This is a genomic window from Micromonospora sp. NPDC126480, from assembly GCF_040302465.1.
Taxonomy (GTDB): Bacteria; Actinomycetota; Actinomycetes; order Mycobacteriales; family Micromonosporaceae; genus Micromonospora.
Map to the genome: position 1 here is coordinate 1 of NZ_JBEORU010000032.1, position 57,516 is coordinate 57,516.

Sequence of the window (57,516 nt, forward strand, 5' to 3'; positions counted from 1 at the left end):
CGGAAGCTAAGCCCTCCAGCGCCGATGGTACTGCACCCGGGAGGGTGTGGGAGAGTAGGACACCGCCGGACAACCTTCCCGTTCAGGGCCACCCACCAGGGTGGCCCTGAACGCGTTTCCACCCCCGAAAGCCACCCACAACACCACCCCCCCCGCGCAGAATGCACGCAGTTTCGGGGAAGATGCCGCCTCACCCCACACCCGAGGGGACACCTTCCCCGAAACTGCCCCCTGGGCAGAAGGGCGCCGGGAGCCCGCGAGCGTCTCGTGGATGACGGGGCGGGGCTGTGCGCGGGCAGCCTCCGTCATCCCTGCGGAGTCACTCCGCGCCCGCGGCGCCACCTGGCCACGTACGGCAGTGCGAACAGGTACAGGCCGGTGAACATGAGCAGTGCGAGCGGGAGCAGCGGGACGTAGGAAACCCACTCGATCGGATCCTCCTGCGCCAGGGCGACAACCGTGACGACGACGGTCACCGTGAAGGCGACCGCCAGCCAACGGTGGATCTGGCGGACCCAGTTGTTTCCGTTCATTGCGACCTCCGGTGAAGGGCGGAAACCCGGCCACCGCCGGGCGGCTGTCCACGCGGATCACGCTAACGACGTGCCGATGCCCGGGGCTTCTCGATTCCTGACCGGTGCCGGAAGCCGGCCCCGCCCGTACCGGCCGGCCCGGTCCGCCTGGCCCGCGGCGTGACGCGGTGCGCGTACTCAACAAGAAGCCCCGCCGGCGTCGTGCCGGCGGGGCTCCACGGTGCCTGCGTCAGGACGGCTCAGGGCCGCAGATGAAGCGCGGCTCGGCGTCGTAGCGCCAGCTGAACTTCTCCCGCTTGACCACCTTGCCGTCCTTGCGGAAGACCCGGTACGCGTCCTGGGTGAACCCCTGACTGCCGGCCGCCGCGATGCAGCTCGGGCCGGGCTCGAGGTAGACCGTCTTCGGCGTGGTGATGTTGCGCCGGGGACTGTACTCGGTCTTGACGCTCTCCCAGATCTTCGTGCTCCAGATCGACACGGTGATCGTGTTCGAGGTGTAGGAGGTGTCGATCAGGACGCCGTAGTCGGTGTTGTTGCGGAACTTGAAATCCAGGTCCGGGTAGAAGATGGTCGACTCGATCACGGCCGGGTAGCGGCTGAAGTAGTACGAGTGTGGCTTGTGCTCGACGTCCTCCAGGCCCGCGTAGTACGTGGCGTTGAAGAGCGTCGTGGTGAACTGCGAGACGCCGCCGCCCACACCGGGCACCAGCTTGCCGTTCAAGATGACCGGAGCGTCCTTGTAACCCTGCGCGTAGCTGCGCTCGCCGGTGTGCCCGTTCAGCGAGAACGTCTCACCCGGCAGCACGAGAGTGTTGTCGACGTCCTTGGCCGCGGTAATGATGTTCTGACTGCGCGGCGAGGAGAGCCCGCCCGGGAACCGGGTGGTGAACGTGGAGACCCGCTCCTTGATGCCCAGGCCCGCCAGCTTCGCCGCGGTCAGCTCCGGCTGCGCCGGCTTGAGGGTGCCGGTGACCCGGCGGTCGTCCGCCCGCGGCAGAACCGCGAGCAGGGCCTCCCCCAGCGTGGCGGAGTCCAGCTGCTTACCGGCCCGACCGTCGATGATCTTCGGCTTGCCGCCGGTGAGCGTCATCCGCGCGTCCAGCGGCGGCACCTCGACCTTCGCCAGGTCGCCACCGAGCGCGGCACGCAACCGCTTGACGTCCAACCTCGCGGACAGTTTGCCGGTCTCGTCGGCGGTGAACCGCAGGCTCTTCGCGATGACCTTCGGCGGGATCGACACCGAACCCTTGTCCGTCGTCAGGGTCACCGGCGCGGACACGGCCGGCTTCGCCAGCTCGGCCACCATCCGGTCCACCTCTTCGGCGGTGGTCGCCGGATGCGTCTCGACGAGCGGCACGGAGACCGGCTGACCGCTCAGCCAGCCCTCCCGGACCACCTGGGCGGAGTGCTCGGGGTCGAGCGCGAGGCTCGGCTTCGGGTGGACCGCCTTCGGGGTCAGATTGCTCCAGGTGATCCCCGGCATGGTCATCTTGCGGCCCTGGTCGCCCATGACCTCCTTGAGCGCCGCGTCGAGCCGTGCCACGTCCACCGTCACCACCGGCTGAACGGTGCGGGAGCCGACCAGCCGGTCCACCGCGTGCGCCTGCGCCTCGGCGGCGGCCGCCACGGTCGCCGCCACGTCGACCCGGAGACCCACGTCGGCCGGGTTGATCTCGGCGCTGCGCTCGCCGACGCGTACGGTCAGCGGGGCGCCCAGCTCGGCGGCGCGCCGGTCCAGCTCGGCCTGGAGTTCGCGGGCGGCGTCCGCGCGGCTGCGGCCACCGAGCTCGGCGCCGAGCACCGTCGTCCCGCGGGGCACGTCACCGGCGTACGCGTAGGCGCCGACACCGGCGACGGAGGCGAGCACCACCGTGACGAGCCCGGCGGCGAGCAGCACCCTGGCCCGGGCTGGCCGCTTGCCGTCGCGCCGCAGCCCACTCGGCTCCGGCTCCTCGACCGGCCACTGCACGGCCTTCACCTGCACCGTGGGCCGGTCGTCGGCGGACGGAGTCTTTTCGCCGTACAGCGTCACAGTCACCTCGATCGGGGGCATACCACACGTGCGGCTTTCCCGCCGCAGGAGAACTACGGTAACCAACGTGTCCGCACGGCGGCAGCCTGCGCCCGCCCGTTGGCACCGTCGCGTGTCGTCGCGGCCCCCGATCGTCGCTGCCGGTGTCGGTCATGGAACGGTGGGAGACATGCGAGCGGACGAAGCGATCCTGGCGTACGGCGGAGGTTGGGTCGACCGGGCCGGGGCACTGCGCGCCGACGCGGAACGGGTGGCCGCGCTGGCCGCCGAGCCGGGCACCCGCGTGGTGCCGCTCTGGCGGGACCGCTGCCTGGTCGCCGACGCGGCGCCGGTCCGGTTGACCGGCGAAGCGGCGGCGCGGGCGCGCGCCGCGGCGGACGAGGTCGTCTTCCTGGGCATGGACCGGGACCGGCCGGTCTTCGCCGTCGACCTCACCCCGCTGACCGAGGACGCCGCCCGTGCGCTGGTCGGCGCGACCGACGCGGTCGACGTGCGCGGGCTCGTCGGGCGGCTCACCCCCGCCGAGGCGGCCACCCAGGCGTACGCGCGGGGCCTGCTGCACTGGCACCGGCAACAGCGGTACTGCGGGTCGTGCGGCGAACCGACCGGGGCCCGCGACGCCGGGCACGTGCGCCACTGTGCCGGGCCGGACTGCGACCGGCTCTTCTTTCCCCGGATCGAACCGGCGATCATCGTGCTGCTGGCGGCGCCGGGGCGGCCCGACCGCTGCCTCCTGGCCCGGCACGCCGGCGCACCGGAGGGGTCGTACTCGACGCTGGCGGGCTTCGTCGAGGTGGGCGAGAGCCTGGAGGACGCGGTCCGGCGGGAGATGGCCGAGGAGGCCGGCGTGGCCGTGACCGACGTCGTGTACCAGGGTTCCCAGGCGTGGCCGTTCCCGGCGGGGCTTATGGTGGGGTTCCGGGCCATCGCCGCGTCCGACGAGGTCCGGGTGGACGGGGTGGAACTGCTCGAGGCGCGCTGGTTCACCCGGGACGAACTGCGGTCGCGGGCGGCTGCGGGTCGGCCGCTCGGTCGGGTCGACTCGATCGACCATCACCTGCTGACCCGTTGGCTCGCTGAGGGCTGAGCAGCATGACGAGCGCCGTTCCGGCGGCGACGGCGAGAGCGCACCACATGATGCCCGCCAGGCTGCGCGGCGCGACAAGCGTCGCCAGCCCGGCGAGGGCGAGCGTCGCCACCCACAGGGGCGCCGACGGCCACCGCGCGCCGGCCGCGATCCGGGCGTTGACGAGCACGAAGACCAGCGCGTAGAGGGCGCCGGTGGCGGCGAACCAGGGCGCGTACCGGCCCAGGTCCGCGTAGTCCGCCCCGCCGGCCAGCCGGAAGGCCAGGCCGCCGGCCAGCGCCGAGGCGAGCACCAGCAGCACGCCGCAGCCGCCGACGACGGCGAGCGCGACGGTGCGGGTCCGGCGGTGCCCGACGGCGAGCCGGGGCAGTGCGAGCACGGTGACGACCTGCGGTGCCCACAGCGCACCCTTGGTGAGCACCGTGCCGACCGCGTACGCCCCGGACTCGGCCTCCGGCAGCAGCTGTCGGGCGAGGATCAGGTCCGCGTACGAGACGACGAGCATCGCCAGCGCGGCGGTGCCGGCGCTCAGCACCCGGCCGATCCGCAATCCGGGGCGTTCCGGGCCACCGCCGCCGGCGGTGTGCCGGCCACGCCGGGCGATCCACGCCAGCACGGGCAGCGCGGCGTACCCGGTGAGCAGGCCGACCGCGAGCGTGCCGACGACGTCGGCGCCGAGCAGGAGAGCGGTCACCATGCCGGCGTAGCGGCCGAGCGCGAGCGCGCCCATGCCCCAGGCGAGGCGGACGAACCGTTCCTCGCCCTGTAGCTCGCCGAGCCAGCCACCGGCCAGGACGACCGGCACGGTCAGGCCCACGAGCAGCGCCACGACCACGCCGGGCAGGCGGAGGGCGGTGGTGAGCAGCGGCGCGGCCGCCACCAGGACGCCGGCGGTGACCGCGGTGGTGACGATGCTGACCCGCGTGGCCGAGGTGCCCGGATGCCGGGCACAGTGCACCGCGACGGCCATCTGCAGGCCCACCCCGGTGACACCGGCGATGGCGACCAGGGCCAGCACGGTGGCCAGGACGCTGAGCTCCTCGGCGGCGAGACGCCGGGCACCGAGCATCGGCACCAGGTACGCGAACCCGTTGGTGACCGCGGCGGCGCCCGCGACGGCCGCGCCGGCCGCGCCGAGCCGGCTCAGGCCGGAACCGGCCGTCGTGTCTGTCATCGTGCCTCGTGTGGGGTAGCGCCGCCCGGGGCGGACGTGGCCCGGGGCATCGTCGCCCCGGTCTGCTCGCCGGTGGTCGTCTGGCAAACTACCGCCAGCGTCGGCCCGTGCCTAGGGGCGCTCGCGTCGAGAGACCAGACCGTTGGGGGTTCGAGTGCGTCGACCGTCAGCGCGGCCGGGGTCCGGGGGACCGGCCGGTTGGCGGCGGTGGTGGCCGGAGGCGGCGCTCGCCGTCGGCGTGGTCCTGGTGATCCTCGGTCCGGTGCTGCGCCGCGGCTTCCTGCTCCGGTACGACCTGGTGTTCGTGCCCGACCCGCCGTTCGGGCCGATGGTCTGGGGCAGCGGCGGCGAGTTGCCGCGGGCCGTGCCGAGCGAGCTGCTCGCCGTGAGCCTGGCTCACCTGGTCCCGTCCGACGTGGCGGAGAAGCTGCTGCTCGCCGCCGCCCTCGCGCTGGCCGCGGTCGGGGCCGCGCGCGTGGCCCCGGTCAGCCATCCGGCGGCCCGGATCGCTGCCGGCCTCCTGTTCGTGTGGAACCCGTGGGTGTACGGACGGCTGCACCTCGGGCAGTGGGCGGTCCTCGCGGGCTACGCGGCGCTGCCGTGGGCGTACGCCTGGGTGGTGAACGTGGTGCGGCGACCGGCGGGCGAGGACGCGCCGGACCGCGACGGCGACCCACGCCCGCCGCGCCGGCGGGCGACCGTCGCGGGCGGTCTCGCCGTCGTGCTGGGTGGTCCGGCCCTGGTGCTCTCGGCGGTGCTGATCTGCGCTCCGGCGCTGGCACTGGCCCGCCGGTGGCGGGCGCTGGTGGCGGGCACGGCGACGCTCGCCGGGCTGACCGCGCCCTGGTCGCTGGCGCTGCTCGACCGGTCCGACGGGCTCGTCGTCGACGAGCGGGGGGTGGCTGCCTTCGCGGCGCGGGCGGACACTCCGCTCGGAGTGCTCGGCAGCGTGGTGACGCTGGGTGGGATCTGGAGCCGCAACGCGGTCCCGTTCGGGCGGGACCGGTGGCCGGTCGCCGTGTTGGCGCTCGTCCTGGCGCTGGCCGCCGTGGGCGGGTTCGTGCTGCTGCGCCGTCGCTGGCCGGCGGCGCTCTGGTGGGGGTTGCTGGCCGGGGCGGTCGTCGGCACGGTGGTCGCCGTGCTGCCGGCGTTCCCGCCGGGCGAACGGTTGCTGGTGGCGCTCGTCGACGCGGTGCCCCTGGCCGGCGCCGTGCGGGACGGTACCCGGCTGCTGGGGCCGCTGGCGTTGGCGCAGGCGGTGGGCCTGGCGGTGCTGGTCGAGCGGCTGGCGGCGGTCGGTGGCCGGGCGGTGGCGTCGCTGGTGGCGGTGGCTCCCGTCCTGCTCGTGCCCGGCCTCGCCGGAGGGCTCACCGGACAGCTGCACACCTCGCACTATCCGGCCGAGTGGGCGGCGGTCCGGGCGGCGGTGGACGCCGACCCGGCGGGCGGCAGCCTGCTGTCGCTGCCCTGGTCGTCGTTCCGGGCGTACCCGTGGGCCGGGAACGTGCCGGTCCTGGATCCGGCGCCGCGGGCGTTCCGGCGGCCCGTCGTCGCGGACCAGGACGTGCTGGTCGGACGGGAGCGGATCCGCGGCGAGAGCCGGCGGGCGGAGCGTGTCGCCGCCGTGCTGGCGGCGCCGGGCGACCCGGTGCCGGCGCTGCGCCGCCTCGGTGTGCGGTACGTCCTCATTCAGACCGATCAGCCGGGTGCGGCGGAGGCGCGGGCCCGTTTCCCGCGCGCCGAACCGGTCCGGCAGGATGCCACATTGACGCTACTACGTCTCTCGAATGACGGTTCAGGTGCCTCTGCCTGGGCTGTCGGGATAGTTCCCGTGATGGGTTATTCGATACTCGCGGGCACCCTGCTGATCGCCCTTCTGCACCCCACCAAACGCCACCGGCGCATGCTACTGTCCGGTCACTTGTGTCGAAGGGACCGTCAATGAAGGCATCCTTCAACCCGCTCCTCACCGCCATCGTGGCGGCGACGGTGGGCGCTGTGCTGGGGATTCTGGCCGTTTCGCTCGGGACGTCGGTAGCCACCGACGCCAGGCCGGCCAAGGTGGACCAGCCGCTCATCGTGTACGGCGAGCGCTGACGGCGCTTCATGGAGGCCCGCCTCCCTGAGGCGCCGTCGCGCGTCATGCTCGACGTCGTCGTCCCCTCGTACAACGAGGAACGGCGCCTGCCGGATACGCTCGTCGTGCTCCGCGCGGCGCTGGCCGACCTCGGCGTCCCCTGCCGGGTGACGGTGGTCGACAACGCGAGCACCGACGGGACCGCCCGGGTCGCGGCCGAGGCACCGGCCGGGCCGGTTCCGGTGCGCGTGCTGCACTGCGCGGAGCGCGGGAAGGGCTTCGCCGTCCGCACCGGTGTCCTCGCCAGCGACGCACGGTACGTGGGCTTCTGCGACGCCGACCTCGCCACCGCGCTCGACGACCTGGGGCAGGTGCTGACCCTGCTCAGTCACGACGCCGACGTGGTGGTGGGTTCCCGCGCCCACCCGGGATCGACGGTGGAGGACCGGCACAGCCCGCTGCGCCGCTGGGGCGCCGTCGCGTTCCGGGGCGCCGTCCGGCAGATCGTGCGGACCGTCGGCGAGACGCAGTGCGGCTACAAGTTCTTCCGCGGCGACGTCGCACACCGGGCGTTCGAGCCGCTGCGATGCGGCGGCTTCGCGTTCGACGTCGAGGTGCTCGGCCGTGCCGAGCGGGCCGGTGCCCGGCTGGTGGAGATCCCGGTCAACTGGGTCGACGTGCCCGGCTCCACCTTCTCCACCCTCCGGCACGGCTGGCGCAGCTTCGTCGACGTGGCGGCGATCTCCTGGCGACTGCGCCGGGTCGAGAACGTGCCCGCCGGCTCGACCGTCTCACCGGTCGTCGGTCTTCCGGTCCCGCCCGACGTGACCAGCGGCGCCGCCGTGGGTCTGCGGCCGTGACCGTCCCGTCCGCCCGGACCGCTCCCGATCCCGTCGTCGACACCGGCGTGGCGGGGCGTCGGATCGCCGTCCTCAACTGGAAGGACCCGTGGCACCCGGACGCCGGTGGCGCGGAGGAGTACGCCTGGCGGGTGGCCCGCGACCTGGTGGCGGCCGGGGCCGAGGTCACCTTCGTCACCGCCCGCGCCGCCGGCCAGCTCGCCGGCGAGGTGCGCGACAGCGTCACGATCGTCCGGCGCGGCGGACGATGGGGCGTCTACCCGCGGGTCCTGGCCTGGCTGCTGCGCCACCGGCACCGGTTCGACGCGGTGATCGACTGCCAGAACGGCATCCCGTTCTTCAGCCCGCTCGTCCTGCCCCGCCGCGTGCCGGTGGTCTGCGTGATCCACCACGTGCACGACCGGCAGTTCCGGCTCTACTTCGGTCCGCTGCTCGGCCGGTTCGGCGCCTGGCTGGAGGGTCCGGTGGCCCGCCGCGTGTACCGCGACGGCGTGACCCTCGCCGTGTCCCCGTCCACCGCCGAGGCCGTACGGGACCGGCTCCGCTGGATGGCGCCGGTGGTCGTGGTGCCGAACGGGTCGGACGCACGGACCGGTGCCACCCCGCGTGGCCACGACGGCAGGCCCCGACTGGTCTGCGTCGGCCGGGTGACCCCGCACAAGCGGGTCGACCTGGTGGTCGACGCCGTGGCCCGGCTCCGGGGGCGGCGACCCGATCTGACCCTCGACGTGGTGGGTGGCGGGCCCGACGTGGACCGGATCCGCCGGCACGTCGCCGACCGGGGGCTGACCGGCGTGGTCACCGTCCACGGCCATGTGCCGGCGCAGCAGCGGGACGCCCTGGTGGACGCCGCCTGGCTGCACGTCACCGGATCCTGGGGCGAGGGTTGGGGGCTCGTCGTCGTGGAGGCCGCGGCGGCCGGGCTGCCCACGGTCGCCTTCGACGTGGAGGGAATCCGCGACGCCGTACGCCCGGGACGCACCGGGTGGCTCGCCGCCGAGGGCGACGACCCCGCCGGCAGTCTCGCGGAATGCCTCGACCGGGCGCTCGACCGGCTCGCAGAGCCCGGCAACGCCGCCCGGGCGGCCGCCGAGTGCCGGCGATGGAGCGGGTCGTTCCGCTGGGACGACACCGGCCGGCGGGTCCGGGACGTCCTCGGCGACCTGCTCGCGTCGCGGGCCGTGCCCTGGGCGGCCGAGGACACCTGCCTGGCGGTCCGCACCGATGCGCCGGACGAACTGCTCGCCCGGATCAGCCCGCTCCTACCCCGTACCCGGCGGGTCGCCGTCGGCGCGGACACGCTGTGGATCATGGTGCCGGCGGCGGACCCGGCGACGGTCCGGGAGGTGCTGGCCCGGGCCGGCGTGCCCGCCGCCGCGGTGACCGGGCGGGTGCCGTCCACCGAAGAACTCCTCACCGGCGCTCCGGAACGGCAGTGCTGAGCGGCTGGAGGGCCGACCGACGCACCACCGGAGCATCCGCCACACCGGTGTCCGTGGCGGTGTGGCGGCTACGGGAACTGCTCGTCTGCCTCGCCCTGACCGGCCTGTGCGTCACCCAGGAGCCGGGGCTCGTCGTACCGGACACCAAGCTGGACATGGCCGTGAATCCGGGCGGTTTCCTTGCTCGGGCCGCCGAGCTGTGGGCGTCGGAATGGCAGTTCGGAACGCTCCAGAACCAGGCGGTGGGCTACTTCTTCCCGATGGGGCCGTTCTTCGTCCTCGGCGAGGCGGTCGGCCTCCCGACGTGGTTCGTCCAGCGGCTGTGGATGGCGGCCCTGCTCTGCGTCGCCTTCACCGGAATGGTTCGGCTGGCCCGCGCCCTGGACATCGGCGGTCCGGCGACCCGACTGGTGGCCGGCGCCGTGTTCGCGCTCTCACCGCGGGCGCTCAGCCTGGTCGGCACGGTCTCGCTGGAGCTGCTGCCCTACTGCGTCGCGCCGTGGGTGGTCCTGCCGCTGGTGCGGGGTGCCGCGGGTGGCTCGCTGCGGCGCGCCGCCGCGCTCAGCGGACTCGCCGCGGTCTGCATGGGCGGCGCCAACGGGGCCGCCGCCGCCTGCGCCGTCCTGCCGGCGTTCCTGTACCTGGTGACCCGCCCGCCGGGCCCACGCCGACGGCGCCTGCTCGGATGGTGGACGCTGGCCATGGCCGCCGCCACGTTCTGGTGGCTGGCACCGCTGCTGCTCCTGCAACGCCACGGCTTCCCCTTCCTGCCGTACACGGAGAGCGCGGCGGTGACCACCGGCCTCAGCGAGCTGCCGGCGGCGGTCCGTGGCGTCACCCACTGGGTGGGCTACCTGGCCGTCGACGGTCTGCCCTGGTGGCGGTCGGGATGGGAACTGGTCACGGTGCCGTGGCTGGCGGTCGCCGCCGCGCTGATCGCCGCGCTCGGAGTGGCCGGTCTCGCGCGCCGGGACCTGCCGGAGCGGCGGTTCCTGCTGACCGCGGCACTCGTGGGGTTGTTGACGCTCACCGCCGGCAACCTCACGCTTGGCGGCGCGACGTTCGCCGCGCACGTGCGGGAGATCCTCGACGGCCCGGGCGCCGCGCTCCGGAACCTGCACAAGTTCGACGTCGTCCTGCGGCTGCCGATGGCGCTGGCCGCCGCGCACCTGCTGGACAGCGTCGGGCGGATCGCCGCGATCCGGCGGTTCCCACGGCCGACAACCGTGGCGCCGCGGCGCGCGGCGATCGGGCTCACCGCGGTCACGCTCGTTGCCGTCGCCGGCGGGGCGGGCACCGCGGGCCTCGCCGCGCACGGCGGGTTCCCCGGCCTCCCCGAGCACTGGCGGCAGACGGCCGCCTGGCTCGACCGGCACGCCGGTCACGGCACGACGTTGCTGGTGCCGGGGTCGAACTTCGCCGAGTACGGCTGGGGGCGTCCGATGGACGAGCCGTTGCAGCCGTTGCTGGAGTCCCGCTGGGCGGTGCGCTCCCTGGTCCCGGCCGGCTCCGTGGGCAACGCCCGGCTGCTCGCCGCGATCGACGAGCGGCTGGCCGCCGGCACGGTGTCACCGGGCCTGGCGGACGTCCTCGGCCGGCTCGGCGTGCGCTACCTCGTCGTGCGGAACGACCTGCGGCCAGCGGTGGGGGCGGCGGCGTGGCCGGTGCTCGTGCACCGGACCCTGGACAATGCGCCGGGGCTGTCGCGGGTCGCGCAGTTCGGGCCCGTCGTGGGCGCGGAGCCGGACTTCGGCGGGGCGTGGGACTACGGGCTGCACCGGCCGTATCCGGCGGTGGAGATCTACCGCGTCGACCGGCCGGCGCAACGCGCCGACCTGGTCGACGCGTCGGAACCGCTGAACCTGGCCGGCGCGCCAGAGACGCTCCTCGACCTGGCCGACGCCGGGGTCCTGGACGGCCGCCCGGTGATCCTCGACGGTGACCCGGGCGCGCCGAGCGGAGCGCGCAGCGTGCTGGCGGACACCCTGCGCAGCCGCGAGGTCGACTTCGGTCTCATCCGGGGGAACGTCTCGCGCACGTTCACGCCCGACGACGAGCCCCGGCAGGCGCGCGCCGTCCACGACGTCGTCGACCCGGCCTGGGAGAACTCCACGACCACCGCCGCGTACGACGACGTGACGGCGGTGCGGGCGTCGTCGACGGCCGCCGATGTGGCCGGCCCGGCGGGGCTGCGCGACCCCTCGGCCGGGCCGTACTCGGCGGTAGACGGCGACACCGCCACCGCCTGGCTGTCCGACGGGCTGCGGAAACCCGTGGGTCAGTGGTTGGAGGTCAGGTTCCCGCGCCAGATCCGCGCCGACTCGGTCTCCCTGCAGGTGGTCGAGGACGAGGTCATCGGCGAGCCGGTGACGCGGGTCAGGGTCAGTACGGCGGCCGGGTCGTTCCTGCACTGGGTGGCGGGCTCCGGTGGAAAGCCGGCGCGCCTGACGCTTCCGTCCGGGCCGACCGACTGGGTGCGGGTCACCATCGACGGGGTCGCCGACCGGGACGTTCCCGGCCGCCGGGTGGGCATCCGTGAGCTACGGGTCCCGCAGGTGGATCCGGACCGCTACCTGCGCCTGCCGGAGGTCCCCGCCGGCTCCGGCACGCCGGAGATCGTCTCCCTCTCCCGCCGGGCCGGTGACCGTACGGCCTGCACGCCCACCGGCGGCGACAACTACCTCTGCTCGCCCGACCTGATCCGGCACGGCGAGGAGGTGGGGCTGGACCCGCGTCGCTTCACGCTCCCGGTGGAGTCGGCGGCCCGGGTCACCGGCCTGGCCCGCCCGACGGCCGCCGCCGCGCTCGACGCGTACGACGAGCTGGTCGGCGGGCCGCGGTTCGAGACGTCGAGCAGGTGGTTCGTCGATCCCGTCGCCTCCGCACGGGCGCTCGGCGACGGCGACGACGGTACGGCGTGGTGGGCGGATCCGGACGACCAGCAGCCCCGGATCACGCTGCGCTGGCTCGGCGTGCGGAAGGTGAGCTGGGTCCGGCTGCGTTTCCCGGCGAACCTGGTGGCGGCACCACCGAGAACCGTGCGGATCACCGGCGACGACGGCATCCGGGAGGCGACGGTCGGGCTGGACGGGACGGTCCGCTTCAAGGCGCTGCGGACCCGGGGCCTCTCCATCGCCGTGACCTCGTCGGTGTCGCGGGTGAACCGGTCGACCGCGTGGTTCGAGCCGCAGGTCCTCCCGGTGGGGTTGAGCGGAGTGGACGTCGAGAACGTGCCGGAGGCCAACGAGCCCCGGGACCTCGCGCGCACGGTCACGCTGCCGTGCGGCGAGGGGCCGACACTCGTCGTCAACGGGGCGAAGGTGCCGACGACCGCCGCCGGTACCCTGCGGGACCTGCGGGACCTGCGCCCCCTCCGGTACCAGGCGTGCGTGACCGGCACCAGGGCGGCCACCGGCTCGGCGCGGGTCCGGCTGCCGGCCGGCCCGAACGAGGTGTCCGTACCCGCGGATCGGTTCGTCGTCGACAGCGTGGTGCTGGACAGCGGCACGCCCCGCGCGGCGGGTGACGAGCCGTACGTCCGGCCGCTGTCCGTGACCGGTTGGGGCGACCGCCGCCGGACGCTTTCGGTCGGGGCGGGCGACACCGGCTACCTGGTGGTGCCGGAGAACGCGAACCTGGGCTGGCGGGCGACCCTGGACGGCACCCCGCTCCAGGCCACCCGGATCGACGGCTGGAAGCAGGCCTGGATCGTGCCGGCGGGCTCCGGCGGCCGGGTCGAGCTGCTCTTCACACCGGGCGAGCAGTACCAGCTCATCCTTCGGGTCGCCGCGGGCCTGCTGGTGGTGCTGCTGTTCGCCGCGGTCGTGCCGGGGCGGCGCCACCGGCCGGCGTACCCCGTGGTGCCGGACACGATGCCCACCGCGCCGCTGCTGGCGGTCGGCGTGCCGGCGCTGCTCGGCGGACCGGTGGGTCTGGGGTGCGCGCTTGTCGTCGTCGCGCTGCACCCGCGTCGGGTGCCAAGGCCGGCGTGGATCTGGCTGCCGGCACTGCTCGGCCTCACCGCCCACGCGACGCAGCGGTGGTGGTCGGACCGGATCGGCGCCGAGTGGCTCGCCGAGCTACTCGGGGCGGTCCCCACCGGCCTGCTGCTCGTCGCCGTCGCCGCGCTGGTGCTGCGTTACCGCCGGGTCCGCGGCCGCTACGAGGCCCGCCGGGAGAGCCGCCTGGCCCGGTGGCGCCGACGCCGCGCCCTGAAGCACGGGGGCGCGGACCGGGACGCCGACCTCGACCGGCGGGGGGAGCACGGGCTCCGGGACGTCGGCGGCCTGCGGCCGGCTCTCGACGCGCCGACGCAGCCGCTGCAGCGGCCACTCGATGAGGTAGTAGCTGAGGGTGGCGGCCGGGATCGTGAGCAGGAGGCTGGCCAGCAGGAGGCCCCAGAACGAGCTGTCGAACCGGGTGAACCCGAGCAGCCGGAGGCAGGCCTCGATGGCGAGCAGGTGCCAGAGGAAGATGCCGTAGGAGATCCGGCCCAGGAACCGGACCACCGGATGGCTGAGGAGCGCCTGCGGTAGCCCGGCCGGCCGTGGGCCGACGAGGGGCGCCATCACGAACCACACGACCAGGCCGAACAGCAGGTGCTCGGTCAGTGACTCGACCGCGGTGACGGGCTCGAGCGCACGTGGGCCGGCGATGGGGGTGCTGGCGATCCAGAGCAGCATGCCGGCGACGAGCCAGGCCGTTCCGGGCGCGAATGTGAAGACCCGCAGCCCGCGCGGCGTGGTCAGCCACAGGTCCTCGTCGTCGTGAACGGTTCCGGGGTGGAACCCGCTGAGGAACGGTGTCGCGGCGGCGGCGCCGACCGGCCAGCACGCGAGAACCGCGAGCACCATGCCGAGCCCGAACCAGTCCAGGTACGCCGGGAGCCAGACCACCGACAGCCCGGGCAGCGCGGAGTCCGGTGCGTGGGTGTACGCGTTCCAGACCGCCCCGGCCACGATGAGCACCACGCCGAGCAGCAGGTGGCGCCGGGCCCGGGCCCGGGGCGTCCGGCCGCCCAGCTTCCGCCCGAGCACGGCGAACAGCGGGAGCGCGAGGTAGAACGCGACCTCGGTGGCGAGGCTCCAGGTCTGCTCCATGCCGACCGGCAGCCGCAGCGGCTGGTAGATCTGCAACAGCAGCAACGGGACCGCCCAGTCCCAGAGCGACCGCAGGTAGTCGATGTTGAGCCAGACCAGCGCGACGGCGGCCATCGCCCAGTAGGCGGGCAGGATGCGCAGCGCGCGGTGCCAGAGGTAGCGCCGGACGGACGGCTGCGGGCGGCAGTTGATCGCCGCGACTGCGAATGGGCGGTAGAGGAGAAAACCGGACAGGGCGAAGAAGAGCGCCACTCCCAGGTCCAGCCGGGCGAGCAGCCCGCCGAAGCGTCCCAGCGAGTTGGTCAGGCCGCTCAGGTAGGAGACGTGGTGGACGAGGACGGCGAGCACGGCCAGGGCGCGCAGCCCCTCCAGGGCCGGTGACCACCCGGTACGCGGGCCGCCCGGCCCCGCCTCCCGGCCGGTCCGGGCCGGCGTGACAGGACCGCCCACAGTTCCTCGACATTCATGATCGTACGACCGGAAAGCCGCTTTCGGCCGAGGTCGTATAGCGCAGGAAGACGCGTCGGACCATATCCGAAATCACGCTCATCATGTACTGTCAGCCGGCCGACTACTGGAGAGTAAGGAGGAGCTCCATGCGACCTGCGCCGGGTGCCGTCTTGGTGGCGGCGGGCACGTTCCTGATCGTCGGGGCCTTGGCTATGCCGCTGTACGTCGCGCCGTCGCTCGTCAAGGTGCCCCTCGACCAGAAATCGGTCACCCACTCGAAGGCTCAGAACGCCACGGTCCTGGACTTCGCCACCCTGTCCGAGCGGACCGGCGTGAACCTGACGGCCTCCCGCGCCGTCCGCGGTGACGTCGAGGCCGGCAACTCCGAGCGGGCGGTCTTCGACGTCGGTGTCACCGTGACCGACGACGCCGCTGCCGACCCCACCGAGGACCCGATCACCTACAGCTCGGACCGGGTGGCGCTGCACCGCCGCACCGCTGAGGCGATCGAGTGCTGCGGGGAGAACGTCAACGGCACGGCCGCCAAGCACGAGGGCCTGACATACACCTTCCCGTTCGGTACGGAGAAGAAGACCTACCAGTACTTCGACAACACCGCCCGGAAGGCGTACCCGATCGACTACGTCGGGACCGAGGAGCTCCAGGGCCTGACCGTCTACAAGTTCGAGATGACGGTCGAGCCGGTCGAGATCAGCCAGATCGACGTTCCGGGGAACCTGGTCGGTTCGACCGAACCGACCGTCACCGCGGGCCGCTACTACGCCAACACGCGCACCGTCTGGGTCGAGCCGACCACGGGCGTCATCGTGAAGGGCCAGGAGAAGCAGCTCCAGACCCTGCGGGACCCGGACGGCAACGACCGGATCAAAATCATTGACGCCACGTTGACCTTCACCGAGGACACCCAGAAGCAGCAGGCCGACGCCGCCAAGGACGCGCGCGGGCAGATCAACCTGCTGACCGTCGTGGCACCGCTCGTGCTCGCCGGCCTGGGTGTGCTGCTGTTGCTGCTCGGCCTTCTCATCATCATTCGGGCCAGGCGCAGCGGGGCCGCCGCCGCGCCGGTCGCCGGTGACGACCGGCCGACCGAGGACAGCCCGTCGGAGGCCGCGGAGGAGCCGGTCGACGAGCCGACGGTGCCGAACCAGGGTGGTCGGCACGCGGAGCGTACCGACGCCTGACCCACGCCCCACTCACGCAGCGGGCCGGTCGACCTTGAGGGTCGACCGGCCCGACGGGTTTCCGGGTCACCGGCGGCGCCGCGCGTACCGCCGGGTCACCGGCGGCGCAGCGCGTACCGGCTGCACAGCCAGTCCTCGGTGTACGGCAGGTCCGGCCGCCGGTCGACGATCTCCCCGCCGTGCGTGGCCAGCAACCGCACCATGTCGGCGTGCGGGACCGGCGTCATCCGCATCGGGGCCGGGTAGCCCAGCACGCGGCGCTGCGCCCAGCTGATCAGCCGGAACGGAGCGAACCGCCAGACGAGGCCCTTGAGGGTGCGGGCCGGCTCGGTGGGCAGCCCCACCACGGCGACGCCGCCCGGACGGAGCACGCGGAGGAACTCGGCCAGGTAGCGGTCGACCGCCGGCCGGGGCAGGTGCTGCAGCACCAGCGCGCTGTAGACCAGGTCGAAGTGGCCGTCGGGGAACCGGCCGAGGTCGGGCGCGTCGTTCAGGACGAACTCGATCCGGCCGTCGGTGCGATCGAGCCGGCGTGCGGTCTCGAGCATGGACGGGGCGATGTCCACGCCGACCACCTGCGTGGCGTGGGCGGCGAGCGCCTGGGACAGCCGGCCGGCACCGCACCCGAAGTCGAGCGCCCGCTCCCAGCGGGTGGGCAGGCCGAGCCCGCCCAGCCAGCCGACCGTCTCCTCGACGTCGGCACGGCCGGTGGCCAGGAACTCGTCCTCGTCCCACCGGCCACCGCGCTTGCCCGGTTGGACCAGGACGGCCCAGAGCGGGTCCTCGGCGCCGAGCGTGGTCCAGTCGCGGCGTACGTCGTTCAAGCTCACCGGCAAACAGTAGGACATCGGGACGGGTCGTGGGCTGGCCGTTCGTGCCGCCGTCCGCCGGCTGAAGGGTGGATCCGATCCGGCCGGAAGGGTCAGTTGCGGCGCCGCTACTTTACAGCCGTTACCTGATTGTAATCCGTCTATCCAGACACCCGACGTGACCGGTGCGCGGCGGGCGGAAACCGCAGCTTGCTGGGGTAACGCTTCCCGGTCGGCGTTCGCCCTTGATCCCCGCTGTGACGCTCCGGAGCGCAAATGCGTACGCGCTGTTACTCCGAGGTAACTTGCCTCTTGTGACCTGGGCCGCAGCCGTGCACCATCATCGGCACACGTTCGTTACCCGCCGGTAACAGGTGGGCGGGACCCGGTTCGGGCCGCCCACCCCCGCCGACCGGCCACCGCGCGCCAACCACCCCCGAGGAGGGCACCGTGCAGGATCGGTTCGACAACCCGGGTCGTACCCGGTGGCGGCGCTTCGCCGCACTTCTGGTGCCGGCGACCGCTGTCGCCGGTGCGATCGTCTTCGGGATGGCCAACGGCGCGATCGCGGCGTCGTTCGCCGTCTCCGGCCAGACCTTCAAGGTCTCCGCGACCGAGTTGCGCGGCGAGGGCTTCGTCCAGTACGGCGGCATCGCCAAGGAGAAGGACGGCACGACGCACCCGATCGCCGTCTCCGGCATCCGGGACGCGAAGCTGTACAACCTGTGCCAGTCCGTGAAGGTGCCCGGCGCCCCGGTGGTGCTCACCATCAAGGCCGGTGGCGGCGGCAAGCCGGCCACCGCCACCGAACTGCTCATCGACATGGACTCGCTCGAGGGCGACGCCGAATTCAAGAACATCAACATCGGTCAGGACGCGTCCACCCTCACCGGCGGCCCGAAGGGCGCCACCGGCGCCGAGAAGGCGTTCGGTCAGCAGTCCGACACGGTCGTCATCAAGAACCTCCGCCAGGTGGCCCGCTCCACCCACGCCGGCACGTTCAACCTGACCGGCCTCCGGCTCGCGGTCAACGCGGGCGCGGACGCCAAGGAATGTTTCTGACCTGACCAGCGGGGGCCCGCGGAGGGCACGCTCCGCGGGCCCCCTCCCTGCCCCCGTCCCCCCACCCGGCAGGAGGCGTACGTGACAACCGCCGAACCGCAGCACGCCCGGCCCAGCCGTCTGCGCGAGACGTGGCGCGGCTTCCGCCGGTGGCGGCGGAACCGCCCGTTCTGGGGCGGCCTGCTCACCGTGCTGGCTGGCCTGGAGATCTTCGGGACCACCCAGATGTCGCTCGGCGGGCTCACCTTCCAGATGGGACCGACCGGTTTCCTCTCCTGGCTGATCCCCACGATCCTGGTGACCTGCGGCCTGCTGATCTGGTTCAGCCCGCAACAGCGGATCTTCTACGCCGTGGTGGCCGCGATCACCGCGCTCTACTCGCTGATCGGGGTGAACCTCGGCGGCTTCCTCATCGGGCTGCTGCTCGGCGTGGTCGGCAGCGCCCTGGCGTTCGCCTGGACGCTGGACCCGCGCACCCCCGGGTCCGCCGCCTCCGACCTGCCCGGTTCGGAGGAGCCCACCCTGGAGTACGTGCCGCCGGCGCAGCCCGGCCCCGACCGGCCGCGGCTCGCCCTCGTCGAGGAGACCCCCCCGACGGAGCCGCCGCTCCGCGCGGCCCAGCCGGCGCGGGCCGAGAACGGTCCGCACCGGCCGGAGGCCGATCCGCCCGCGCCCGGTCCGCGTGACCCGCGGCTCCTGGCGGTGCTGCTCGGTCTGGTCGGGCTCTCCGCCGCGGCGGCGCTCGCCGCACCCGCGCCGGCGCACGCGGCCGTTCCGGCGGGGTGGGCGGCGGCCGCCCCGGCGACGCCCACCGCCTGCCCGACCCGGCCGGCACCCGCCGGGTCGAAGAGCCCCACCCGTCCGGCGGCGCCGCGGCCGACCGCGTCCCCCTCCGCCGGCCCGAGCGCGGACGCCGACGAGGGTGAGGACGACGGCAACATCATCACGGACATCCTGGGGGGCATCGGCGACCTGCTCGGCATCGGTGACGACGACGAGGAAGCGCCGGCCGCCTCGCCGAGCGCGTCGCCGACGGCCACCGCCCGGCCCACCCCGACCGGAACGCCGAAACCCCGACCCACCGCCAGTGCCTGCCCCCAGCCGACGCCGAGCGCCGGCGACGAGGCCGAGCCCGGCCAGCCGCTGCCCCGGGTGGCGGCCGATCCGGGCCAGCCGCGGGTGAACGCGGTCCCGTCGAAGCTGACCGGCTCCAAGGTGACGATGACCGGGCTGCGGTTCGAGGGCATCGTCGACCTGCCGACCGCCGTGGGGACGCTCAAGGCGCTGAAGTTCAGCATGGCGCGCGCCGTCACCGACGACTTCCTGCTGCGCGTACCGGGCCCGGCCGGTCGGACCATGAGCTTCGCCACCGGCCAGCTGACCGTGCGGGGCAACGTGGACTTCTACGCGACCCGCTTCAGCGGCAAGCTGCTCGGCATCAGGCTGACCCTGACGCCGGACCTGCCCTTCCCGGACGGTCTGCCGATCACGTCCCCGATTCCGATCTCCTTCACCGACCCGGAGATGGACCTGGCGTTCGTCACCAGCGACACGTTGACCGCGAAGCCGCGGCTGCGGCTGACCTTGACCTGACTCCTCCACCACCAGCGGGTGCGGGGCCGGCAGTCCCACCGGCCCCGCACCTCGCGAACCGGCCCTAGAGTCGGGCGAGCGCCCGGCGCAGCGGGTCCAGCCCGAGCGCGCCCAAATCGAGCGCCTGCCGGTGGAACTCCTTGAGGTCGAAGTCGGCGCCCTTGCGGGCCATCGCGTCCTCCCGCGCCTGCAGCCAGATGCGCTCGCCGACCTTGTAGGACGGCGCCTGGCCCGGCCAGCCGAGGTAGCGGTTCAGCTCGAAGCGCAGGTTCTCGTCCGGCACGCGGCAGTGCGCGCGCATGAACTCCCAGCCGAGCTCCGGCGTCCAACGCTCGCCCGGGTGGAAGCCGAACGGGTTGTCCGCCGGGATCTCCAGCTCCAGGTGCATACCGATGTCGACGATCACCCGGGCGGCCCGGAAAGCCTGCCCGTCGAGCATTCCCAGCTTGTCGCCCGCGTCCTCCAGGTAGCCCAGCTCGTCCATCAGCCGCTCGGCGTACAGGGCCCAGCCCTCGCCGTGGCCGGAGACCCAGCAGAGCAACCGCTGCCAGCGGTTCAGCGTCTCGGCGCGGACCGCCGTCTGGGCAACCTGCAGGTGGTGGCCCGGCACGCCCTCGTGGTAGACGGTGGTGACCTCGCGCCAGGTGGAGAAGTCGGTGACGCCCTGCGGCACCGCCCACCACATCCGGCCGGGGCGGGAGAAGTCCTCACTCGGGCCGGTGTAGTAGATCGACCCGTCGCTGGTCGGGGCCAGGCAGCACTCGATCCGGCGGACCTGCTCCGGGATGTCGAAGTGGGTGCCGTGCAGTTCGCTCATCGCCTTGTCGGCGAGCGCCTGCATCCAGTCGCGGAACGCCTCCTTGCCCTGGATGGTGCGGGCCGGGTCGGCGTCGAGGGCCGCCACCGCCTCGTCGATGCTCGCACCGGGGCCGACGATCCGCGCGGCCACCGCCCGCATGTCCGCCTCGAGCCGGGCCAGCTCCTCGAACCCCCACGCGTACGTCTCGTCGAGGTCGACCCGGGCACCGAGGAAGTACTGCGACGCCAGCTCGTAACGCTCCCGCCCGGCGGCCTGCTTCTCGCTGCCCAGCGGGACCATCTCGGTGCGGAGGAACTGGCCGAACTCGGCGGTCGCCGCGGTGGCGGCGGCGGCACCGCGGCGCAGCTCGGCACCCAGGACGCCCTCCTCGGCCAGCCGCTCGACCAGGCCGTGGAAGAAGTTGTCCCCGTCGGGGTCCACCCAGATGTCGCACTGCTTGGCGACCTCCAGGAGCTGCGCCCGCGAGCTGACCTGGCCGGCCTCCGCCGTCGCGCGCAGCGTGGTCTTGTAGTCCTCAAGAGCGCCGGCGAACTTGTTGAGGCGGGCCGCGATGTTGGCCCGGGCGTCCTCGCCCTCGGTCGGCATCAGGTCGAAGACGGACCGCAGGTCGTGCAGGCCGCTGGTGATGACGCTGACCCCCCGGCCCACCTCTCCCGCCTCGTACCGGGCGAGGTCGAGGCCGAGCCGCTCCTGCATGGCCTCCTTGGCCGTGCGCTCCGCCTCCGTCTCCGGCTCGGTGACATCGAGGTCGGCGAGGGTCCGCCGGGTCAGGTCGGCGTGGGCCGCGTACCCGTCCGGCGAGAGGTCGTCGAGCTGGTCGTCGTAGCCCGCGATACCGACGTAGGTGGCACCGGTCGGGCTCAGCGCGGCCCAGTCCGCCACGTACCGGTTGGCGATGTCGTCGATTCGTCCCACGCTGCGACCCTACGCGACCACCGGGCCTGGTTGTCGACACGGTTTGCGGTGTCCGGCGCGGCGGTTCGGGACGGCCGGCCGGCCATCGGGCCACGGTCTCCGTGACGGTCGACACGACGTCCGGAAAGCGCGCGACTTCGGTCGTACGCCTGCGGCAGAGTGTCAGGGGTGACCGCCGATATCACTCCTGACCGGGCGGCTCTTCGGAGCTGGCTGCCCGGGTTCGTCGCGCTGGCCGCGATCTGGGGCTCCAGCTTCCTGTTCATCAAGGTCGGGATCCGTGAGCTCCACCCGCTGCAGCTCACTCTCTACCGGGTCGCGGCCGGCGCGGTGACGCTGCTGGTCGTGCTCGCCGTGCTGCGCGACCGGCTGCCCCGCGAGCCCCGCGTCTGGGCCCACCTGTTCGTGATCGGGGCGCTCGGCGTGGCGGTGCCGTTCACCCTCTTCGGCTACGGCGAACAGCGGGTGGAGTCGATGCTCGCGGGCATCTGGAACGCCACCACACCGTTGATCGTGCTGCCGATGGCGGTGCTGGTCTTCCGCACCGAGCGGCTGACCGTCCGCCGGGCCGTCGGGCTCGGTCTGGGCTTCGCCGGTGTGCTTGTCGTGCTCGGGGTCTGGAAGGGCGTCGGCGGAGCCCACTTCACCGGCCAGCTGATGTGCTTCGGCGCGGCGGCCTGCTACGGCGTGAGCATCCCGTACCAGAAGAAGTTCGTGGCCGGCAGCTCGTACTCCGGCCTGTCGCTCTCCGCCGCGCAGCTGCTGATGGCGGTGGCGCAGCTCGCGGTCGTCACGCCGCTCGTGGTGGGCGCTCCGCCGCTGCCGACCGCCCTCTCCGGCGAGGTCCTGGCCAGTGTGCTCGCGCTCGGCGCGCTGGGCACCGGGCTGGCCTTCGTGATCAACATGCGCAACATCCGGGTGGCCGGCGCGAGCACCGCCTCCACGGTGACGTACCTGATCCCGGTGTTCGCGGTGGTGATCGGCGCGCTCGCGCTGAACGAGCGACTGACCTGGCACCAGCCGGTCGGCGCGCTGGTGGTGCTGCTCGGCGTCGCGGTCACCCAGGGCCTGGTCGGCCGCCGCCGCACCTCGCCCACCGTGGCCGTCGGCACGCCCGCGGTCCCCGCCGCCGAGCCCGTCGTGCAAGGAAGGGCCCCCTATTAACGCCGCCGGTAGCGGAAGGGTCCCCTGTTAACAGGTGCGGCCGGTGTCAGGAGCGGCTCGCGGCCCAGGCCACGAGCCGCTCCGCCGGCCACGTGTTGACCACGCGATCGGCCGGGACGCCGCAGCGCGCGGCGCGTTCGCAGCCGAAGCGCTGCCAGTCGAGCTGACCGGGGGCGTGCGCGTCGGTGTTGATCGCGAAGAGGCAGCCGGCTTCGAGCGCCCGCCGGATCAGCCGCTTCGGCGGGTCCTGCCGCTCCGGCCGCGAGTTGATCTCGACGGCCACGCCCCGCTCGGCGCAGGCCGCGAAGACGGCCTCCGCGTCGAACTCGCTCTCCTTACGCGTACGCGGCCGGTGCGCCCGGTCGCCCGGCCCCTTCACGCCCTCCGGGCGGGACGACACCATCCGGCCGGTGCAGTGGCCCAGGATGTCCAGGTGCGGGTTCGCGATCGCGGCGAGCATCCGGCGGGTCATCTTCCCGCGCTCGTCGTTCAGGCCGCTGTGCACCGAGCCCACCACCACGTCCAGGCGGGCGAGCAGCTCCTCGTCCTGGTCGAGCGAGCCGTCGGCCAGGATGTCGACCTCGATGCCGGTGAGGATCCGGAAACCCTCGGGCAGCGCCTCGTTCAGCTTCGCCACGTGGTCCAGCTGGCGGCGCAGCCGGTCGGCGGTAAGCCCGCGCGCGACCTTCAGCCGCGGCGAGTGGTCGGTCAGCACCACGTACTCGTGGCCCAGCTCGACCGCCGCGAGCGCCATCTCCTCGATCGGTGAGCCACCGTCGGACCAGTCGGAGTGGGTGTGACAGTCGCCGAGCAGGGCCGTACGCAGGGCGGTGGCCTCCGCATCCAGGTCGGATCCCTCGGTCGCCACCAGCCGGCGCAGGTAGACCGGCTCCTCGCCGGCCAGTGACTCGGCGACGCAGCGGGCCGTGACGTCGCCGACCCCGGACAGCTCGGTCAGCTTGCCGGTCCGCGCCCGCTCGGCGACCTCGGCGGACGGCAACGCGGCCAGGGCGTTCGCGGCCGAGCGGAAGGCCCGGACGCGGTAGGTGGCCTCGTTGGCCCGCTCCAGCAGAAAGGCGATCCGGCGCAGGTCGGCGATCGGGTCCCGGGCGGTCATGCCCAGCAACCTACGCGATGGCGCGGCCGCCGGTCGGCGGACGACCGGCGGCCGCGGGGCCGGGGGTGCGGTCAGGAGTACGGGAGGCGCACGACCGAGCGGTCGCCGACGCCCAGCGTGGTCGGGTTGACGCCGATGGCGGACCAGACCTCCACCCGCACCGTCCCGCCGGACAGGTCGCCCAGGGCGCCGGTGCCGGCGAGCAGGCCCTGGTTCTGGGTGTAGTGCTCCCAGCCGGGGATCGGGTCGGTGGCGAAGTAGCGGTACGTCTCGACCCGCTCCCAGCTGCCGTCCCCGGTCAGGTCGTACGAGATCCTCGCCTGCACCCCGTTGCCGACCGCCTGATTCGCGTCGAGGAACAGGTCGAAGGTGGTCGGCCCACCGGTGTGGGTCAGGCCCAGCCCGGTCGCGGTGAACACCAGCGGGTTGTGCGGGGTGCCGTCGTGGTTGCCGTTGGCGCCGCTCACCGTGGCGGTCGCGGCGCCGCCCGCGGCGCCGAGGCCTCCGCCGGGCAGCAGGTACCTCGTCGGCGAGTCATCCGGCGGCGGAGTGGTCGGGCTCGGCGTGCCGGTGGGCGGCACGGTCGGCGTCGGGCTCGGTGTGCCGGTCGGTGTCGGGCTCGGCGTGCCGGTCGGCGTCGGGGTGGGGGTCGGGTCGGCGCCGCCGTTGGCGCTGCCGCCGCTCCAGGTGTGCGCCCCGGAGGTGGCCGTCCGGCCCGCCGGTACGTCCAGCCGTGTCCCGTCGGAGAACGTCACGGTCAGCGGGTCCGCGGTGATGTTGCTGGCGACGTACGTGCGGGCTCCGTTCTTGACGAAGACCGCCGTGAGGGGGTGGTTCGCGGTGACCCGGGTGTCGACCTGCCCCAGCGCGGCCAGGTTGCGGATCCAGTGGAAGGTGTGTGCCCGGCTCTCGCCCTCCTCCGGGGTGTACCCGGGGTTGGCGCGCAGCTTCGCCAACGCCGCGTCGGGGTCGCCGAGGGCCAGGAACTGCCACAGGATGTCCGACCAGACGGTGGGTTCGCCGCCGTTGTTGCGGACCAGCTCCTGGTAGTTGGTCACGTTGTAGGCCGGGTGGTGGCCCAGGTACAGGTGGCCGCCGGTCACCGGCAGCATGTTGATGCCCTGGATCATCTCCGGCTCGGCGCTGAACCAGGTCGCGTACGCGCCCCCGTCGCCCCAGACCATGCCGACCGTCGAGTGCCCGAAGCCGGCCGGGTAGTTCTGGTCGGCGACGTCGAACCAGTACTCGTGGATCGCCGCCGCCTGGGTGGTGTGGAGGAAGACGCCGGCGTCCCGGACCGCCGTGTCACCGGTGGCCTGGCCCCACTGGATCAGGGCGTTGGCGAAGTTCATCCCCTCGGACGAGGACTCCTGGTTGTTGCCGGAGAAGAAGGAACCGTGCCCGGCGGCCCAGTCGTGGCCGGCGTAGATGTCGAAGTCGCGCAGGTACGGGAAGCGCTGGTCGGAGCGGTCGTAGTTGTTGGCGTCGCGGATCAGCAGGTCGATCATGCCGCCGTACTGGTCGTCGCGGGCCCAGTGCGGGTCGAACTTGGCCAGGGTCGCGGCGGCGGCGACGAAGTAGCCGTAGTGGAAGTGGTGGTCGTTGAGCTCCTGGTCGGACCCGTACGAGGCCGGGTAGCCGATCAGCGTGCCCCAGTTGCGGTCGTAGTGGAACAGCCGCGCGGTCTCGCCGGGCGACGCGGTGAGCCAGTCGTTGAGCGTCGAACGGATGGCGTTCAGCGCCGCCGTACGGGTCTCGGTGTCGCCGACCTGGTCGGCGATCTCGGCGATCCGGGCGGCCCGGCCGAGTCCCTTTCCGGTCCAGTAGGTGTCGGTGCCGCGCTGGTCCATCGGGTTGCCCCGGACCGCCGCGAGGTGGTCGCGCAGGGTCGCCAGGTCGGATCCGGAGCCGGTGGCGACCGCCGGCACCTCGGGCAGCACCCCGTGGAACCGCATCGAGGTGCGGAACTGGTCGACACCGGTGAGCACCTTCATCCGGCCGCGAGCGGAGGGATAGGTCGGCGGGATCGGGGTGGCGCCGGTGAGCACCTTCCACTGGTGCGGGTAGAGGCTGACCACGGTGTCGTCGGCCGTGCCCTCCCGGGCGGTGGTGGTGAACGCGTACGTGGTGGTGACGGTGCTGGTCGTCGGCTCGTACGCGTACGACACGCGGGTGCCGGTGACGTGGGCGTGCGCGTACCGGCCGTAGGTGGTGGCCAGCTCGACGCGTTCGGCCGCCGGGGTGGCCGGCGTGGTGGGCAGCAGGGCGACGGAGAAGTAGCCCTTCCCGGCGAGGTTCGAGGTGATGCGCCCGCCGGTCACGGTCCAGCCGGCGCCGCTCGGGGCGTACGCGACGTAGTCGTGGCCGCGGACGCTGAAGCCGATGGTCGGGCCGTTGTTCGACCAGACCGTGGCGGCGCCGCCGGTCGGGTTGATGTGCGCGTCACCTCCGGTGGCCTGGAAGTACGCGAAGGGCAGGCCGTGGCCGATGGTGGCGCGCAGGGTCCGCGCCCCGTCGGCCCAGTACGGGGTGACCGTCCAGTCGGTCCAGTCGTCGACCGTGACGACCGGTGCCCCGAGTGCGCCCACGCCGACCCGGATGTCCTCGACGTAGCCGAACTTGTATTCACCGACGCCGGTCGCGGTGCCGGTGATGGTCGGTGTGGAGGTGGCGGAGAAGCCGAGGCCGTCGCCGAAGGTCTGGAACGACAGCGGATGGGCGTGCAGCGGCTCGCTGTACGAGCAGTTCGTCCGCTTCCACAGCAGTGACGACCACCAGTCGTTCGTGGGCACCGGCCCGGCCGGCGCGTCGGCGGTGACGAACCGGCGGGGGTTGGTGGTCAGGTCCGCGCAGCCGGTGGGGAGCGGGCCGACGCGTTCGGTGGTGTAGCTGCCGGCACCGACGGCGGCAGCGTGGGCGGGGGCGGTGGCGACGACCGCGAGACCGCCCAGGACGAGGGCCAGGGCGGCGGTGACCGCGAGGGCGCGGTGTGGCGCAGGAGGTGGCACGGTGCCTCCCATCGCACGAGCGGTTCGGCTCGGCGCTAGTCGAATTGTCAGGAAAGTTGCTCGTGAGAGCGCTCTCTTGGCCGGCGACGCTAACCCAACGCCTCAAGGCACGTCAATGTTTCTGCCTCGTTGCGCACTGATGACGACAAATCCGGGATGGTGCTCCCGCTCCCGGTGCGCCCCCGCCTAGCGAGCGGCGGGCGCCTTCGGGCAGCCGTGCCGGCGGTGCCAGGCGGCCACCTCCGCCGCGGGCGACCGGTCGACGCCCCGCCGCCACGCGTCCAGGTACGGCGCCGGCCACACCACGCCACGCCGGATCCACCAGCCGTCCTGTCCCGGGCACGGCGGCGAGATGCCGAAATGCAGGTGGCACACGTTGTTCGCGTTGCCGGTGCGGCCCACCGTGCCGAGCCGCTGGCCGGCCCGGACACGTACCCCGGGGTCGATGCCCGCGGCCACCTCCGTCAGGTGGGAGCCGTAGTACCGCACACCGTCGTCGCCCAGCACCGAGACCGACAGGCCGCCGTTGTAGGGACCGCGCGGGCCACGCCGGTCGAACCGGTCCACCCGGCTGACCTCCAGCACCGTCCCGTCGGTCACCGCCACGACCGGCTCGCCGCAGTCGGCGAAGATGTCCGTGCCGGGATAGGCCGAGTGGGTCGGGTGGTAGGCGACCTTCCGGGCGCGTACCGGAAAGACGTGCCGGACCGGGGCGCGGGTCGGCGTCGCCGACGGGCCGCCGGGCGGCACGGCGATCGGCGGCACCGACGTGGCCGGCTGGTCGGCGGTGGCCAGGCCGGTCGGCGCGCCGACGTCCGCGCCGGGCCGGGTCGTCGCGCAGCCGCCGGCCAGCACCGACACGATCAGCAGCAGGACCGGGTACGCGCGGCGGCGGCTCGACGGCGGGGGCATCCGGACATCCTGGCAGACCAGTACGGTGGGGACGAGAGGCGTGTGTGGAGGGAGGCGACCGTGACCGACCCGTACGGCGGGTTCCGCCCGCGCAACCCGTCGGGGCTCTTCCCGTCCGGTCCGCCCGCACGGCCCACCTACCGCGAACCGCACCCCGTCTCCGGTTCCGGGGTCGCCCTCGGCGGTGCCGGCGCCGCCGCCTGGCTGCTGCTGTTCGGGCTGCTCGGCACGGACGTCCGGACGTACGTCTGGTGGACGGCCCTGGCCGGCGGCCTCGCGTGGCTCGTCGCCCTCCTGCTGGTCCGGCACGGTGACCGGGGCGTCGGCGCCGGGATCGCCATCGTCACCGGCGGCGGGTGGAGCATCGCGGCGGCGGTCGTGCTGACCCGCTGGGCGGCCGGCGGCGACTGGCCCCTCTGGTGAGCCGGTGGGCCGCGGCGGGATCGCGGTCGGTCGCGGGTCGGCTGCGCAGCGAAGCCCGTCTTGACTTGCCGACGGGGCTGGCGCACTCTCGGCGGTATGGCCTGGACCACTCCGCGGCTGGACCCTGAGCGCAGCCGCCGCCGCCTCCAACTCCTCGCCGAGTTGGCGGGCGCGCGGACGGTACGCCAACGGGAGCGGCCGCAGCGCCTGCGCAGCGAACGGCTGCGCCAGCTCATCGCCACCCGGCGACGCGTCGCCGGATGACCCCACCCACCCCAGGATTGGCCGGCCCTTCGGGGCGTTGACCGGTCGCCTGCCGACCCGACCGGCTAACGTGCACGCGTAACGGGTCGGTTTGCGGCGCCGAGGCAGTTTGGGGGGACCGTGTCGTATTTCGCTGCGGCGGTGGTGCGCGACGAGAGCGGCTGGACCGCCGCCGAGGTGAACCTGCGCGGGGTCGCCGACATCGACGACGTCGCCGATCGGTTGCGTGACGCCGACCCGGACGCCGACCTGTCGCTGCTGTTCGTCGAGGCCGAGGACGCGTACCTGGTGATCCTGCGCCTCGACGAGGGCGAGGATCTGCGGGTGTTCGGCTCCGACTCGGCGTACGCCGAGGAGTCCCGGCTGGGCGCGCTGCTGGTGGGTGACCTGAAGACCTCGGTGACCGGCCTCGACGAGACCGAGGAGTCCCGCCCGTCCAGTGGCGACGAGGACAGCGAACAGCCGGCCGTCGACCCGGAGGCGGACCCGGTCGGCGACGCGGACCTCCTCGCCGACCTGGGCATTCCCGCGCCTAAGCTGCTGGCGCTCTGCACCCACGAGGGCATGCTGCCGGCCGACGTCACCGCCGAGGTGTGCGCGGTGCTGGGCTGCGCCGACGAGGTCGAGGAACTGCGTGAGGTCTGAGCCGACCGGTCCAGGGGCGGCCGGCGGCGCGCCGCTCCCGCACGGCCCGGCGGGGGAGCCGCTGCTCCCGCACGGCGGTGAGCCGGCCGACGCCACCGATCCGGCACTGGGGACGGTCCGGCCCGGGCAACCGACGCCCGGCCGCGCCGGTCGGATCGGCCCCGGCGCGGGCGAGGGGCTGGCCGACCCGGACGGCGCGGGTCGCCGGCAACGCCATGAGCTGTGGATGCGCCGGGCGCTGGAGATCGCCGTGACCGGCGCGGACACCAGGGCCGCCGCCCCCGACGACATACCGGTCGGCGCGGTGCTCTACGGCCCGGACGGGATCGAGCTGGCGACCGGCCGCAACGAGCGGGAGCTGACCGGCGACCCGACCGCGCACGCCGAGGTGCTGGCGTTGCGCCGGGCCGCCGGCCGGCTGGGCGGCTGGCGGCTCGACGGCTGCACCCTGGTGGTCACGCTCGAACCCTGCACGATGTGCGCCGGCGCGCTGGTGCTGGCCCGCGTCTCGACCGTCGTCTTCGGTGCCTGGGAGCCGAAGACCGGCGCGGCCGGCTCACTCTGGGACGTGCTGCGCGACCGCCGCCTCAACCACCGTCCGGAGGTCTACGCCGGCGTCCTAGAAGCCGAAACCGCCGCCGTCCTGCGCGCCTTCTTCCGGTAAGGAAGGGCCCCTTATTAACGCCTCCGGTAGTAGCGGGGCCCCCTCTTAACAGGTGTGTTCAGGTCGCGGGGCGCAGCAGGGCGGCCGCGACCGCCCGCGCGGTGTCCGTCCACGGAGCCGGGCGCATGGTCGCCGGGTCGAGTCGCACGATGGCCCGGCGACCCTCGGCGTACACCGTCGCGCCGTCGACCGAGCGGAACCGGAAGGCGTACTCGCCGCTGCTCGTGCCGAACCGGTCGAGCCAGAAGTGGACGGCGACCGGGCCGGTGCCGGTGATCGGCGCCCGGTAGGTGATGTTGAACTCGCGGACCGCGTGGAAGGCGTCCGGGGCGACGTTTCCGGCCCGGAAGGCGACCCCCCGCTCAGACCAGTACGCGGTCAGCGCGCGCTCCAGCAGCACCGCGTACCGGGCGTTGTGCAGGATCCCCAGGGCGTCGAGGTCGTCGAAGTGCACGGTGACGTGCTCGACGTGGCCGAAGTCGACGGCGGGCGGGTCGGCGAGGGCGTGGCTCATGTCTGGCCTTCCGGTAGCAGGGCCGGGTCCGGGCAGAGCGCCCGGAGCCGGGTCAGCACGGCGTGCCGTGCGTGTGCGTAGGTGGTCTCCGGGTCGAGCAGCCGGGAGCGGACGGCGGCGGCGATCCCCAGGGCGTCGACCTCGTACGCCAGCCGCGCGACGTCGGTGCCGGTGGGGAGTTCACCGGCGTCGACCGCCTCGCGGACCAGCCGCTCCAGGAAGCTGGTCCAGCGGGCGAAGACCTCGGCGAGCCGGTCCCGGACCGGGCCGGGGCGGGCGTTGTACTCGAACTCGGTGCTTGCGAAGAAGCAGCCGCCGGGAAGCGTCCCGGTCTCGTAGAAGGCGATCCGGGCGTCGTGCAGGGCCCACAGCCGGCGTACGCCCGGGGGTGCCGCCAGGGCCGGCGCCACGATGCGCTGCTGCCACTGCTCGACGGCCCGGTCGACGGTCGCGAGCTGGAGGGCCTCCTTCGACCGCCAGTGCGCGAAGAGGCCGGACTTGCTGACGCCCAGCGCGTCGGCGAGCTGCCCGAGGGACAGGCCGTGCAGGCCGGCCTCGGTGGCGAGCACCACCGCGGTGTCCAGCACCGCGGTGCGGGTGCGTTCGCCGCGGGCGAGGCGGCCGTCGACAGTCATGAGGGCAGCGTACGCAATTAGCACGACCGGTCGTGCTGTTCTTCTGCGTGATGCCCGTCACCGGTTCGCGAACGCGGGCCGCCCCGCCGACCGGACCGGACGACGGGGCGACGAGGCGGTGCGGATGTCAGGCGGTGATGGTGTCGAGGGCGATCTCCACCATCTGGCTGAACGTCTGCTCCCGCTCCTGCGACGTGGTCTTCTCGCCGGTGCGGATGTGGTCGCTGACGGTCAGGATGGTCAGCGCGCGTGCCTTGAACCGGGCGGCGATCGTGTACAAGGCGGCCGACTCCATCTCGACCGCGAGGACGCCGTAGTCGGCGAGCGTGTCGTACAGGTCCGGCCGGTCCGTGTAGAAGGCGTCCGCCGCGAGGATCGGGCCGACCCGCATGGTGATGCCGCGCCGCTCGGCCACCTCCACCGAGGTACGCAGCAGCCCGAAGTCGGCGACCGGGGCGTAGTCGATCAGGCCGTCGAAGCGCATCCGGTTCATGTTCGAGTCGGTGGAGGAGCCGATCGCCGCCACCACGTCGCGCAGCCGCAGGTCCTCCGTGAGCGCGCCGCAGGAGCCGACCCGGATCAGCGCCTTCACGCCGTACTCGTTCACCAGCTCGTGCGCGTAGATCGAGGCGGACGGCATGCCCATGCCGGAGCCCTGGACAGACACGTCCACGCCGTTCCAGCGGCCGGTGAAGCCGAGCATCCCGCGGACCGTCGAGTAGCACCGGGCGCCCTCGAGGTAGGTCTCCGCGATCCACTTGGCCCGCAGCGGGTCACCCGGCATCAGGACCCGTTCGGCGATCTCTCCCGGCTTCGCGCCGATGTGCGTACTCATGGCAAGGATCCTGCCAGGCCACCCGGCGGCATACCGGTTCGGCGTCCGAACCGGGGGTCCTGTACCCTACTCGGCGGTGGTGTGTCCGAGTGGCCTAAGGAGCACGCCTCGAAAGCGTGTGAGGGTTCACGCCCTCCGCGGGTTCAAATCCCGCCGCCACCGCTCGTGACAAGCGAGAATGCCCGGTCGATCCTCGAGGATCGACCGGGCATTCTCGCTTGTGGTCTCAGTTGCGGCTCAAGAGCGCGATTTCGGGTCCTCTGTCGGGCTGTCCCAGAGCAGCCCTCCGACGCGCTGCGCGATGTCCCGGCGCACCTGGGCGGTGAGGTGTTGGTACCGGGCCGCCATCGCTGAGTTCGACCAGCCCATGATTCCCATCACCGCCCGCTCGGCTACGCCGAGGATCAGCAGCACGGTTGCGGCGGTGTGCCGGGCGTCATGCAATCGGCCGTCCCGTAGCCCAGCCAGCTTGAGCAGTCGCTTCCATTCGTCGTAGTCGGTGCGCGGGTTGACCGGGCCGCCGGTCGGCGTGGCGAACAGCCAGTCACCTCCCTCCTAGAGTTGGGCGGCGGTGGCGCGCTCCTGGTCCTGCTCGTCGCGGTGCTTGCGGAGCAGCGCCACCAGCTCGTCAGGGAGCCCGATGCTGCGCCGGCCGGCCCGAGACTTGGTGTCGGCGGTGTCGGCCCGCACCTGACGGCGGTCGGGACAGTGCCCGCCGTGCTTTCGGCCGCACGGCGAGCGGCACCCGTGCTCCCACCGCGGCCGTTGCCGGCCGCGCCGCACCGTCAGCGTCCCGGCGTCCAGGTCGACATCCGACCAGCGCAGGCCGAGCGCCTCCCCTTGGCGCAGGCCGAGGGCGAGCGCGACCGCCCACCGCGCGCTGTTGCGGCGGCCTGGGTGACGGCCAGGAGCCGCTGCACTTCGTCGACGGTGTACGGCTCAATTTCGCTCTCGGGCAGGCGTGGTGCCTTGGCAAGGGCGGCAGGGTTCTTCGCCAGGTGCCCCCGACGTACCGCCTCGTTGAGCGCTGTACGGATGGTGCGGTGGGCTTGGTGAGCCGTCGCAGGAGCGCTGCCATTCTGCTGCATTCGTCGGTAGAAGCGTTCGAGGTGCTCAGGCTCCAAACGCTCAAGCCGGTGGGCCCCGAGGCCCGGAATGAGATGTCGGTAGACGGCGACCCGGTAGCCGGCGATGGTGTTCTCTCGCACGGCTGGGGCGGCGATATTTTCCACCCAGTGAGTTAGCCAGGTCTGCACCGTCCAGCGCTGGCCGGCCTTGCGAATTGTGCCGCTCTCCCGCTCCCGTTCCAGGAGCCGGACCTCCTTGATGACCGCAGCCCCCGTCCTCCCTCGGACGTGCCGGCGGTCCGGCTTGCCGTCGTCCTTCACGCCGACGGTTACCCGACCGTGCCAGGAACCATCGGCGCCGAGATAGATGCTGGATGCGCCGTTCGGCTTGCGTCCCATCGCCGGGCTCCTTTCGTCAAGCGGCGGGATTGAGGGGCGTCGGTTCGGCGAGCAGGTCTCGCACGTATTCGTCGAGGCAGAAGGTGGGTACGCGGCGGAGGCGACCGATGGTGACGGTGCGCACTTGGCCGGCTTTGACGAGGGCGTACATGGTGGTGCGGCCGATGCCGAGCCGCCGAGCGGCTTCTTCGATGGTGAGCAGTTCTCCGGGGTTCATCGCGTTCCTTTCGGTGGCGTTTGGTTAGGCGGCGGTGGGCAAGGCTGTGCTGGTGGTGCCGAGTTCGTGGGCGAGCTCTTCGCGGCCGGTGGTTCGTCGCTCGCGCGCCATGGCGGCGGCGGTGTTGGCGAGCAGGGCGTCTCCGGTGGTGTGCCAGCCGACGCCGGCGAAGGTGAGGGCGCCGACGACGAGGGTGGTGGTGTCGTCGAGCTGGTCGACAGCGCGAAGCCCGCTGTTGTGCTCGTCGGTCTGGTGGTGGTGCTCGTGCCGTCGGTAGGCGACGCGGGTGTCCCGCAGGAGTTGGAACGTCACCGAGTAGCGGCGGCCCTTGGTGAGAAGGTGGCCGCCGTAGCCGAGCATGTGTGCCCACCGTCGTAGCCGGGCGTAGGAGCCGGGTTCGGGTCTGCTGGCCGGTTCGGCGTCAAGGGCGGCTTGACGCGCGGCGGTGCAGGTGGGGCAGGCGGCGTAGCGGGTGTGGGTGCCGCAGTCGGGACACTCCCAGCGCTCGACGAAGCCCGGTCGGGGGCGTGGGTCGCGGGGCCGCTCGGCCAGGGGTAGGGGTGTGCTGGTGGGTCGGCCGATGCGCCAGCAGGCGTCGATGAGGCGGGCGGTGTGGTCGCCGTCGGGGTCGGCGTAGTCGCCGATCGTGTCGGCGGTCAGGCGGGTGCTGGTGTGCCCGGTGGCCTCGGTGCTCTTGGTGGCGTACTTGGCAAGGTATCCGGCGGCCATGCCGTCGGTGACGTCCCCGTCGAGGCCAGTGGTGATGGGTCGGATGTCGAGCTGCTCGCCCCAGGCGATGAGCCAGCCCTCAGGCCGGTCCGGGTGCGGCGGGGTGTGGAACGCGACCTGGGCGGCGGCGTGGCGGAACGCGTCGACGAGGTCGTCAACGGTGAACCCGGCCGGCGGGGGGACGATCGCGTCGGGGTCCTGGCCGTCGACACCGTCGAGACGGGCGATGGCATGGAAGTGCACCGCTCCCCGTGCCTGCAGTTCGGCGACCTTCCCGGGTGAGAGCCGCACGGGCGGGACCTTGCGGATGCGTCCGGAGGCGGTGGCGACCTCGACGCGGGGGATACCGCGTCGACGGGCGAGCTTGGCCAGGTAGCGTTCCGCGGCTTGCTTGGTGCGGTGCCACAGCTCCCCGGAGAACAGGTTCCAGACGACTTGGTGGTCGTGGTCGTAGCAGTCCAGGCACAACGGCCTACCAAGCACCGCGTCCCCGGCTTCATGCCGCGCCCAGCAGACGGCGGGCCGGCCGTGCTCGCAGAGGCCGACGTCGCGGCGGGCGTGGCACGGTTCGGCGCGGCAGTCGCAGCGGCGGCGGTTGCCGCAGGTGTGCCGCTTGACCACCCGGGCGTGAACCGGCCCGAACGACGGGGCGGTGAACGTCGGGAACACCGCTGGATGCTGCGCGACCGATTCGGGGACGCCCTTGCCGCCGACGAGGCCGGCGCGCAGGAGTTGAAGGCGTCGCGCTGGTAGGTCTGCGCGCACGACGGGCAGACGGCGGCGCGGCGGTTGCCGGGATCGTGGCCGTGCCGGTGTCGTGGGCTGTCCTTCGGCAGGTTGAAGCAGAGAGAGGCGAGCGGAGCCCGGACGCTGCGGTGAACGTGTACGTGCTCCAGACGAGCAGCGGGGAGCAGTTGGGGCTCTCGCGCATCTTGGCCGACGAACGTCACGACGAACTAGACCCCTCCACTGTGGTCGCCATGACGCTGCTGCACAAGTGAGGCGGGGCCACCATCTGGCTGTCGACAGCAACGCTGACAGCAACCGCGCCGAACGGCGGCACACCGACGAGGGCACACGTGGATGAGACTCCGAGCTAGCAGCCGTTGCCGGACGTCTGCGGACGCGATGCACAGAGCTTGTAAGCGAGACGTCGGCGGCAGTCGCAAGGTTCGGGCCAAAGAAAGACTGAAGGTCGGACTTCACGGTGCCCGCCCGTTCTACTTCGGAACATGGAGCTCAATCGTGCGATTTTCTCACCTGTCGGAGACGCCGGATAGCCGGTCCTTGGCGTCGTGGTCGCCCACGGCGGCCATATCCCGCAGATCGTCGATTCGCCCGTGCTGTTCCAACAACTCGATCAGTCGAAGCCTTGCGGTGTCGTGGCCCGCTGCTGTGCTCTCCCGCAACTCCTCAATGGCCTCATCGACTCGCCCCTGCTCCACCAACAGATTGGCGAGACGCAGGCTGGCGTACGGGTCGGCGGCGGCAATCCTCCGCAATTCCGCGACCGCCTCGTTTACCTTGCCTTGCTGAACCAGCACGGTAACGAGCCGGTGCCGCGTGTCGCCATCAATAGCGATTTTCCGAAGCTCTTCGGTATTGCCCTGTTCCGCTAATAGGTCAACTAGTTGCCGGCGGCTGTAGTCGTCATCGTCGGAGGCTAGTGCGCGCAGCTCGCTGAGTCGCCCTTGATCTCTTAATAATTTTGCTAGACAATTCCTGGCCTGCCGGTCTCCAGTAGTTGCCAACTCCTGCAGTTCCTCGGCTCGTTCCTGCTTTGCGAGAAGCTCTGCCCGCCAGTACTTGGCGCGGTGTTCACCGGCGTCAGCAAGTTCCCACAGCACATCAATGCGCTCCTGCTCCGCCACCAGGTCCGCCACTCGCGATACTGCGAGCAAATCACCGGCGGCCATCATTTTCCGCGCGTGAATGACTGCCTCTCGTACCCGTCCCTGCCGGCACAGCACGGTAATGAGTTGACGCGCGGCCCGGTCGTCACCGTCCATCACAAGCTCCCGTAGCTCGTCTACCCGCTCGCGCTCGGCGAGCAATTTGATTAGGTAGGTCCTGGCGGAGTTCTCTCCGGCTTCTGAAAGATCCCGTAGTTCCGCGATCGCCTCGTCCACTTTGTTCTGAGACGCGAGCAGTTGAGCGAGTTGATGCTTTGCGGCTGGGTGGATGGCCGCGAGTTCTCGCAACTCAGCTACCTGTCCCTGCTCCCGTAGGAAATTCGCAAGCCGATGAATGGCGCTGCTGTCACCCCTGAAGGCCAGTTCTCGCAACTCATCGATGCGCCCTTGCTGGACCAACAACCTGAGGAGTCGCCAATGTGCGGCGTATGTATCCTTTCGGCGAAGCTCCATGAACAACTCGTCTATCCGCCCATATTCTTCCAGCAGGTCGAGGAGCCGGGGCCACGAGTCGCGGCTGATGCTAGCGGCAATGCGCATTTCTTCGATTCCCTCTTCGACCCTCCCCAGCTCGATTAGGACGTAAGCGAGCCGCTCACGAGCGAAGTGGGCGCCGGCGGTGACGGCGCCACGCAACTCTCGGATCGCTTCGTCCGCGCGCCCTTGGCCGATCAATAGACTTACCAGCCGGGAGTTGTCATAATCTGCTCGGGTGGCCGCGGCTGTACGTTCCACTGCGATGGCTTCGTCTACACGCCCTGTCTCGACGAGCAGCTTGATCAGGGTTGGTCTGGCGAAGGGATCGTTTGCGTTGACGAGTTGCCGTAGCTCTTCGATCGCCTCGTCTACTTGCCCCTGCTCGATCAGCAGATTAGCCAACCAATGCCTGGCGTTGTCGTCGCCATCAGCCACCAGCCTTCGCAGTTCATCGACTCGCCCCTGCTCGACGAGCAGTTGTTGTAGGTGAAAGCGAGCCATCACGTGCGGGTAGGCTCGGCGGTACCAGACGATCGATTGGTCGTACATGTCGAGCTCCCGGGCCTTACCCGCGAGTTGTAGCAAGTCGTCGACATCGGTGATGTACGGAGACAGCGCGTCCCATAGCGGCTCGGGAAGGACCTCGAAGTAGCGACGTTTGGCACCGTGCTGTTGGAGATAATCCGCGACCTCGTACCCTTGCACGGTGCCGATCTTGGGGCCTGGTACCGGATAAAGGGCCTGGACATCCCCGGGCAGGCGCTGCGTGGCGTAGGCCAAGCCGACATCGAACCAGTCGCTGGTGGCCTGAGCGAGCTGCGTATCGGTGAGGTAGATCGGGGCGACGGCGGTGAGTAATTCCACGCCCAGAGGGGCACGCACGCCGAGGCGGCGGATGTCGATAGCGGCCGTGAGTATCGCCGCGCCGTAGGGTTCAACGCCGGTCGAATTTTCCCAGTGGTTCACGAGGTGTGGAACACCGGCCAAGTGTTGCGTTACCCCATAGCGGATGTCCGCCAGCGCCCGGACCAGCCGCCGATCTGCGGTAGCGGTCGCCGTGTCAGCTACCCGGTCGCGCTCCCGCTGGCTGAATTGCTCCGGCACCCTCACGATCGAATCGAAGTCTGGCTCGCCGCCTAGGGCCAGCACCTCCCGAGCGTCGCGCCACGGATCGCTGACCCGGCTGTCAGGGTTGCTGGAGGCCTGCGGTACCGCGGTCAGCTGCTGGTAAGGGCCCGGCCAAAGCATGTCGACGACTACCACCGGCCCGGCTACGCGTTCCCGGTTGATCAGGGCAAGTACGTCGGTCCGGGTTAGGCCGCCATGTGCCAGGTAGCGCACCGATGGAGTGTCGTCCAGCCATACAACCGTACGGCCGGGCAGTTCGTCGGTCGCCTGACGCAGCGCCTCAACATCGTCGACGAGCAGCAGTTGCCAGCCTTCGCAAACATTTCGTACGGCTTCGTAGAGGCTTCTCGACTTGCCGGTTGACGACCCGCCCACCACGACCAGCAGGCCACCGCTGGTCGCCGCCGACCGGAGCCTCTCCCGTAGCCTTCGGTCGTGATCGCGCAGCACATAGGACGGCAGCCCCATGCCTTGGCCCGCCTGCTGCCCTACGGCGGGGGCACGGTGGACACCGAGCTGCTCTGGCTGACACTCGTTCACTGGAATGAGACGCCACCGTCGTCGCTGGGCAACGGTGACGGGAACCACGGCGGCAGCTTGCCGTAGCGCAAGCACACCGAAGAAGATAGTGACGGGAAATCCCAACACACCGGTGATCCAGCCGACTCGCTCCACCCAACCCCATGGGTCGTCCGCCGGATCCCCCGCCAACGCCTGCCACCAGCCCAGCCGCACGCCAACAGCGGCCAGCATGGCGACCATTGTGATCACGCCGGCGCCCCAAGCCGTGATCCAGAAGCCTCGCCGCCGCCGACTCATCCATCAATGATGACCTGATCAGTCAATCACCCGCTGGTCACGCAGGTTCCGAGCAGCACGCGGGTTTAGGTCGAGCTTGCGGGGGAGCGAGGCAATGTGCCCCCGAGGCTGTTGGTCGGAGTCGTGGTCTCAATCGTGGTCTCGTTCTCTGTCGTCCACTGCAGTTCAGGGCTATACACCTACAGGGCGCAGCCTGCGGCTTGAACGCCGCCGGTCGGTGTTAGATGGAACGTCGCAGACCTCGAAAGCGTGTGAGGGTTTACGCCCTCCGCGGGTTCAAATCCCGCCGCCACCGCTCGTGAAGTGCGAGAACGCCCGGTCGATCCGTGAGGATCGCATCGGGCGTTCCGTTTCTGGCCTCGGTTGCGGTCTCGGTCGGCACTCCGGTGCTCGTCCGCGCCGCCCGGCGGGCATCGCCACAGCGGGCCGCCGACGCGCCATCCGCGTACCACAGCAAGGCCAAATGGCGTTGGGTGCTGGGCCGTACGGCCATTGATCAACCGCTGTCCGTCTGCTTGGCTCCGTCGCAATTGACCTTCAGGTCTCACCTCTCACTGCGCTGGAGATTCCATGTCCCCGGTTGATGCCATCAAATCCGTCCTCTCCCAGTACGTGGGCTTCCGCGGTCGAGCCCGCCGATCCGAGTACTGGTGGTTTGCCCTTTTCACCATGATTCTCAACGTTGTCGCCGTAATCCTGGACGGCGCGCTCGGGACCAAACTCGGGTCGGACCCCGGCTCCACGGGCGTCATCGGACTCATCGTCACCCTGGCCCTGCTGCTGCCGGGCCTGGCCGTTTCCGTGCGGCGACTTCACGACACCGACCGCTCCGGCTGGTGGCTGTTGATCGGCCTCGTGCCTCTCGTGGGGTTCATCGTCCTTCTCGTGTTCTTCGTGAAGGACGGCACGCAGGGCAGCAACCGGTTCGGTGCCGACCCGAAGGACGCTCCGTACGCCGCCGCCCCCAGCCTGGCCTGACCGGGCCCATCGGCTGGCGTTTGCTCGAACTGGGCCAGCCCAGGAAAGCCTGTGCCGGCGGCGACAGCAGATCGGCTGTCGCCGCCGGTCAGGCGCGACACTCCCCGGGTCACCGCCTCTGCCTCCGCCAATTTCAGCAGGGGGCGTGCCCTTCGTCGAAGGCGCGCTGCGCCCAGTCGGCGTACCCGGCGATGACCTTGTGGACGGTCCCGCCGTCGTGCAGGAAGAGGTACGCCCGGTCGCCGTCGCGGGCCAGCAGGCCGTCGAAGCGGTACGTCCCCTGTGGAGCGTCGAGGTGCCGCGCCGCCGGGTAGCGCTCACGCACCTCGGCGAGCGGGGTGCCGGCGGCCACCCCCTCCGGGGTGCGCACCGGCTCGCCGGCCCACAGCAGCACCAGCCGGTCGTCGACGAAGATCGGGCTGACCGTCTCGTGGCCGGCCAGCGTCGGGCCGCACGCGTCGATGTCGGTGCGGAGTATGCCGCGCCGGGTCAGCTCGTCCTCGGTGTCGCCGAAGTCGATGTCGGCGAGCCCGTCCAGGTCGACGACCGTGACGGCGGCTGCCGGTTCCACGACGGCGGTCCCGTCCGGTCGAACAGCGCCGCTGCCCGAGATCCAGGCAGCGGTCATCAGTGCGGCAATGAAGCCGAATTGTCGCAATTTCATGGAATCCCCCAGTCCCCAACGGAACGGGGGCCATCTGGTTGCTGGCCGACGCCGGATTGCCGCTCTTCCCACTCCTCGGCCAGATCGTCCCAGTAGTCCGCGCTCAACCCGCGGCGCCCGTGCGCCAGCCAGCCGGCGGTGTCCCGCTCGACGTGCAGACCCAACTCGGCGAACGGGTCGATCCACGCGCCGGGCTCCACGCCCAGCTCGACGAGGGCGGCGTTGACCGGCCACTGTCCGCGGGGCCGGTCGAAGGCCGAGTCGAACAGCGGCCCCCAGGACCGCTCGCCCTGAAGCCATACAACCGCCGCCTGGTAGCCGAGGCCGCCGGCGAACTCCGCCTCGACGTACGCCACCGGCCCCCGTCTCGACCAGCGGGCCAGCACCTCGGTCAGCGCGGGGGAGAGTGCCAGCGCGAACGGGTGCTTCGGGTCGGGCTTCTCGACGGCGTAGTCCGGCGGCGCCCCGGTCAACTCCTCGACGAGTTGCGGGGTCACCGGGAGCAGCGCGAAGTCCTGCCGCAGCGCGGCGAGAACCGCGTGGTCCAGGTCGCGGGTCTCCTCGCGGAGCACCTCGGCGTCCGCGACGACCGCGCTGAGCTGGTAACTCACGCCGCGTCCACAGGCTGTGGATAGAACATGTGTACGACGAACGGCAGGCGCACGCCGCTGCTGCGGCTGCTCTTGCGCGACTGCGCGTCGTTCAGCTCCATGTCCCCGCACTTCCCTGTCAGTTCGCCTGATTGCCGGGCGGGGCGGCGCCTGATTGCCGGCGGGGCAGCGCCTCGCCGCGCACGTCCTCCCACACCGCAGTATCGCCGCGACATCCGCCACCGCGAGGACCTGCTCACGCATCGACGTGGCTGGAGCGGAACGCTGTCAACGCAGCAGGACCTTGACCTGAAGTCGAGTTCACGTCTCATGATTGGCCGATGACAGAGTTCAGGAGTGTCGCCGTTGTCGGCACGGGTGCGATCGGCTCGGCCGTGGCGCGGCGCCTGCTGACCGGTGGTCACGACGTGGTGGTGTGGAACCGCACCCCGGCGCGAACGGCGGGCCTCGTGGAGTCGGGTGCGGTGCCGGCCCGCACGGTGACGGAGGCCGTGGCGACGACCGAACTGGTCCTGCTGACCGTCACCGACCAGGAGGCCGCGCGGCAGTGCCTCGATCAACTCGACGGCGGACTGGCCGGGCGGACGGTAGTGACGATGTGCACCGGAACTCCCGAGGAGGCCCGGCGGTCGTCGGCGGAGGTCGCTCGACTGGGCGGCCACTACCTGGACGCAGGCATCCAGGCGGGGCCCGACGCGATCGGTACGGAAGCGGCGACGATCCTCTACAGCGGCGACCGGACGGCGTACGAGCGGCACAGCGAAACGCTCCGGCTGCTCGCCCACCCCGGTTCGTCGGGACCGCGCCCGACGCGGCAGCCATCTGGGACCTTGAGGGTCTCACCGCGCTGGTCGGGTGAGACGACGACGGGCCGGCTCCCACCGGGAGCCGGCCCGTCGATCAGGGTGCGGAGGATACGAGATTCGAACTCGTGAGGGTGTTAACCCAACACGCTTTCCAAGCGTGCGCCCTAGGCCTCTAGGCGAATCCTCCGCCGAACAGGATACAGGTCCCGCCGGAATCGCCCACCCCACCACCCCCTGATGATCCACCGCCGGTCGGGTACGCTTGGCGTACCCCCCGTGCGGCGTGCATCTCGTGAACCTCCCCAGGGCCGGAAGGCAGCAAGGATAAGCGGGCTCTGACGGGTGCACGGGGGGCCTTTCTGTGCCGCCCGCGGCACCCGCCGCCCGCGGTACCCGCCGCCCGCAGCACGCGCCGGCCGCCGGGTGTTAACAAGGGGCCCTTCCTCTACCGCAGGCGTTAACAAGGGGCCCTTCCTTGCGTCGGGGCGGGGTGGTGGGTGGTCACCCGCGCCTGACCGGCGCAGAATGGCTCGGTCGAGAGGAGGCGGGACGCCGTGGCGCTGGCGCTCTACCGCAAGTACCGGCCGCGTACCTTCGCCGAGGTCATCGGGCAGGAGCACGTGACCGAGCCGCTGTCGCAGGCGCTGCGCAGCGGGCGGCTCAACCACGCGTACCTCTTCTCCGGCCCCCGGGGCTGCGGCAAGACCTCCAGCGCCCGCATCCTGGCCCGCTCGCTCAACTGTGCGCACGGTCCCACCCCGGAGCCCTGCGGCACCTGCGACTCCTGCCGGGCGCTCGCCACCGACGGCGCCGGTTCGATCGACGTCATCGAGATCGACGCGGCCAGCCACGGCGGCGTGGACGACGCCCGCGAGCTGCGGGAGAAGGCGTTCTTCGCACCGGCGCAGAGCCGCTTCAAGATCTACGTCATCGACGAGGCGCACATGGTCTCGTCGGCCGGCTTCAACGCCCTGCTCAAGCTGGTCGAGGAGCCCCCGGAGTACGTCAAGTTCATCTTCGCCACCACCGAGCCGGAGAAGGTCCTCGGCACGATCAAGTCGCGGACCCACCACTACCCGTTCCGGCTGATCCCGCCGAAGGTCCTCCGGCCCTACCTGGAGCAGCTCTGCCAGGCCGAGGGGGTCCAGGTGGAGCCGGCGGTCTTCCCGCTCGTGGTGCGGGCCGGTGGCGGCAGCGCCCGGGACAGTCTCTCCGTGCTCGACCAGCTCATCGCCGGCGCCGGTCCGGAGGGCGTCACCTACGCGCGGGCCGCCGCGCTGCTCGGCGTCACCGACTCGGCGCTGATCGACGAGATGTGCGACGCGCTCGCCGCCGGGGACGGCGCCGCCGCGTACGCCACCGTCGACCGGGTCGCCGAGGCCGGGCACGACCCGCGTCGGTTCGCCTCGGACCTGCTCGAGCGCCTGCGGGACCTGATCGTCCTGCAGCAGGTGCCGGACGCGGCGACGAAGGGCCTGATCGACGGCCCGGACGATCAGATCGAGCGGATGACCGCCCAGGCCCAGCGGCTCGGGCCGGGCACGCTGTCCCGGTGCGCCGACATCGTGCACGACGGCCTGGTCGAGATGCGCGGCACCACCGCGCCGCGCCTGCTGCTGGAGCTGATCTGCGCCCGCATGCTGCTGCCCGGCGTCGACGACTCGACCGGCGGCCTGCTCCAGCGCCTCGAACGCATGGAGCGCCGGCTCACCCTCGCCGGCGCCGACGCGCCGCCGGACGCCGCCGGCTCCGCGCCGGTCGCCGACCCCCCGGCGGTACGCCCGGTGCCTCCCGCCGCGCCCGCGGCTGCCGCCGCGATCCCGGGTGACCCCGCCGGCACGCCGGCGGCTGCCGGCGCCCCGGTCGGGGTGGCCGCCGCCCGCGCCGCCGCCGCGACCGCCGGTGCCCGTGCCGCCGGTGGCCGTGCCGCAGCCGACTCCGGTGCCGGGGTGGCGGCCTCGAGCGGCGGCCCGGCGACCGCCGCACCCGGTGCCGGGGAGACGGCTTCCGCCGCCCCGGGCACCGGAACGGAAGCGTCGACCGGTGCGGCGGGCGGAGCGGCCGGACCGGATTCCGGGGATTCCTCCGGTGCCGGTGCGGTAAGCGAAGCGGCTGCCACGGGTGGCCCGGCGACGGCTGCCCGGCGTGCGGTGCCGCCGTCCGCCGTGATGCCCGACCCGGCGACCCCGGCGCCGCCCCGCCCCGGCGCTGCGGCCCCGGGTGCCCTGGACGCGGTGGCCGTGCGGCGGGTCTGGCCCGAGGTCGTGGGCATGGTCAACCGCACCAACAAGCGGATCGCGGCCCTGATGCGGGACGCGGTCGTCCGGGACCTGGACGGTGACACGCTGGTCCTGACCGTGAAGTCGTCGGTGCTGGCCCGGATGATGTCCGACCACGCCGCCGTGCTCACCGACGCGCTGTACGAGGAGTTGGGCGGGCGCTGGCAGATCCGGTGCGAGGTGGCCGGCGAGCGGAGCGGGGCGTCGCCCGGCGGCCAGTCCCGGCGGGCCGCTGCGGCCCGGCCGGCCCCCGCCGACGACCCGGCGGCTCCACCGGTGCGGTCCGCCGCGTCGGACCGGGCGTCGGCCCGCCCGGGTGACGGGGGCCAGGCGGATGGTGGCGACGACGACGAGGAGTGGCCGGAGCCGGCCCGTCCCGGTGGCGTTCCGTCCGCACCTGTCGTACCCGCTGAGGCGGCCGGGGAGGACTGGCCGTCCCCGGCACGCCCCGGCGGGACGGCACCGCCGGGCGGCTCCGAGCCGGCCGCGTCGGCCCGGACGTCGGACTCCCCGGCCGGAGCGCCGCCGCCGGGCGCAGGTGCGGCCGCTGCGCCGACCGCCGTACCGAAGCCGGCCGGGCCGGTCGCGGTCCAGGCCGGCGGGACGCCGGTGAGCAGTGCGATCGCCGCCGCCCGGGCGGCGGCCGCCGGCGCGGGCAAGGCGCAGCGGTCCGCCGCGCCCGCCCGGAGGACGGCCGATGCGGACTGGGCCGGCGAGCCGCCGTACGACCCGGACTACGACGGTCCGGTGGGCGGTGGTGGCGCCCCACCGGCGGCACCGGTGTACGAGGGGTTCGACCCCGGCGACGAGCCGCTGGACGAGGTGATCGACGAGCGGACCGCCCGGCAGTCCAGTGAGGAGCAGGCGGTCCGGTTGCTCCGGGAGGCGTTCGGCGCCGAGACGATCGACGAGGTCGACGCCCGCTAGGCGGGGGACGGGCGACTCGGGGTCCACGGCGTCGGGCCGTCCTGCGGACGGGGCTGACCGACGCCGAGTGGATCTCAGACCGCCCAGGCGGGCAGACCGTGCGGGTGAGCCTCGGCGAGCAGGCGTTGCGGCCCGGCCCCGAGGCGGGCACGCAACTGGACCGGCGGCTCGTCCACCGGGTGCGGCTCGAAGGAGAGGTGCGCGACGGGCGCGTCGGGGGTCGACGCGACGGCGAGCCGGTCCAGTTCGGTGGTGACCCGGGCCCACTCGTCGGCCGGTACGTACTGCCGCATGATCGAGTGCCAGACGACGGTGAGCGAGCCGGGCTCGGGCCGGATCCCGGCCAGGAAGTCGGCGGCGCCGGTGGCGACCACGCGGGCCGGCACGTGGGCGGCCAGCTGCAGCGCCCCGACCAGCCGGGCGGCCCGGGCGGTGTGCTCGGGCCAGAGGTACGCGCGCAGCGCCAGCACGTCGTCCTCGTCGCCCGGGTCCAGCGGGGTCAGGTCGCAGCCGAGCCGCTCCACGACGTCCAGCGCCGGAACGGTCCGGGCCGCGTCCCGCAGCCAGCCCGGTACGCCGCCGCGCCACGCGTCGGGCAGCAGCACGGGTGAGTCGGCCGGCCCCCAGGCGAAGTCCCCGGACGTGACCCGGAACCGGTCGGCCCGCAGGTTGAGCCCGGCGCTCGCCCCGATTTCGAGCAGGCGTACCGGCCGCCGGCCGGTCTCGGCGACGGCGTGCAGCAGGCCGGCGAGCAGCAGGTTGGCCCGGCCCACCTCGTTGGTCTGCGGCGGCCGGGGCAGCCAGCCGCGGAGCGTGTCTCGCTCGGCGGCGACCACGGCCCGGAACGCGACCCAGGTGGCGTCCGCGTCCTCTGGCCGGTACGCACCTCCGGCGCTGGGGTAGTAACCCGCCAGCTCGGGCGCCCGTCCGGTGAGGACGAGCGCGTGCACGGCGCCGAGCAGGCGCAGCGGGACGGCCGCCGAGCCGGGCGCGTCCGCGTACCCCTCGAGGGCCTCGGCGCACGGACCACCCGCGCGCACGTCGGCGGCGGCCCGGACCAGCAGGTCGGCGTAGAGGCCGGCGTCCATGTGGTGGCAAGCCCGCGCCTCTTGCTCCAAGATGGCGGCCGCACGCTCCCGGTGCATCCTCGTCCCCTCCTGCCGGCTGTCCTGATCATTAGGCGGCGCGCGGGGAACGGGAAGCGCCGGGCCGGGCGACGTCGGTCACAAGGGCTAGGCTGGGCGGCGGCCGAGCAGACGAGTGCGAGAAGGAGCCATCCGTGCGCCCAGGTGGACAGCCGAACATGCAGCAGATGCTGAAGCAGGCGCAGAAGATGCAGCAGCAGATCGCCAAGGCGCAGGCCGAGCTGGCCGAGGCGGAGCTGACCGGCACCGCGGGGGGCGGCCTGGTCACCGCGACCGTCGCCGGCACGGGTGAGCTCAAGTCGATCAAGATCGACCCGAAGGCGGTCGACCCGGACGACATCGAGACCCTCGAGGATCTGGTCGTCGCGGCGGTGCACAACGCCGCCGAGGCGGCCCGCGAGCTGACCGAGAAGAAGATGGGCCCGGTCGCGGGCGGCATGGGCGGCCTCGGCCTGCCCGGTTTCTGAGCCGCCGATGTACGAGGGCGCCATTCAGGACCTGATCGACGAGCTGGGCCGGCTGCCGGGTGTCGGCCCGAAGAGCGCCCAGCGGATCGCCTTCCACGTCCTGTCCGCGGATCCCGCCGACGTCAACCGCCTGGCCGGCGCACTGCGCAAGGTCAAGGAGCTGGTGCGGTTCTGTACCAGTTGCTACAACGTGGCCGAGGCCGAGCAGTGCCGCATCTGCCGCGACCCGCGTCGCACGGACGAGGTGCTCTGCGTGGTCGAGGAGCCGAAGGACGTCGTGGCCATCGAGCGCACCGGTGAGTTCCGCGGCCGCTACCACGTGCTCGGCGGCGCGATCAATCCGCTGGAGGGCATCGGGCCGGACAACCTGCGCATCCGCGAACTGATGACCCGGCTGAGCGGGGGTGCGGTGCGTGAGCTGATCCTGGCCACCGATCCGAACACGGAGGGCGAGGCCACCGCGACGTACCTGGCGCTGATGGTCAAGCCGATGGGCATCTCGGTGACCCGCCTCGCCAGTGGCCTGCCGGTCGGCGGCGACCTGGAGTACGCCGACGAGATCACGCTCGGCCGTGCCTTCGAGGGGCGCCGGGCGGTCTGACGGGCTCGGCGTACGCCTGCTGACCTCGCCTGATGGTCATGACACCTGACGGTCGGAGCGGGGGGTTAGACGTAACAGTTTGGCATCGCGTGCGCGGATCGTTCGGCCGCATCCGCAGTTCGCCTTCGATTCTTCGGTCAGATCCTGGAAAAGACACGATCCGATACCAACCGTCCATCCGGCTGTTTCCGCGCGGTCGGCGTGGGAGCTAAGGTTCCGCCCATCGGTGGCCCCGGTCACCGCGTTGTCCGTATCCCTAAGGACGAGGTGAAGCACCCATGCGTGCATCCAGGCCGAAGGTCGCCGTCGCGGCTGTCGCGGTCGCGGCCCTCGCGGTAGCCGGCTGCGCCGAGAGCGACCGCGATGATTCTTCCGGTGGTAGCAAGAAGGACACCCTCGTCTTCGGCGTAGCCGGAGACCCGAAGGTGCTCGACCCCAGCTTCGCCAGCGACGGTGAGTCGCTGCGTGTGGCACGTCAGATCTTCGAGACCCTGGTCCGCCCCGAAGAAGGCGGCACCAAGGTGAGCCCCGGTCTCGCCGAGTCCTGGACCCCGGACGCGGCCGGCACCACCTGGACCTTCAAGCTCCGCTCGGGCGTCAAGTTCCACGACGGCACCGACTTCAACGCCGAGGCCGTCTGCGTCAACTTCAACCGCTGGTACAACGCGACGGGTCTCATGCAGAGCCCGGACGTGACCGCGTACTGGCAGGACGTGATGGGTGGCTTCGCCAAGAACGAGGACGACACCCTCCCGGAGAGCCTCTTCAAGTCCTGCACCGCCAAGGACGCCACCACGGTCGACCTGAGCTTCACCCGGGTGTCCAGCAAGATCCCGGCCGCCCTGATGCTGCCGTCGTTCTCCATCCACAGCCCGAAGGCGCTCGAGCAGTATGACGCCAGCAACGTCGGCGGCACCGCGGAGGACGTCAAGTACCCGGAGTACGCCACCGGGCACCCGACCGGCACCGGTCCGTTCAAGTTCAAGACCTGGGACGTCGCCAACAAGACGCTCACCATCGAGCGCAACGACGACTACTGGGGCGACAAGGCCAAGCTGAAGACCCTCATCTTCAAGACGATCTCGGACGAGAACGCGCGCAAGCAGGCGCTGCGCTCGGGTGACATCCAGGGCTACGACCTGGTCGGCCCGGCCGACGTCGAGCCGCTGAAGAACGAGGGCTTCAACGTCCTGACCCGTCCGGCGTTCAACATCCTGTACCTGGCGATCAACCAGAGCGGGAACCCGAAGCTGAAGGACCTCAAGGTCCGGCAGGCGATCGCGCACGCGGTCAACCGCCAGGCGCTTGTCGACTCGAAGCTGCCTCCGGGCGCCAAGGTCGCGGTGAACTTCATGCCGGACACCGTCGAGGGCTGGAACGGCGACGTCACCAAGTACGAGTACGACGTCAACAAGGCCAAGCAGCTGCTGGCCGAGGCCGGTGCGTCGAACCTGACGCTGAAGTTCCACTACCCGACCGAGGTCACCCGTCCGTACATGCCGAACCCGAAGGACCTCTTCGAGCTGGTGTCGGCGGACCTGCAGGCGGCCGGCATCAAGGTCCAGCCGATCCCGCTGAAGTGGAGCCCGGACTACCTGAACGCCACCACCTCCGGTAAGAACCACGACCTGCACTTCCTCGGGTGGACCGGCGACTACGGCGACGGCTACAACTTCATCGGCACCTTCTTCGACCGGCAGAAGGACGAGTGGGGTTACAACAACCCCGCCCTCTTCGCCCAGTTCAAGGACGCCGACACCACCGCCGACCAGGCGGCCCGGACGGAGAAGTACAAGGCCATCAACAAGGCCATCATGGACTTCCTGCCGGGTGTGCCGATCTCGCACTCGCCGCCGGCGATCGTGTTCGGCAAGGACGTCACCGGCATCAAGGCCAGCCCGCTGACCGACGAGCGGTACGCCAACGCCGAGTTCAAGTCCTGATCTGACGCAAGGACCGCGGGCGGACGCTGTTTCGACAGCGTCCGCCCGCGCCCCTCCGCACCCCTTTCGAGGCCACCGTGTTCCGGTTCATCGTCAGACGCCTGCTGCAGCTGATACCGACGCTGTTCGGGCTCTCCCTTCTGCTCTTCATCTGGCTCCGCCGGCTGCCCGGCGGTCCGGAGACCGCCATCCTCGGCGAGCGCGGCACGCCCGAGATGCGCGCGGCGATCCGCCGCAGCATGGGCCTCGACGAGCCGATCCTGGTGCAGTACGGCCGCTTCGTCCGGCGGCTGGTCCGGTTGGACCTGGGCACCTCGACCTCGACCAAGCGCTCGGTGGTCAGCGAGTTCGTGGAGCGCTTCCCCGGCACGGTGGAGCTGACGATCACGGCGCTGGTGATCGCGATCGGGGTCGGCATCCCGCTGGGTTACCTCGCCGCCCGCCGTCGTGGCCGGTGGGTGGACCACCTCTCGGTCGGCGGGTCGCTGATCGGGATCTGCATCCCGGTCTTCTTCCTGGCGTACGTGTTCAAGGCGATCTTCGCGGAGAACCTCGGCTGGTTCCCGTCCAGTGGGCGGCAGGATCCGACGATCGAGGCCACCCGGATCACGAACTTCTTCGTCCTCGACGGGTTGATGACCCGGGAGTGGGACGCCGCCGCAGATGCCATCTGGCACCTGGTGCTGCCGGGCATCACCTTGGCCAGCATCCCGCTCGCGATCATCGTCCGGATCACCCGGGCCAGCGTGCTGGAGGTGCTCAACGAGGACTTCGTCCGCACCGCCGAGGCCAAGGGCCTGACCGAGCGGACCGTGCGGCGCCGGCACGTGCTGCGCAACTCGCTGCTCCCGGTGGTCACCTCGATCGGCCTGCTCACCGGCGGTCTGCTCTCCGGCGCGGTGCTGACCGAGACCGTGTTCGCCTTCACCGGCATCGGGGCGTTCGTCTACGACGCGATCAACAATCGCGACTACCCGGTGCTGATGGGCTTCATCATGATCATTGCGGTGGTGTACGTGCTGGTGAACCTCCTGGTCGACCTCTCCTACAGCCTGATCGACCCGAGGGTGAGGGTCCGATGACGATCACCACCGGCAAGAAGAAGGAGCGGCTGGACCGGCTCGCCGAGCTGGCCGCCCGCGACGACGAGCGCGGCGTCAGCCTCTGGCAGGAGGCGTTCCGCCGGCTCCGGCGTAACCCCTCGGCCATCGTCGGCGCGGTGATCCTGGTGATCTTCGTCCTGGTGGCGCTGATCGGGCCGTTCCTCGTCCCGTACAGCCCGACCGACACGATCGGCATCCGGGAGGGGCTGATCCGCCCCGGCGTCATCCCCGGCGCCGACGGCGACCACTGGCTCGGCTACGACCACCAGGGCCGCGACGTGTTCAGCCGGATGATCGTCGGGGCCCGGCAGACCCTCCTGGTCGGCGTGGTCTCGACGCTCATCGGTCTGGCCGTCGGCGCGCTGATCGGCGGCGTCGCCGGCGCGGCCGCCGGGCTCGGCGGTCGGTGGGGCCGGGCGATCGACAACGCCCTCATGCGCGTCATCGACATGATGCTGGCGCTGCCCAGCCTGCTGCTCGCGGTCAGCATCGCCGCCCTGCTCGGGGCCAGCCTGACCACCGTCATGATCGCGGTCGGCGTGGTGTCGGTGCCGGTCTTCGCCCGGCTGCTGCGCGGCTCGATGATCGCCCAGTCCAACAGCGACTACGTGCTCGCCGCGACCTCGCTCGGCGTCCGGAAGCCGAAGATCGCCCTGACCCACGTCGTGCCGAACTCGCTGGCCCCGGTGATCGTGCAGGCCACGCTCACCCTGGCCACCGCGATCATCGAGGCCGCCGCGCTCTCGTTCCTCGGCCTCGGCAACCCCGACACGGCGGTGCCCGAGTGGGGCGTGATGCTCGCCGACGCGCAGCAGTACCTCGGCGTCCGGCCGGAACTCGCCATCTACCCGGCGGTCGCGATCATCATCACCGCGCTCGGCTTCACCCTGCTGGGTGAGGCGATGCGCGAGGCCCTCGACCCGAAGCTGCGGAAGTAGGTCTCTCATGAGTGCAGCGCGAGGAGCGAGCATCTCGGGGCGGCTCGTGTGGGACACGGCCGAGCCGGAATGCTCGTCGAGCTTGCGAGCCCCGCAGTCGCGAACGGAGGGCCGGTAATGGCACTGCTCGAAGTTGACGACCTCTCCGTCACGTTCGCCCGGCGCGGTCAGCGTACGGTGCACGCGGTCGACGGCGTCTCGTTCTCCGTCGACGCCGGTGAGGTGGTCGGCCTGGTCGGCGAGTCCGGCTGCGGCAAGAGCGTCACCTCCCTGGCGATCATGGGTCTGCTGCCCAAGCAGCCCGGCACCCGGGTGGGCGGCAAGGCCGTGTTCGACGGCACCGACCTGCTGCAGCTCGACGACCGTTCCCGCCGGGACATCCGCGGTCGTGACGTCGCGATGATCTTCCAGGACCCGCTGTCGTCGCTGAACCCGGTCATCCCGATCGGCCTGCAGGTCACCGAGGTCCTGACCCGGCACCGCGGTATGAAGGGCGACGCGGCGGAGAAGGAGGCGGCTCAGCTGCTCGACCGGGTCGGCATCCCGGACCCGAAGCGCCGACTCAAGGAGTACCCGCACCAGCTCTCCGGCGGCATGCGGCAGCGTGCCCTGATCGCCATGGCGGTGGCCTGCCAGCCGCGGCTGCTGATCGCGGACGAGCCGACCACGGCGCTGGACGTTACCATCCAGGCACAGATCCTGGAGCTGCTCAAGGAACTGGTCCGGGACTCCGGCACCGCCCTCGTGATGATCACGCACGACCTGGGCGTGGTGGCCGGTATGTGCGACACCATCAACGTGCTGTACGCGGGCCGGGTGGTGGAGACGGCCCGCCGGCGCCCGCTCTTCCGCGAGCCCCGGCACCCGTACACCGTGGGTCTGCTCGGCTCGGTGCCCCGGCTCGACAGCGGGCGCGGGGAGCGCCTCAACCCGATCCCCGGCTCGGTACGCGACGTGCTGCCGTGGCCGGACGGCTGCGCGTTCGCCCCGCGCTGCTCCCGACGGGTCGACGCCTGCCTGGGCGAACCGCCGGCGGTGGTGCTCACCCACGACGGCCGCAGCTACCGCTGCGTCAATCCGGCGCCGCTGCCCGGGATGACGCCGGCCGAGGAGATCCGGGGTGTCGTGGCGGAGGGCGCCGAGCCCGGCGCGGTGCCGGCGCAGGCCGTGCGGAGTGAGCCGCCGGTGGTGCCGGGCTTCGGCGCGGCCCCGAGCGAGGAGGAGAAGCCGTGAGCGAGACAACCGTCCCGGCCGGCGGCGCGGCCGAGGTGAGCACGGACGACGTCCTCGTCGAGGTTCGCGACCTGAAGGTGCACTTCCCGATCAAGCGGGGCGTGCTGTTCGACCGCACGATCGGCCACGTGAAGGCGGTCGACGGTGTCGACCTGCGGATCCCGCGCGGGAAGACGTACGGACTGGTGGGCGAGTCCGGGTGCGGCAAGTCCACCCTCGGTCGGGCGTTGCTCCAACTGACCCCGCCGACCGCCGGGGAGGTCGTGTTCGACGGCGTCGACCTGACCCGGCTGCCCGCCGGCAAGCTACGGTCGATGCGCCGTCGGATGCAGATGATCTTCCAGGACCCGATGTCCAGCCTGGACCCGCGGCAGAACGTCGAGTCGATCCTCACCGAGGGCCTCCAGACGCACGGCATCGGCGCCGACCGGGACGAGCGACGGAAGATCATCGGCGAGACGCTCGACAAGGTGGGCCTGCCGCGCTGGGCGCTGTCCCGGTACCCGCACGAGTTCTCCGGCGGCCAGCGGCAGCGCATCGGCATCGCCCGGGCGCTGGTCCTCGGCCCGGACCTGATCGTCGCCGACGAGCCGGTCTCCGCGCTCGACGTGTCGATCCAGGCCCAGGTGGTCAACCTCCTCGACGAACTGCAGGAGAGCCTCGGCCTCACCTACCTGGTGATCGCGCACGACCTGGCCGTCGTCCGGCACATCTCCGACACCGTCGGGGTCATGTACCTGGGGGCTCTCGTCGAGGAGGCGCCCAGCGACCGGCTCTACACCGAACCGCTGCACCCGTACACCCGGGCGCTGATGTCGGCGGTGCCGGTGCCGGACCCGGAGGTGGAGGACCGCCGCGAGCGCATCCTGCTCGCCGGTGACCTGCCCTCGCCGGCGAACCCGCCCAAGGGCTGCCGGTTCCACACCCGCTGCCCGTGGGCGCAGCCCACCCGCTGCGCGGACGAACGGCCGGCGCTGCGGGACATCGGCGGCAGCCGGGTGGCGTGCCACTGGGCCGAGCAGATCGCCAGCGGGGAACTCCGCCCGCACAAGGTGGAGGTGCACATCACCCGCCCGCTGGGCGAGGGCGACGACCCGCACACGGTCTCCGCCCCGAGCGAACCCGGCTCCTACGTGTAAGGAAGGGCCCCTTCTTAACGCCTGGCGTATAGGAGGGGCCCCTTCTTAACGCCGTTCAGCCCTCCGGGCGGTTGAGCAGGCCGACCGCGATCGCGTGCACGGCGTCGAGACCGGCCGGGTCGGCCAGTGCCGCCCGCCCACCGGTCACCGCGTACCACTCGTCCGCCTCGCGGTACTGCACGCGCAGTGTGACCTGGCCGTCCGCGTACTCGGTGCGGAGCGTCAGCTCGCCGGTGACCACGCCGACCTCGTCGGTCATCACCCCGCCCGGCCCCGGGACGATGTCCGCCGTCCGGGCCTGCGGCCCGGCGGGGCTGCCGGCGTCGGCGCTCATCCCCGCGCCCGGCGTGCCACCGGCGGGGGCGTCCGGGGTGTCCGCGCTCATGCCGGCACCGGGTACGGCGGCCCCGGCGGCACCGTCCGCCGTCATGCCGGCCGTGGTCGGTGCGGGACCGTCGGTCGCCGCGGCGCCACCGGCCTCGGACGCCGGGGTCGTCCCGGCGCCGGTCACGGCTTGCTCGCCCATGTGCAGCCCTCCAACATCTCGGTCAGGGCGGCCTTCTCGGTGCTGGTCACCGTGAGCCGCCAGTGATGCTTGACCGCGACCCAGTTCTCCGCGTAGCGGCACCAGTGCGACCGGTTGGCCGGCCGCCACTGGGACGGATCCTGATCACCCTTTGCCCGGTTGGAAGTGCGGGAAACCGCGAAGAGCTGCGGCTGCTCGATGTCGTTGGCGAAGTCGCCCCGCTTCGCGTCGGTCCACTCGTCGGCGCCGGACCGCCAGGCGTTGGCCAGCGGCACCATGTGGTCGACGTCCACCTGGGACGGGTCGGTCAGGACGCGGCCGTCGTACACGCTCTCCCAACGCCCGCCGACCACGTTGCAGCCGGAGAACTTGATGCCCTCGCCGTCGCGCTTGAGCACGGTGTCCCGGACGTCGCAGTTCTTGCCGGTCTCCCGCCAGTGCGGGAAGCGGTCACGGCTGTAGCCGCGCATCGAGCCGGCCTTGGCCACCGTCAGTTCGGCCAGCTTCTGCACGGCGCTCCCGCCGTCGCCGGTCGGCGCCGTGTCCGGCGGTTCCTCAGCCGGGACGCAGCCGGCCACACCGAGCGCCAGCGCGGCCGCGAGCGCCACCGCGGCGAGCGGTCCTGATCTGGTACGCACAGACGACACCTCTCCAGCTTGCGGGCTCCCGGCGATCCCGCACAGTACCCCGGTACGGTTTCGGCGTTTCGTGGCGTCTCCCACATGGTGCAGGGCAGATTGGGGCAATGACGCCACCTGCCCTCCGGCTCGACACCCCCTCGGGCCGCGGCACGCTGCTCGCCGCGGTCCTCGCCTCCGGCATGGTCTTCCTCGACACCACCGTCGTCAACGTGGCGCTGCCCCACCTCGGCGCCGAACTCGACGCCACTGTTGCCGGTCTCCAGTGGACGGTCAACGGTTACCTGTTGATGCTCGCCGCGTTCGTCCTGCTCGGCGGCGCGCTCGGCGACCGCTTCGGCCGGCGGCGGGTGTTCCTGCTCGGGGTGGTGTGGTTCACTGTCGCGTCGCTGCTCTGCGGCCTGGCCCAGGACACCGGCCAGCTGGTCGCGGCCCGGTTCCTCCAGGGCGCCGGGGCGGCCCTGCTCACGCCGGGCTCGCTGTCGGTCCTGCAGGCCAGCTTCCATCCGGACGACCGCGGGAAGGCCATCGGAGCCTGGTCGGGGCTCTCCGGGGTGTCCACCGCGCTGGGCCCGTTCGTCGGCGGCTGGCTGATCGACGCCCTCTCCTGGCGGTGGATCTTCTTCCTCAACGTGCCCCTGGCGGTGCTGGTCCTGCTGGCCGCGCTGCGCTGGGTGCCGGAGAGCCGGGACGAGGACGTGTCGCGTACCGGAGGCGCCGGCCGCCGTCGCCGGTTCGACGTGCTGGGCGCCCTGCTCGGGGCGGTCGCCCTGGCCGGCGTCACGTACGCCCTGATCGATGCGCCGGCCCGGGGTTTCGACTCCGTGCCGGTGCTGGTGGCCGCACTGGCCGGGGTGCTCGGCGCGGTCGTCTTCGTGCTGGTCGAGCGGCGGCGCGGAGACACCGCGATGCTGCCGACCGGACTCTTCACCAGCCGGCTCTTCTCGGTGCTCAACGTCTTCACCGTGGTGGTCTACGCGGCGCTCGGCGGCTTCACCTTCTTCCTCGCCGTCTACCTGCAGAACGTGGCCGGCTGGTCGGCGTTCCGCACCGGGCTCGCGCTGCTGCCGATGACCGTCCTGCTGCTGATCGGGTCCCCGCGAGCCGGTGATCTCGCGGCCCGGATCGGGCCGCGGCTGCCGCTGACCGTCGGCCCGGTGCTCGCCGCCGTGGGGCTCGTTCTGCTGCGCGGGGTGGGGGCGGACGCGTCGTACTGGCGGGACGTGGTGCCCGGGGTCGCGCTGTTCGGGCTCGGGCTGACCCTGGTGGTGGCGCCGTTGACCGCGTCCGTGCTGGCCGCCGTCGAGGATCGCTTCGCGGGGGTCGCGAGCGGGTTCAACAACGCCGCGTCGCGGGCCGGCGGTCTGCTCGCCGTGGCCGCGCTGCCGTTGCTCGTCGGCCTGACCGGCACCGGCTACGAGCAGGCGGACGAGCTGACCGACGCCTACCGGGGTGCGCTGCTCTGGTGTGCCGGGCTGCTGCTGGTCGGGGCGGTGCTGGCCGCGGTGCTCGTCCACCGTCCGGCGCGGGCGGCACCCCCGTCGCAGCCCTGCCACACCCTCCCCGCGGCCACGCCCCCGCATCGGTGAGCGGTGTTAAGAAGGGCCCCTTGTACAACGCGGGGCGTTAACTAGGGGCCCTTCCTTACCTCTCAGTGGGCTCGGTTGACGGCGCTGGTCACCGCCTTCACGGTGGCGGTGACGATGTTGGCGTCCATGCCGACGCCCCAGACCGTACGACCGTCGACCTCGCACTCCACGTACGCCGCCGCCTGCGCGTCGCCACCGGAGGAGAGGGCGTGCTCGTGGTAGTCGAGCACGCGTACGTTGACCCCGAGCGACTGCAGCGCGTTGACGTACGCGTCGACCGGGCCGTTGCCGACCGCGGTGATGGCCTGCTGGGTGCCACCGTGACCGACGTGGGCCTCGATCTCGACCTTGCCGTCGACCGTGCCGATCGTGTAGTCGGCCAGCGTGACGGCGGGGTCGGTCTGGTGGTCGAGCAGGTACTGCCCGGCGAAGATCTCCCACATGGCCCGCGGGTCGACCTCGCCGCCGTCGTGGTCGGTGACCTGCTGGACGACCCCGGAGAACTCGATCTGGAGCCGGCGGGGCAGGTCGAGCTGGTGCTCGGTTTTCATGATGTACGCGACGCCGCCCTTGCCGGACTGCGAGTTGACCCGGATGACCGCCTCGTAGGTGCGGCCCAGGTCCTTGGGGTCGATCGGCAGGTACGGCACCGCCCACGGGTGCTCGTCGACCGGCACGCCGGCGACCTCCGCGTCCGCCGTCAGCGCGGCGAAGCCCTTGTTGATCGCGTCCTGGTGGGAGCCGGAGAAGGCGGTGTAGACCAGGTCGCCGGCGTACGGGTGGCGCTCGTGCACGGGCAGTTGGTTGCAGTACTCGACGGCGCGCTTGATCTCGTCGATGTTCGAGAAGTCGATCATCGGGTCAACGCCCTGGGAGAACAGGTTCAGGCCCAGGGTCACCAGGTCCACGTTGCCGGTGCGCTCGCCGTTGCCGAACAGGCAGCCCTCGATCCGGTCCGCGCCGGCCAGCAGGCCCAGCTCGGCGGCGGCGACGCCGGTGCCGCGGTCGTTGTGCGGGTGCAGGCTCAGCACCAGGCTGTCCCGGCGGGGCAGGCGGCGGTGCATCCACTCGATCGAGTCGGCGTACACGTTCGGCATCGCCATCTCGACCGTCGCGGGCAGGTTGACGATCAGCTTGTGGTCGGGCGTCGGGTCGATCACCTCGATCACCGCCGCGCAGACCTCCAGCGCGTAGTCCAGCTCGGTGCCGGTGTACGACTCCGGCGAGTACTCGTAGTGGATGTCGGTGTCCGGGGTGTGGATCTCCGCGTACTTCTGGCAGAGCCGGGCGCCGGTGGCCGCGATGTCGGTGATGCCGTCCCGGTCCAGCCCGAAGACCACCCGGCGCTGCAGCGTCGACGTCGAGTTGTAGAAGTGCACGATCGCCCGCTTCGCGCCGCGCAGCGACTCGAAGGTGCGCTCGATCAGATGCTCCCGGCACTGCGTCAGCACCTGGATGGTGACGTCGTCGGGGATCAGGTCCTGCTCGATGAGCTGCCGGACGAAGTCGTAGTCGGTCTGGCTCGCCGACGGGAAGCCGACCTCGATCTCCTTGTAGCCCATCTGTACCAGGAGCTGGAACATCCGCCGCTTGCGCTCGGGCGACATCGGGTCGATGAGGGCCTGGTTGCCGTCGCGCAGATCGACGGCGCACCAGCGCGGCGCGGTCGCGACGTGGCGGGTCGGCCAGGTGCGGTCGGGCAGATCGATGCGGAACTGCTGCTGGTACGGCTGGTAGCGGCGGAACGGCATGCGGCTGGGCCGCTGCCGGGCGATCGGATCGGTCTCGGCGTCGGTGGTGCCGGCCGGGTGAGCCATGGCGGAGTGCCTCCGTGGTCATGTGAC

The 57,516-nt window shown here is 72.1% G+C and carries 44 protein-coding genes, 2 tRNA genes, 1 rRNA gene, 1 other RNA gene and 3 pseudogenes; 28 read left to right on the top strand and 23 right to left on the bottom strand.

The features are described 5' to 3' along the window. Positions 1-71, top strand: a 5S ribosomal RNA gene (rrf, locus tag ABTW87_RS30285); the annotation flags it as partial. A gap of 234 nt (positions 72-305) precedes the next feature. On the opposite strand, the gene ABTW87_RS24820 is transcribed toward rrf, so the two are convergent. Next, positions 306-533, bottom strand: a complete 228-nt coding sequence (locus tag ABTW87_RS24820; RefSeq protein WP_350653365.1) for a hypothetical protein — start codon at positions 531-533, stop codon at positions 306-308. A gap of 229 nt (positions 534-762) precedes the next feature. After that, positions 763-2,571 (bottom strand): VanW family protein, encoded by a 1,809-nt coding sequence (locus ABTW87_RS24825; RefSeq protein ID WP_350653366.1) that lies wholly within the window; start codon positions 2,569-2,571, stop codon positions 763-765. Positions 2,572-2,734: 163 nt separating this feature from the next. Here ABTW87_RS24825 and nudC point away from each other — a divergent pair, with 163 nt between their 5' ends. Next, entirely contained in the window at positions 2,735-3,652 is a 918-nt protein-coding gene (nudC, locus tag ABTW87_RS24830; RefSeq protein WP_350653367.1) for an NAD(+) diphosphatase, read from the top strand. Here the strand turns inward: nudC and ABTW87_RS24835 are convergent. Then, the gene (locus ABTW87_RS24835) at positions 3,549-4,826 is read right to left on the bottom strand and encodes a polysaccharide biosynthesis protein (protein ID WP_350653368.1); all 1,278 of its coding nucleotides are present in this window, start codon (positions 4,824-4,826) and stop codon (positions 3,549-3,551) included. The genes nudC and ABTW87_RS24835 overlap by 104 nt on opposite strands. 154 nt (positions 4,827-4,980) lie before the next feature. Here ABTW87_RS24835 and ABTW87_RS24840 point away from each other — a divergent pair, with 154 nt between their 5' ends. The 5 genes and pseudogenes from ABTW87_RS24840 to ABTW87_RS30290 all read left to right on the top strand — a co-directional run. Beyond that, on the top strand, positions 4,981-6,771 hold the full coding sequence (locus tag ABTW87_RS24840; RefSeq protein ID WP_350653369.1) for an MmpA family trehalose lipid delivery protein: 1,791 nt from the start codon (positions 4,981-4,983) through the stop codon (positions 6,769-6,771). Beyond that, positions 6,768-6,923 carry a hypothetical protein gene (locus ABTW87_RS24845; RefSeq protein WP_350653370.1) on the top strand — a complete coding sequence of 52 codons (156 nt, stop codon included), beginning with the start codon at positions 6,768-6,770 and terminating at the stop codon, positions 6,921-6,923. The genes ABTW87_RS24840 and ABTW87_RS24845 overlap by 4 nt, the downstream gene beginning before the upstream one ends. A 45-nt stretch (positions 6,924-6,968) precedes the next feature. Next, entirely contained in the window at positions 6,969-7,763 is a 795-nt protein-coding gene (locus ABTW87_RS24850) for a glycosyltransferase (RefSeq protein ID WP_350653371.1), read from the top strand. After that, on the top strand, positions 7,760-9,205 hold the full coding sequence (locus tag ABTW87_RS24855) for a glycosyltransferase family 4 protein (protein WP_350653372.1): 1,446 nt from the start codon (positions 7,760-7,762) through the stop codon (positions 9,203-9,205). The genes ABTW87_RS24850 and ABTW87_RS24855 overlap by 4 nt, the downstream gene beginning before the upstream one ends. Before the next feature lie 59 nt (positions 9,206-9,264). Continuing rightward, positions 9,265-12,423 (top strand): annotated as a pseudogene (locus ABTW87_RS30290) (alpha-(1->3)-arabinofuranosyltransferase domain-containing protein); the annotation flags it as partial. Between the two features lie 861 nt (positions 12,424-13,284). Here ABTW87_RS30290 and ABTW87_RS24865 read toward each other — a convergent pair. After that, positions 13,285-14,754 carry an acyltransferase family protein gene (locus ABTW87_RS24865; RefSeq protein ID WP_350653373.1) on the bottom strand — a complete coding sequence of 490 codons (1,470 nt, stop codon included), beginning with the start codon at positions 14,752-14,754 and terminating at the stop codon, positions 13,285-13,287. A gap of 146 nt (positions 14,755-14,900) precedes the next feature. On the opposite strand from ABTW87_RS24865, the gene pgfA reads away from it, so the two are divergent. Further along, the gene (gene pgfA / locus ABTW87_RS24870; protein ID WP_350653374.1) at positions 14,901-15,956 is read left to right on the top strand and encodes a cell envelope lipid trafficking protein PgfA; all 1,056 of its coding nucleotides are present in this window, start codon (positions 14,901-14,903) and stop codon (positions 15,954-15,956) included. A 95-nt stretch (positions 15,957-16,051) separates the two neighbouring features. Here the strand turns inward: pgfA and ABTW87_RS24875 are convergent, their stop codons facing one another. Further along, positions 16,052-16,786: a class I SAM-dependent methyltransferase gene (locus ABTW87_RS24875; protein ID WP_350653375.1), complete on the bottom strand. Its 735-nt coding sequence runs from the start codon at positions 16,784-16,786 to the stop codon at positions 16,052-16,054. 429 nt (positions 16,787-17,215) lie between these two features. Here ABTW87_RS24875 and ABTW87_RS24880 point away from each other — a divergent pair, with 429 nt between their 5' ends. Beyond that, positions 17,216-17,827, top strand: a complete 612-nt coding sequence (locus tag ABTW87_RS24880) for a DUF6230 family protein (protein WP_350653376.1) — start codon at positions 17,216-17,218, stop codon at positions 17,825-17,827. 81 nt (positions 17,828-17,908) lie between these two features. Next, the gene (locus ABTW87_RS24885) at positions 17,909-19,420 is read left to right on the top strand and encodes a DUF6114 domain-containing protein (RefSeq protein ID WP_350653377.1); all 1,512 of its coding nucleotides are present in this window, start codon (positions 17,909-17,911) and stop codon (positions 19,418-19,420) included. A gap of 64 nt (positions 19,421-19,484) precedes the next feature. Here ABTW87_RS24885 and ABTW87_RS24890 read toward each other — a convergent pair whose 3' ends face one another. Continuing rightward, positions 19,485-21,155: a DUF885 domain-containing protein gene (locus ABTW87_RS24890; RefSeq protein WP_350653378.1), complete on the bottom strand. Its 1,671-nt coding sequence runs from the start codon at positions 21,153-21,155 to the stop codon at positions 19,485-19,487. Positions 21,156-21,323: 168 nt separating this feature from the next. On the opposite strand from ABTW87_RS24890, the gene ABTW87_RS24895 reads away from it, so the two are divergent. Continuing rightward, positions 21,324-22,319, top strand: coding sequence for a DMT family transporter (locus ABTW87_RS24895; RefSeq protein ID WP_350653379.1), 996 nt, complete (start codon positions 21,324-21,326; stop codon positions 22,317-22,319). A 46-nt stretch (positions 22,320-22,365) separates the two neighbouring features. Here the strand turns inward: ABTW87_RS24895 and ABTW87_RS24900 are convergent, their stop codons facing one another. The 3 genes from ABTW87_RS24900 to ABTW87_RS24910 all read right to left on the bottom strand — a co-directional run bounded on the left by ABTW87_RS24900 (position 22,366) and on the right by ABTW87_RS24910 (position 27,356). Beyond that, positions 22,366-23,436 (bottom strand): PHP domain-containing protein, encoded by a 1,071-nt coding sequence (locus ABTW87_RS24900; RefSeq protein ID WP_350653380.1) that lies wholly within the window; start codon positions 23,434-23,436, stop codon positions 22,366-22,368. Positions 23,437-23,507: 71 nt separating this feature from the next. After that, positions 23,508-26,456, bottom strand: a complete 2,949-nt coding sequence (locus ABTW87_RS24905; RefSeq protein WP_350653381.1) for a glycosyl hydrolase — start codon at positions 26,454-26,456, stop codon at positions 23,508-23,510. Between the two features lie 174 nt (positions 26,457-26,630). Next, positions 26,631-27,356, bottom strand: coding sequence for a M23 family metallopeptidase (locus ABTW87_RS24910; RefSeq protein ID WP_350653382.1), 726 nt, complete (start codon positions 27,354-27,356; stop codon positions 26,631-26,633). Positions 27,357-27,416: 60 nt separating this feature from the next. Between ABTW87_RS24910 and ABTW87_RS24915 the strand changes: the two genes are divergently transcribed. The 4 genes from ABTW87_RS24915 (at position 27,417) to ABTW87_RS24930 (ending at position 29,352) form a co-directional block, all read left to right on the top strand. After that, a complete protein-coding gene (locus ABTW87_RS24915; RefSeq protein ID WP_350653383.1) occupies positions 27,417-27,779 on the top strand; it encodes a hypothetical protein in 363 nt (120 codons plus the stop codon). A gap of 96 nt (positions 27,780-27,875) precedes the next feature. Beyond that, the gene (locus ABTW87_RS24920; RefSeq protein WP_350653384.1) at positions 27,876-28,043 is read left to right on the top strand and encodes a hypothetical protein; all 168 of its coding nucleotides are present in this window, start codon (positions 27,876-27,878) and stop codon (positions 28,041-28,043) included. 120 nt (positions 28,044-28,163) lie between these two features. Beyond that, entirely contained in the window at positions 28,164-28,688 is a 525-nt protein-coding gene (locus ABTW87_RS24925) for a tRNA adenosine deaminase-associated protein (protein WP_350653385.1), read from the top strand. A gap of 226 nt (positions 28,689-28,914) precedes the next feature. Continuing rightward, positions 28,915-29,352: a nucleoside deaminase gene (locus ABTW87_RS24930; protein WP_350653431.1), complete on the top strand. Its 438-nt coding sequence runs from the start codon at positions 28,915-28,917 to the stop codon at positions 29,350-29,352. A gap of 58 nt (positions 29,353-29,410) precedes the next feature. On the opposite strand, the gene ABTW87_RS24935 is transcribed toward ABTW87_RS24930, so the two are convergent. From ABTW87_RS24935 to deoD, 3 genes are all read right to left on the bottom strand, one after another. After that, a complete protein-coding gene (locus ABTW87_RS24935; protein WP_350653386.1) occupies positions 29,411-29,866 on the bottom strand; it encodes an acyl-CoA thioesterase in 456 nt (151 codons plus the stop codon). Next, on the bottom strand, positions 29,863-30,501 hold the full coding sequence (locus tag ABTW87_RS24940) for a TetR/AcrR family transcriptional regulator (protein WP_350653387.1): 639 nt from the start codon (positions 30,499-30,501) through the stop codon (positions 29,863-29,865). Before ABTW87_RS24940 ends, ABTW87_RS24935 begins: the two co-directional genes overlap by 4 nt. Before the next feature lie 127 nt (positions 30,502-30,628). Then, entirely contained in the window at positions 30,629-31,336 is a 708-nt protein-coding gene (gene deoD / locus ABTW87_RS24945) for a purine-nucleoside phosphorylase (RefSeq protein WP_350653388.1), read from the bottom strand. 75 nt (positions 31,337-31,411) lie between these two features. On the opposite strand from deoD, the gene ABTW87_RS24950 reads away from it, so the two are divergent. Then, positions 31,412-31,498: transfer RNA gene (locus ABTW87_RS24950), tRNA-Ser, on the top strand. A gap of 75 nt (positions 31,499-31,573) precedes the next feature. On the opposite strand, the pseudogene ABTW87_RS24955 reads toward ABTW87_RS24950, so the two are convergent. The 4 genes and pseudogenes from ABTW87_RS24955 to ABTW87_RS24970 form a co-directional block, all read right to left on the bottom strand. Next, positions 31,574-32,802 (bottom strand): annotated as a pseudogene (locus ABTW87_RS24955) (tyrosine-type recombinase/integrase). Positions 32,803-32,818: 16 nt separating this feature from the next. Further along, positions 32,819-33,019, bottom strand: coding sequence for a helix-turn-helix domain-containing protein (locus tag ABTW87_RS24960; RefSeq protein WP_350653389.1), 201 nt, complete (start codon positions 33,017-33,019; stop codon positions 32,819-32,821). Positions 33,020-33,043: 24 nt separating this feature from the next. After that, positions 33,044-34,542: pseudogene (locus ABTW87_RS24965) on the bottom strand (replication initiator); the annotation flags it as partial. Between the two features lie 462 nt (positions 34,543-35,004). Beyond that, entirely contained in the window at positions 35,005-38,085 is a 3,081-nt protein-coding gene (locus ABTW87_RS24970) for a tetratricopeptide repeat protein (protein WP_350653390.1), read from the bottom strand. A 570-nt stretch (positions 38,086-38,655) separates the two neighbouring features. Here ABTW87_RS24970 and ABTW87_RS24975 point away from each other — a divergent pair. Then, complete coding sequence (locus ABTW87_RS24975) at positions 38,656-39,063, top strand: DUF805 domain-containing protein (protein WP_350653391.1); 408 nt, start codon at positions 38,656-38,658, stop codon at positions 39,061-39,063. 133 nt (positions 39,064-39,196) lie between these two features. Here ABTW87_RS24975 and ABTW87_RS24980 read toward each other — a convergent pair whose 3' ends face one another. Together ABTW87_RS24980 and ABTW87_RS24985 are read right to left on the bottom strand one after the other, a co-directional pair. Continuing rightward, on the bottom strand, positions 39,197-39,691 hold the full coding sequence (locus ABTW87_RS24980) for a thioredoxin domain-containing protein (protein WP_350653432.1): 495 nt from the start codon (positions 39,689-39,691) through the stop codon (positions 39,197-39,199). A gap of 32 nt (positions 39,692-39,723) precedes the next feature. After that, positions 39,724-40,338: a hypothetical protein gene (locus tag ABTW87_RS24985; RefSeq protein ID WP_350653392.1), complete on the bottom strand. Its 615-nt coding sequence runs from the start codon at positions 40,336-40,338 to the stop codon at positions 39,724-39,726. Between the two features lie 320 nt (positions 40,339-40,658). Between ABTW87_RS24985 and ABTW87_RS24990 the strand changes: the two genes are divergently transcribed. After that, positions 40,659-41,273, top strand: a complete 615-nt coding sequence (locus tag ABTW87_RS24990; RefSeq protein ID WP_350653393.1) for an NAD(P)-dependent oxidoreductase — start codon at positions 40,659-40,661, stop codon at positions 41,271-41,273. Here the strand turns inward: ABTW87_RS24990 and ABTW87_RS24995 are convergent. Continuing rightward, a tRNA-Ser gene (locus tag ABTW87_RS24995) sits at positions 41,247-41,331 on the bottom strand. The genes ABTW87_RS24990 and ABTW87_RS24995 overlap by 27 nt on opposite strands. A gap of 81 nt (positions 41,332-41,412) precedes the next feature. On the opposite strand from ABTW87_RS24995, the gene ffs reads away from it, so the two are divergent. Continuing rightward, positions 41,413-41,503, top strand: an RNA gene (gene ffs / locus ABTW87_RS25000) — signal recognition particle sRNA small type. A gap of 195 nt (positions 41,504-41,698) precedes the next feature. Next, positions 41,699-44,350, top strand: a complete 2,652-nt coding sequence (locus ABTW87_RS25005; protein WP_350653394.1) for a DNA polymerase III subunit gamma and tau — start codon at positions 41,699-41,701, stop codon at positions 44,348-44,350. A gap of 74 nt (positions 44,351-44,424) precedes the next feature. Here the strand turns inward: ABTW87_RS25005 and ABTW87_RS25010 are convergent, their stop codons facing one another. Then, the gene (locus tag ABTW87_RS25010) at positions 44,425-45,495 is read right to left on the bottom strand and encodes a DUF2332 domain-containing protein (protein ID WP_350653395.1); all 1,071 of its coding nucleotides are present in this window, start codon (positions 45,493-45,495) and stop codon (positions 44,425-44,427) included. 158 nt (positions 45,496-45,653) lie between these two features. Here ABTW87_RS25010 and ABTW87_RS25015 point away from each other — a divergent pair, with 158 nt between their 5' ends. The 7 genes from ABTW87_RS25015 (at position 45,654) to ABTW87_RS25045 (ending at position 52,919) form a co-directional block, all read left to right on the top strand. Further along, on the top strand, positions 45,654-45,962 hold the full coding sequence (locus ABTW87_RS25015; RefSeq protein WP_350653433.1) for a YbaB/EbfC family nucleoid-associated protein: 309 nt from the start codon (positions 45,654-45,656) through the stop codon (positions 45,960-45,962). A gap of 7 nt (positions 45,963-45,969) precedes the next feature. After that, positions 45,970-46,563 carry a recombination mediator RecR gene (recR, locus tag ABTW87_RS25020; protein WP_350653396.1) on the top strand — a complete coding sequence of 198 codons (594 nt, stop codon included), beginning with the start codon at positions 45,970-45,972 and terminating at the stop codon, positions 46,561-46,563. A 278-nt stretch (positions 46,564-46,841) separates the two neighbouring features. Further along, the gene (locus ABTW87_RS25025; RefSeq protein ID WP_350653397.1) at positions 46,842-48,506 is read left to right on the top strand and encodes an ABC transporter substrate-binding protein; all 1,665 of its coding nucleotides are present in this window, start codon (positions 46,842-46,844) and stop codon (positions 48,504-48,506) included. A 77-nt stretch (positions 48,507-48,583) separates the two neighbouring features. Next, positions 48,584-49,588, top strand: a complete 1,005-nt coding sequence (locus ABTW87_RS25030) for an ABC transporter permease (protein ID WP_350653398.1) — start codon at positions 48,584-48,586, stop codon at positions 49,586-49,588. After that, positions 49,585-50,547 carry an ABC transporter permease gene (locus ABTW87_RS25035; protein ID WP_350653399.1) on the top strand — a complete coding sequence of 321 codons (963 nt, stop codon included), beginning with the start codon at positions 49,585-49,587 and terminating at the stop codon, positions 50,545-50,547. The genes ABTW87_RS25030 and ABTW87_RS25035 overlap by 4 nt, the downstream gene beginning before the upstream one ends. A gap of 117 nt (positions 50,548-50,664) precedes the next feature. Beyond that, positions 50,665-51,780: an ABC transporter ATP-binding protein gene (locus ABTW87_RS25040; RefSeq protein ID WP_350653400.1), complete on the top strand. Its 1,116-nt coding sequence runs from the start codon at positions 50,665-50,667 to the stop codon at positions 51,778-51,780. 35 nt (positions 51,781-51,815) lie between these two features. Continuing rightward, positions 51,816-52,919 carry an ABC transporter ATP-binding protein gene (locus ABTW87_RS25045; RefSeq protein WP_350653434.1) on the top strand — a complete coding sequence of 368 codons (1,104 nt, stop codon included), beginning with the start codon at positions 51,816-51,818 and terminating at the stop codon, positions 52,917-52,919. 55 nt (positions 52,920-52,974) lie between these two features. On the opposite strand, the gene ABTW87_RS25050 is transcribed toward ABTW87_RS25045, so the two are convergent. After that, a complete protein-coding gene (locus tag ABTW87_RS25050; RefSeq protein ID WP_350653401.1) occupies positions 52,975-53,445 on the bottom strand; it encodes a hypothetical protein in 471 nt (156 codons plus the stop codon). After that, the gene (locus ABTW87_RS25055; RefSeq protein ID WP_350653402.1) at positions 53,427-54,092 is read right to left on the bottom strand and encodes an HNH endonuclease family protein; all 666 of its coding nucleotides are present in this window, start codon (positions 54,090-54,092) and stop codon (positions 53,427-53,429) included. Before ABTW87_RS25055 ends, ABTW87_RS25050 begins: the two co-directional genes overlap by 19 nt. Positions 54,093-54,190: 98 nt before the next feature. Here ABTW87_RS25055 and ABTW87_RS25060 point away from each other — a divergent pair, with 98 nt between their 5' ends. Beyond that, positions 54,191-55,672 carry an MFS transporter gene (locus ABTW87_RS25060; protein ID WP_350653403.1) on the top strand — a complete coding sequence of 494 codons (1,482 nt, stop codon included), beginning with the start codon at positions 54,191-54,193 and terminating at the stop codon, positions 55,670-55,672. Positions 55,673-55,734: 62 nt separating this feature from the next. On the opposite strand, the gene leuA is transcribed toward ABTW87_RS25060, so the two are convergent. After that, positions 55,735-57,489, bottom strand: coding sequence for a 2-isopropylmalate synthase (gene leuA / locus ABTW87_RS25065; RefSeq protein WP_350653404.1), 1,755 nt, complete (start codon positions 57,487-57,489; stop codon positions 55,735-55,737). Positions 57,490-57,516 lie beyond the last annotated feature (27 nt).

Coding starts and splice junctions, on each gene's coding strand:
- ABTW87_RS24930 (WP_350653431.1), top strand. CDS start 28,915: ATGCGCCGGGCGCTGGAGATCGCCGTGACCGGCGCGGACACCAGGGCC.
- ABTW87_RS25050 (WP_350653401.1), bottom strand. CDS start 53,445: ATGGGCGAGCAAGCCGTGACCGGCGCCGGGACGACCCCGGCGTCCGAG.
- ABTW87_RS24910 (WP_350653382.1), bottom strand. CDS start 27,356: ATGCCCCCGCCGTCGAGCCGCCGCCGCGCGTACCCGGTCCTGCTGCTG.
- ABTW87_RS24970 (WP_350653390.1), bottom strand. CDS start 38,085: ATGAGTCGGCGGCGGCGAGGCTTCTGGATCACGGCTTGGGGCGCCGGC.
- ABTW87_RS24820 (WP_350653365.1), bottom strand. CDS start 533: ATGAACGGAAACAACTGGGTCCGCCAGATCCACCGTTGGCTGGCGGTC.
- ABTW87_RS24960 (WP_350653389.1), bottom strand. CDS start 33,019: ATGAACCCCGGAGAACTGCTCACCATCGAAGAAGCCGCTCGGCGGCTC.
- ABTW87_RS25015 (WP_350653433.1), top strand. CDS start 45,654: ATGCAGCAGATGCTGAAGCAGGCGCAGAAGATGCAGCAGCAGATCGCC.
- recR (WP_350653396.1), top strand. CDS start 45,970: ATGTACGAGGGCGCCATTCAGGACCTGATCGACGAGCTGGGCCGGCTG.
- deoD (WP_350653388.1), bottom strand. CDS start 31,336: ATGAGTACGCACATCGGCGCGAAGCCGGGAGAGATCGCCGAACGGGTC.
- ABTW87_RS25040 (WP_350653400.1), top strand. CDS start 50,665: ATGGCACTGCTCGAAGTTGACGACCTCTCCGTCACGTTCGCCCGGCGC.
- ABTW87_RS24980 (WP_350653432.1), bottom strand. CDS start 39,691: ATGACCGCTGCCTGGATCTCGGGCAGCGGCGCTGTTCGACCGGACGGG.
- ABTW87_RS24845 (WP_350653370.1), top strand. CDS start 6,768: ATGAAGGCATCCTTCAACCCGCTCCTCACCGCCATCGTGGCGGCGACG.
- ABTW87_RS24905 (WP_350653381.1), bottom strand. CDS start 26,456: ATGGGAGGCACCGTGCCACCTCCTGCGCCACACCGCGCCCTCGCGGTC.
- pgfA (WP_350653374.1), top strand. CDS start 14,901: ATGCGACCTGCGCCGGGTGCCGTCTTGGTGGCGGCGGGCACGTTCCTG.
- ABTW87_RS24835 (WP_350653368.1), bottom strand. CDS start 4,826: ATGACAGACACGACGGCCGGTTCCGGCCTGAGCCGGCTCGGCGCGGCC.
- leuA (WP_350653404.1), bottom strand. CDS start 57,489: ATGGCTCACCCGGCCGGCACCACCGACGCCGAGACCGATCCGATCGCC.
- ABTW87_RS24850 (WP_350653371.1), top strand. CDS start 6,969: ATGCTCGACGTCGTCGTCCCCTCGTACAACGAGGAACGGCGCCTGCCG.
- ABTW87_RS24935 (WP_350653386.1), bottom strand. CDS start 29,866: ATGAGCCACGCCCTCGCCGACCCGCCCGCCGTCGACTTCGGCCACGTC.
- nudC (WP_350653367.1), top strand. CDS start 2,735: ATGCGAGCGGACGAAGCGATCCTGGCGTACGGCGGAGGTTGGGTCGAC.
- ABTW87_RS24940 (WP_350653387.1), bottom strand. CDS start 30,501: ATGACTGTCGACGGCCGCCTCGCCCGCGGCGAACGCACCCGCACCGCG.
- ABTW87_RS24920 (WP_350653384.1), top strand. CDS start 27,876: ATGGCCTGGACCACTCCGCGGCTGGACCCTGAGCGCAGCCGCCGCCGC.
- ABTW87_RS24900 (WP_350653380.1), bottom strand. CDS start 23,436: ATGACCGCCCGGGACCCGATCGCCGACCTGCGCCGGATCGCCTTTCTG.
- ABTW87_RS24990 (WP_350653393.1), top strand. CDS start 40,659: ATGACAGAGTTCAGGAGTGTCGCCGTTGTCGGCACGGGTGCGATCGGC.
- ABTW87_RS25035 (WP_350653399.1), top strand. CDS start 49,585: ATGACGATCACCACCGGCAAGAAGAAGGAGCGGCTGGACCGGCTCGCC.
- ABTW87_RS25010 (WP_350653395.1), bottom strand. CDS start 45,495: ATGCACCGGGAGCGTGCGGCCGCCATCTTGGAGCAAGAGGCGCGGGCT.
- ABTW87_RS24975 (WP_350653391.1), top strand. CDS start 38,656: ATGTCCCCGGTTGATGCCATCAAATCCGTCCTCTCCCAGTACGTGGGC.
- ABTW87_RS25060 (WP_350653403.1), top strand. CDS start 54,191: ATGACGCCACCTGCCCTCCGGCTCGACACCCCCTCGGGCCGCGGCACG.
- ABTW87_RS25025 (WP_350653397.1), top strand. CDS start 46,842: ATGCGTGCATCCAGGCCGAAGGTCGCCGTCGCGGCTGTCGCGGTCGCG.